The sequence below is a fragment of the Gelidimonas diazotrophica genome, assembly GCF_055694025.1.
Map to the genome: position 1 here is coordinate 3,450,530 of NZ_CM146349.1, position 57,671 is coordinate 3,508,200.

The following is a 57,671-nucleotide window of genomic DNA, read 5'->3' on the forward strand; positions in this document are numbered from 1 at the left end:
CCTCCAGCACTACCTTGACCTTGTCTTTCATGAGCGCGGCGTCGGTGGCGTAGACGAACCCTGCATCGACTTCGCCACGGGCCACGTAATCCAGCGATTGCCGCACGTTTTGCGTGCTGATGACCTTGGCTTCCACCACCGACCACAGCTTGGCTGCTTCCAGCGCGTGTTTGGCATAACGCCCGACCGGGACGCTGGCCGGGTTGCCGATGGCAACGCGTTTGATGCCGGGCTGGCCCAAATCCTCCAGTCGCTTGAGCGCAAGCTTGCTGTCGTCGGGTTCAATCAGGAGCAGCGTATTGCGCACGAAATTATGCCGGTCGCCGGCCGCAACCAAGCCTTGCTTCTCGGCCATGTCCATCGTCTGCTGATCGGCGGAAGCGAAAATATCGACCGGAGCGCCTTTTGCCAATTGCTGCAACAGCGCGCCGGACGCACCGAAGTTCAACGCAATTTTTGCGTCAGGATATTGCGCCTGATAGCTTTGCGCGATTTCCTTGAAAGCGTTGGTCAGGCTGGACGCAGCGGAAACCGTGAGATCGCCGGCAAGGGCGGAGCCGGCTGCAACGACCAGGGCGGCGGCTGCCAGCAGCCGTTTCAAAATCGTGGATTGCATTTTTATGCCTTAATTATGCTTCGATAAAAACCGTAATATATAACAATATATAGCGCTATCAAAGCCGCTTGCCGCAACCTTGACCGAAGTCAAGAAAATCGGCCTGCTACCGGTGCGGCAATTCCGCCGCAGCCGGCATCGGGCAATCCGGCTGCGGTGTATCATTGCGGGTCCGACTTCCCGCCTTGCAAGGCCCGACATGAGCGATATGCCTGACACTCCCGATATTCCTTATTATCAGCATCACGTTTTCTTTTGCCTCAACCAGCGCGAAGACGGCCGCCCCTGCTGCGCCGATCGCGGCGCGCAAGCGGCGCAGCAACACGCCAAACAGCGCATCAAGCAGCTCGGCCTCGCCGGCGCCGGCAAGATTCGCATCAACCAATCCGGCTGCCTCGACCGTTGCGACGAAGGCCCGGTCATGGTGGTGTATCCGGAAGGAACTTGGTACACCTATGTCGATAACGAAGACATCGATGAAATCATCGACAGCCATTTAATCGGCGGCAAGGTCGTCGACCGCCTGAAAATCTGACAATGAACCTCCACCTCAAAAAATTCTTCATCAGCGGCGCTGCCGGCCAGCTCGAATGCGCGCTCACCTTGCCCGATGCAACCGAATTCGCCACCCCGCGCGGCGTGGCGCTGATAGCGCATCCGCACCCGCTGTATGGCGGCACCATGGACAACAAGGTGGTGCACACGCTGGCGCGCACCTTCACCAAGCTGGGCTATGTCACGGTGCGGATGAATTTCCGCGGTGTCGGCGCTTCCGAAGGCGTGCATGATGCCGGCCTCGGCGAGACCGACGACATGGCTATTCTGCTGGCGCACATGCAGCAGCAATATCCGGAACTGCCGGTGGCACTGGCCGGATTTTCTTTCGGCACTTTCGTCCAGGCGCAATTGCAGCAGCGCCTGATTGCGCAAGGCCAGCCGGCCGAACGGCTGGTGCTGGTCGGCACCGCCGCCGGCAAATGGGCGATGCCCGCCGTGCCGGCCAATACCATCCTGATCCATGGCGAGCAGGACCAGACGATTCCGCTCTCCGACGTGTTCGACTGGGCCCGGCCGCAGGATCTGCCGGTGCTGGTGATTCCAGGCGCTGATCATTTTTTTCACCGAAAATTGCAACATATCAATAATCTGATGGTCGAAATGTGGCGTTGTTAAGTACGTAGGATGGGTGAAACCCATCGTGTAAGTTCGATAAATGATGGGTTTCACCCATCCTACGAAAATTATTAAGACATTCCCAGCTGCACATGTCGGGTTACGCGATGAAGCCGCTAACCCGACCTACACGAGTTTTCCATTCACAAATCTCACTTTCCCCAAGCCCATGAAAAAATTATGTGCGGTATTTGCCGCCAGTGTCCTATCCCTTTCCATTCTTTCCACCGCAGTGGCGCAAACCCTGCCGTCGCCGACGATTGCAGCGCGCTCCTGGCTGTTGCTGGACATGAACAGCAATCAGGTGATCGCCTCGCAAGATCCGGACCTGCGCATCGAGCCGGCCTCGCTGACCAAGGTCATGACCGCCTATCTGACTTTTGCCGCGCTCAAAGACAAGAAGCTGGCGATCAACCAAATGGTGACGGTGTCGGAACATGCCTGGAAAGTCGACGCCGACAGCTCCAAGATGTATATCGAACCGCGCGTGCCGGTCAGCGTGAATGACTTGCTGTACGGCCTGATGGTGCAGTCGGGCAACGACGCGGCGGTAGCATTGGCCGAAGCGGTGGCCGGCACCGAAAGTGCATTCGTGGTGTTGATGAACCGGGAAGCGCAGCGCATGGGCATGAAGAACACCCGCTTCGGCAATCCGCATGGCTTGCCCGATGCAGAAAACTTCTCGACCGCACATGACCTGTCGCTGCTGGCCTCGCACATCATCGCCGACTACCCGGAGTTCTATAAGATCGATTCGACCAAATATTTCACCTATAACAAGATCAAGCAGCCGAACCGCAACCGCCTGTTATGGTCCGATCCATCGGTGGACGGCATGAAGACCGGCCATACCAACGCTTCCGGCTACAGCATGATTGCCTCGGCCAAGCGGCCCAACGGCTCCGGCCAGCGCCGCCTGCTCAGCGTGCTGTCGGGCGCGACTTCCGACCAGTTGCGCGCGCAGGAAAGCCAGAAATTGCTGAACTGGGGTTTCCAGAATTTCGACGCGGTCAAGCTGTACGCCAAGGGCCAGCCGCTCGCCACGCTGCCAGTCTGGAAAGGCGCACAAAATCAGCTCAAGGTCGGATTTAACCGCGACGTGTTCGTGACGCTGCCGAAGGGCATGGCCGACAAGATGAAGCCAGTGCTGGAGCGCAACGACCCGCTGGTGGCGCCGATCAATCAAAACGCCAAGATCGGCACGTTGAAGATGATGGTGGACGGCAAAGTGGTGACGCAATTGCCGGTGCTGGCGCTGGAGCAAATCAATCAGGCCAGCATTTTCGGACGCGCCTGGGATTCGCTGCGGCTGTGGATAAAATAATCTGATCGACCCGGTGCGCGGCTGTCAGCAACCCTGTCAACAGCCGCGCACCCATTTTCGCAATATCAACTTTCTTAGGCTTAACTATGCGCAGCATACTGCGCACTGTAAATATTAATACCGCAATCAATATATGCGGCAATAGCATTGTTTTAATACATACTCCCGTATTTTTTAAAATTCATCGGAATCCCGGCACAACAAGCCCGTCGTCGTTATGCATTAATTGCATCGTCTGATGGCACGCGCTGTGCCAAAATTCACGCTTTCACTTTAATGGAAACTAATGGAAACCCACACCATGGACGACCCACTGGTCTATCTGAACGGCCAACTAACGCCACTGTCCGAAGCTAAAATCCCGGTGCTGGATCGCGGCTTCATCTTTGGCGACGGCATCTACGAAGTCATTCCGGTATACAAGCGCAAGATGTTTCGCTCTGAACAACATCTGGCGCGCCTGTTTCGTAGTCTGGACGCGATCAGCATCACCAATCCGCACACCAAAACCGAATGGTTGGCCCTGATCCAGACCATCATGGATGCGCATCCGGCCGACGACCAGATGGTGTATCTGCAAATCACCCGCGGCGTAGCCAAGCGCGCCCATGCGTTCCCGGCCGACGTGACGCCGACCGTTTTCATCATGACCAATCCGATTGTGTTGCCAAGCGATGCCGTGCGCGCCAAGGGCGTGGCGTGCGTCTCGCTGGAAGACAAGCGCTGGCTGCATTGCGAAATCAAGTCGAGCTCGCTGCTGGGCAACGTGCTGGCCGCGCAATATGCGGCCGAACACGACGCCACCGAATCGATCCAGTTCCGCGATGGCTTCCTGACCGAAGCGTCCTCCTCCAACGCGTGGATCGTCAAGGACGGCAAGCTGATGGGCCCGCCGAAGACCAATTTGATTCTGGAAGGCATCCGTTACGCGCTGCTGCAGGAACTGTGCGCCGCCAACGGGATTGTCTTTGAAGCGCGCAATATCGCCCGCGCCGAAGTCTTTGCCGCCGACGAAGTGTTGTTATCGTCAGCCACCAAGGAAGTGCTGCCGGTAGTTTCCATCGACGGCCAGCCGATCGGAGCAGGCGTGCCCGGCCCGATGTACAAAAAATTGTATGCGGCCTATCAGGCGGCGAAAGCGGCCTAGCACGCTTGTCTTTTCGGATTTGGGCCTAAAATAGTTTCCTGCGTCGGACCTTTTTGTTCGGCGCATCCATCACTAAACCGAAACCATGGCAACCACTCCCGACACCCTGATTGAATACCCCTGCGATTTTCCGATCAAGATCATGGGCGCAATGCACGATGATTTCGCCCAGATCATCGTCGAGCTGGTGATCCAGCACGACCCCGGCTTCGATGCCGGCAAACTGGAAATGCGGCCCTCTTCCAAAGGCAGCTATCTCGGCCTGACCGTCACCGTGCGCGCCACCAGCCGCGTCCAGCTCGACGATTTGTACCGAGCGCTATCGTCGCATCCGATGGTCAAAGTAGTGCTGTAAACCGCAGGACGTAGGTTGGGCTGCAAAGCCCAACATTTTTCCGGTCCGCTACAGAAACCGTTGGGCTTTGCAGCCCAACCTACGCGTTTAGTTGACGCTTAGTTGGCTTTTTCCGGCAATGGCAGATGCACCCAGTCATTGTAGAAAGCTTCGATATTCGGCTCGAATTCATGAATCACCGGATACCACGGCGTTGGCGCTTCGACGTCATGCATGGTTCCGCACTCCGGGCAGTAGTACTCACGGTATACCTGCCAGGTCGTGTCCGGCGCCATCAGCTCCGGATAGACTTCCTGCATCGCTTCCGGCGTATCGCGCACATACACCAAAGCCTCCAGTTTCCAGTTTTTGCGGTAATCGCCAAACTCGTGACCGCAACTGCATTTAGTGACCCATTCCTTGGTTTTTTTGTTTTGCGCGATGTAAAGATGCAAGCTGATCGGAAGAATCACCTTGTCATCCCAGGGCAATTTGGACTGCAGCGTATTCAAATACATGCGGAAGCGATCATGGTCCTTCGGCAAAGAAAGCATGCGCATGGTGGTTTCCCAGTCCAGCTTGCCTTCCACCAGATAGTTCACTTGCTCTTGTGTGTAAACAGACATTTTATTTCTCCAATAAGGGGGGCTGGCCGGAGCCGAGGTTAAACCCCACACTCCGAACTCCGGCTTCAAATCACTCTTCGACCAGGCTCACGGTGCGTACGTCAGGCAACTTCGACAGATCCATCCGGTATTTGGAACCGAATGAAGGCACGCCTAACTCGGACTCCAGCAGTTCCCAGTCAGCGGGCAGATCCCAGAACGTCTTGAATTCATTCTTGAACTTGGCGCTGAGGTCAAAGCTGGTTGCAAACATGTGACGCACCTGTACCGATGAGGATTTAGTGATGACCCGTGCGCGTTCTTCTTTCATCCATTCGCGGGTTGGAACGGCTCTGGCGATCCGCTCTTTGCGGACTTCCTTGCGACGGACGACAGTCTTGGCAACATCGACTTTCCATACTTGATTGTTGTCTTGCGCTATCACGACGCCGTAGACCTTCACCGCGAACTCGGGCAACACGAAGTGACTATTGAGATCATTTTCAACCGACGCGCAATCGCGATCGAGTGGATCGCCAAAGCCCGGGCCGCCACGCAAATAGTTCAAATACAGGTCATGGTTTTCGAAAATTGCTTCGGTGGTGGTGCATTGCTTGTCACGCTTGACCTCCGCCGTGGCGCTAATGTGACGCTCGTATTCCGTATTTCCGGGATTGCGATCGGCGCCCAATGGCAGCGATAAACCATCCTTGATGCGTGCTTCAAGATCGGTTTTGTGCGCTTCAAAACGATACCCGGTAGCCGATGGGTAACCGCCCATCAAACCCCAGTCGCTGTTCATGTAGCCATTGCCGGAGAAGAACATAGTCCAGTCTTGGGCTTTCCACACCATGCGCAGGGTTTCGAAACCACAGCCGCCACGGAATTTGCCGTAACCGCCGGAGTTGGTCTTGACGTTGCGGCCCATGTACAGCAGCGGTTCCGCCATTTCCCAAATCTCGATATCGCCCATGTCGCCTTCAGGATTCCACACCGCGGCATTGTGGTTCAGTCCATCCTTGATCGCGCAAGCGCCGGTGCCGCATGCGGCAGTCTCAAAATTGTTGACCGCATGCACTTCGCCATCCTGATTGATGCCGCCACCCTGCAGCCAGTTGCAGGCATTGGCATTGCCGGCATTGACTTCCTCCAGATAGCCGCGGGCATAGTAGGCCTGGCTCATGCCGCGCCAGATCCCGCTCCAGGCCGAAACCAGGAAATGCCAGGCGTTGGCATGCGCGGTACGGCGGTCGTCCGGATTCATCCAGGTGCCTTTGGGAATCTTGAATTCGGTCGCGAAGTAGGCGCCATCGTTGATGCGCGCAGTCGGCACCAGGGTTTGCGTCAGCATCACCCAGATGCCGCTGGTGAATGCCACCTGATTCGCGTTGTAGCTATGCCAGCCCCAACGGCTTGCGCCTTCAAAATTGAGCTTCCAGGTGGCGTCCGGACGTATCGTCATTTCGCACGGCGCATGCATGATGCTGTTCATCTTGCCGAACTCCGAAGCCAGACTCATGTCCTTATGGTCATACGGAACATCGACAAAGGAAACCCTGCGATAGACCCCGGGAATAGTCATTGCCTTGAGCCGCAACTGCAGGCCGCGCCGGCCCTCTTCGATGATTTCGTGGGCAAATTTGGTGTAATTCGCTATCCCTTCGGCCGCCAGAACTTCCTCTACCAGCGTGCGTATCATGTGGCAACCGGCGATCCGGGTGCGTTCGTCCAGAATCCAGTATTTGGCGGTACGGACATTGCGCTGACTCTCGTGCAGCCAGTCGCGCAGCGGCGTGTCGTTGATGCCGGTCTTGCGGCAGGTCACCTGCAAGCCGTCGCCGAAGCGCGAGACTTGACCGCTCGACATCGAACCCGGCGTCATCGCACCGAGGTCAATCACGTGGGTGACGCCGCCAACCCAACCCACCAGATTACCTTCCCAGAAGATCGGCACGATGGTGGCGATATCGCACGGATGCACATTGCCGATCGAGCAATCGTTGTTAGTGAACATGTCGCCCGGGTTGATGCCCGGATTGAGTTCCCATGCATTTTCGATCATGTACTTGATCGCCGCGCCCATGGTGCCGACGTGGATGATGATCCCGGTGGACGTCAGAATGCAGTCGCCGGCGGCGTTATACAGCGTGAAACACAGTTCGCCTTCTTGCTCCACGATAGGAGACGCTGCAATTTTTTTCGCCGTTTCGCGGGCGTGCACCAGGCCGCCGCGAATTCTGGAAAACAGCTTTTCATAGGTAATCGGATCTGCTTCCTTGAACTCCAGCGTTTCGAGTCCGTTATAAAAACCAGTCTCCTTGGTGCGCGCCAAAATCGCATCGCGATGCTCCTTGAGGGTCTTGCCGTTGCCCAGCAAATCGGGCAAGCCCATTTCTTTCCGTGACATTTTGTTCATGATTGGTCTCCTTATTTGACTGCTTTGACTTCTTTGAGATGAAATAAGCGGTGCTTGTCACAATAGGTTTCAAACCCCAGCGGCACGATGAAAGTGGTGGAAGGCGATTCGATAATGGCCGGACCCACTACGCGGTTGCCGGCCTTGAGTGCTTCCATCGACCAGATTTGCGCATCCTGCCATTGTTTGTGGCGATAGAAAGGACGGCTGCCGATATGCGCTTCTTTGGGCGGAATCGGGCCGGCATCCGGCTCTTCGGGCAGTTCCGGCTTGGAGGAAACAACGCTGCCGCGCATGATTGCGCCAGTCACGCCAAAACCCAATTCCGGTGAACTTGCAGACGCCGCATAAACCCGGGCATAGGTCTCGTCAAATGCGTGCACCATCTTTTCCCAATCCGCCAGCGTGGACGCATTGGTGATCGGTGAATTGATTTCGAGGTCGTTGAGCTGACCCATGAACTGCATTCGATAGCCCGGACGCAGCAATACATCTTCCGGCTTGAATCCGTTAATGATGAATTCGTCGATGACTTTTTCGCTCAGTTCTGCCCATGCTGCGGTCAGGGTGGTGCAGGCTTGTACTTTTTCAGCGTCGGTGGCTTTTGGGCCGACCCCGATATCGACACTCTTGTCATAGCGGTATTCGTACTCGGCGCAGGCGCAGCCAAAGGCGGAGAAGCCGGCCGCCCAGGCTGGCACCACCACGTCCTTGAAGCCCAGGCCTTCCGTATAACCGTAGGTATGGACCGGACCCGCACCGCCGTACGAGAAGCACACAAAGTCAGCCGGGTTGTAACCCTTGGCGCTGATGACCGAACGCATGTATTCGCGCAGGTTCAAATCCAGCAGTTCGATCACGCCTGCCGCGGCATCTTCGACCGAGAGGCCGAGTGGATCGGCGATTTGTTCCTTCAGATATTTACGGGCCCGGTTGAGGTCGAGCTTGATCGCGCCGCCCAGGAAATTGTCCGGATTGAGGTAACCCAGCACGACGTGACAATCGGATACCGACACCGTATCCAGACCGCTGTCGGCCCAACACATGCCGACCCGATAACCGGCGCTGTCGGGTCCGAGTTTGATCGCCTTGCTGTACGGATCAATGCGGATAAAGCTGCCGGCGCCAGCACCGACTGAATCCATCGCGACCAGCGGCAAGGACAGCAACAGGCGCGCCATGTCCGGATCAGACTGGATCGCGAAATTGCCCTTGGTAATGATCGCCATGTCAAAACTGGTGCCGCCGATATCGCTGCAGGCAATATTGTCATAGCCTAGTTTCTGGCCCAGAAATTTGGAACCGATCACGCCGCCGATGGGGCCGGAGACGATGGTGCGAGCCAGCTCCTTGGCTTTCCAGCCGATGGTGCCGCCGTGGGTTGCCATCACGCGCAGATCGAACTTGGCGCCATGTTTCTTGAAGCGGTCACTGACTTTTTTCAGCGTGGCGCGTGAAGGTTCCGCCGCATAAGCTTCCAGAATGGTGGTGTTGGTACGGTGGGTTTCCTTGCGTGACGGGTAATAATCGACGGTCGCGAAGACCGGGATATCGGCACCGATTTTTATCAATTCTTCACGGCAGATATCGCGTGCACGCAATTCGCTCTGGGCGTTCTTGTGCGATTGCAACAGACTGATCACGATCGCCTGCGAACCGCGCGCCACCAGCTCGCGGGTGGCAACCCGTACTTCCTCTTCGCGCAACGGAATCACGACCTGACCCTGGACATCGGTGCGTTCGGTGACGCCGCGAGTGCGCGACAGCGGCACCAGTGGTTCGTCGTAATGGTGGCAATTCAAATGAATCCGTTCTTCCAGCGCATACCCGAGATAGCTTTGCGCGGCACGGCCCATCGAATGGATATCTTCAAAACCCCGGTTGCACATCAGACCCACATCCAGGCCTTTGCGCTGCACCACCCGGTTCAACATGGCAGTACCGGAATAGACGCAGGTCAACAGTTCCGGGAAAACATCATCCACCTTGCGCTGCCATTCTGCCAGAGCGTCGATCGACGATTCGTAGATCGCCTGTGATTCGTCCCCAGGATTACTCTGCGCCTTGCCGACCACGAATGATCCATCCTCCCTGACGAAGAAGGTGTCAGTCATCGTGCCGCCGGCATCGATGCCCATCACCTGTACTGGTGAGTGTTGAGTTTGCATGTGTGTCTCCTCAATGAATGTGGTTTTTTCAAATCCGGCCATCGACCGTTATGTGACGGTGGTAACAGTGGCAACAGTTGATGGCAGTGTTTGGCGATGAAATTAAAAGTCCGCACACCAGCTATCGCAAGGAGCATGCCAATGCCTTTGAAAAGGCGTCAAGAAACCATTTCCTGCTATGAAAAACAATAAAACAGTGGATCGATCCCGCTGCCGCGACGGCGCGCGGAAACGTTTGTTTTTCGGACGGTGACCTCGAACGCGGCCGAAAATCGAACGCTGAATAATTGCCAGAAATAAGGAAAAGCGAAGGCGCTGTGCAGACCGTCTTTAAAAACGGCGCTGCACTGCAACGTTAAATTCGCATTGTGGAGAGGTGTATAGTCAAAAAAAATGTTAATGAATTTTCCAAAAAAAGCCTGCCAGCGCAGCTAAGGCCTTTGGGAATAAGGCGCGTAGCCAGTAGGAGACAATATGATTGCAAACGAGCCAAACCAGCGGCTATCCAATCCGCAAAACAACCACAAGATCATGGCCGCCTGGGAAGGATTTCTGAGCGGGCATGCGCCCCAAGCCAATGCATTGCGTTGCCTGATCGATGATTCCTGGCGGCGCTGCCAGGAGGTGCAGGTCGATCCCACCCGCCAGCACGCATTGCCCCCAGTCAATGAGGACACACTCCATTCTCTGCAATACCAGCATCGTGAGTTGCTGAGCGCCGGCAAACAGGTGATGGCGATGGCCAGGGATTTCCTGGCCGAAACCGAGACGATCATGATCCTCTCCGATCCGAACGGGATGATCCTGGGCGTTGAGGGAGACCTCCGCGCGCTGGGAGCGGCCGAGGATATTCACCTGTTTACCGGAAGCAGTTGGAGCGAACTGATTTGCGGCACCAATGCGATCGGCACCGCCTTATCCATCGGTCAGCCGGTACAGATCCATGCGGCAGAACATTTCTGCGCCGGGATCAAGCAGTGGACCTGTTCAGCCACCGTCATCCGCGATCCCTATGACGGCAAGATTCTGGGTGCGGTGGATGTTTCCGGCCTGGGCAAGACATTCAGTCCGCATAGCCTGGCTTTGGCCGTCACCACTGCCAGCCGGATCGAGGGCCAACTGGCCAAGTTGGAGTTGGACTTTCGGTATCAATTGCTGGAACAGGGCATGGCGAAAATGTCCAGCGCGACAGATGGCGTGATTATCTGCGATCGGCGCGGCTATCCGATCAAGGTCAACGAGCGCGCCGCGACTGTTTTGCTGGCACGAGGCATCGACTTCGATCTCAAAAAAACCACCCAGATCCCGACCTTGAGCATGGGGACATTCGCGCCCACTACGCGCGCAAAGGCTCCCGAATGGCTGTGCGCCGACTGGCTTGAGCCGATTATCGATGCCGGGGAACGGATCGGAACTTTGCTGACAATTCCGGGGTTGCCGCCGGCTGGCATGTCTTTACACACTGCCAGCAAGGGCCTGTCCGCAAAGTCTGTGATGACTACCGACATCAAAGGATTTGCCGGAATGGTGGGCAGTAGCGCCGCCTTGACGCAAGCGGTGCAAAAGGCAAAGCTGCTTGCCAAAACCAATGTCCCGGTGCTGTTGCTCGGCGAAACAGGGGTCGGCAAGGAAAATTTTGCGCAAGGAATCCACCTTTCCGCACAGACCGGGGAACGTCTTGGGGGACGTCCCTTCGTTGCGCTTAATTGCGGCGGCCTTTCCAAGGATCTCCTGGCAAGCGAGCTTTTTGGTCATTGCGAGGGAGCCTTCACCGGATCGCGGCGCGGCGGCATGATCGGCAAGATCGAGGCGGCGAATGGCGGCACGTTGTTTCTCGATGAAATCGGCGAAATGCCGCTGGAGCTGCAACCGCACTTCCTACGGGTTCTGGAAGAAGGAGAAATTTATCGTATTGGCGAAACTACGCCACGAAAAATCAATTTCAAGCTGATCGCGGCCACCAACCGGGAACTCCGGGATGAAGTTGCCGAGGGCCGCTTCCGCATGGACCTCTATTACCGGGTAGCGGTGACCAGCATCCGTATTCCGCCACTGCGAGAACGCAGGGAAGATATCCGGCCGCTGGTCGAACATTTTCTCGCTAAGTTTGCCGAACAGTACGGCGTCGCCTCCAAGCAGATCAAGCCGGAACTAATCACCGCGCTGGAAAACCATCCCTGGCCCGGCAACGTGCGTGAACTGCGCAACGTGGTTGAAAGCATGTTTTTGATGGCTAGCGGGGCATCGTTGGGTTTGGATGCACTGCCACCTGAAATCGGATTGCTACTGGTTTCCGGCGACTGGAAAGTTAACCCGCGATCTGCCGCGACCACGGGAAAGCTGGAAGACGCGGAACTGGAGTTCATCCGCGAGACGCTCGAAGCAGACCGCGGTAATCTGACTCTGGTGGCCAAGCATCTTGGCATTGCAAAGAGCACGCTATACATTAAGCTCAAGAAATATGGACTGGATCAGGTTGTAAATGGCGTCAGAGCTTCAAGTCATTAGCCTCCCCTCCTCCAAAACGCAGCCTTTTCCAAGCAGACTTTGCCTCATGTCCAAGCGGGGACGATAACGCGTTCGCTAACGCGCCGGCATGCCACAGCGAGCGATCCTTTTGAGGCCACTGCCCGGCTCTGTCATATTCAATATACTATTAAGTGTATTTTCATATATAGCATTAAATATATGCGTTTAATGCACAAAAATAAAGCATACTCCCACTAATAAATAAATAATAGAAACTGTAAAGCAGCGCATTTTCGGCCATCAAGCGCGGCAATCATGCGGTTGCCGCACTGCATTTTTTTACCACGCTGCGGCCAGCCGGACCTCGCAATACCCACATTGGAATCAAGCTTGTTGGCGCGCCAGCCGCGCTATTTCGGTACACTGGCGACCATGCAATCTCCTTTCATTATTCAACGCGGCGTCGAACCTTACGACGCCAGCTTCGACGCCATGCGCGCCTTCACCGACAGCCGCGACGCTACCACACCGGACCAATTGTGGATTGTCGAACACCCGCCGGTTTTCACTCTTGGCCTTGCCGCCGACCGCGCCCACGTGCTCGATGCGCACGGCATTCCGATTGTGGAAACCGATCGCGGCGGCGAAGTCACTTATCACGGACCGGGCCAGGTGGTCATTTACCTGCTGATGGATTTGCGCCGCCGCACGGGTGCGCGCATGTTCCCGCGCGAGTTCGTGCGCGCCATCGAGCAGTCGGTCATCGAGGTGCTCGCCGCGTATAATCTGGCCGGCGAACGCAAGCCGGGCGCGCCCGGAATTTACATGGCGAACGGCGCATCGGCTGGCGCAAAAATCGCCGCCCTCGGCCTCAAGATTCGCGCCAACGGTTGCACTTATCACGGCGTAGCGCTGAATGTAGCGATGGATTTGGCGCCGTTTTCGTGGATCAACCCTTGCGGTTACGCCGGCCTGCAAACGGTCGACATGCGCTCGCAAGGTGCGCATATACCGTTGCCGGAGGTGCAGTCTGCACTGGCGTACGCACTGATTCAAAATCTTACCCGCGCAACCTAGCTACGCAGTGCACAGCGAAACTCCGCTGTGCGCTGTGCACCTCTGCTGCATTAATTGCCACCAGGACATGCAATGACTTCTGAAACCAAGCTACCGCTAGCATCATCCGCCTACAACCCCAGCGACAAGCAAAAAGGCGCGGATAAAACCGCCCGCATCCCGATCAAGATCATCCCTGCCGAGCGGCTCAAGAAGCCGGACTGGATTCGGGTCAGGGCGGGTTCGCCCACCACCCGCTTCTACGAAATCAAGGACATCCTGCGCGAAAATAATCTGGTCACGGTGTGCGAAGAAGCCTCCTGCCCGAACATCGGCGAATGCTTCGGCAAGGGCACCGCAACCTTCATGATCATGGGCGACAAATGCACCCGGCGCTGCCCGTTCTGCGACGTCGGCCACGGCCGCCCGGACGCACTGGACGCCGCTGAACCGGAAAAACTGGCAAAAACCATCGCCGCACTGAAGCTCAAGTACGTCGTCATCACCTCAGTCGATCGCGACGATTTGCGCGACGGCGGCGCCGGCCATTTTGTCGATTGCATCCGCAAGATTCGCGAACTGTCGCCCAACACCCGCATCGAAGTGCTGGTGCCCGACTTCCGCGGCCGCCTGGAACATGCACTGGAAATTTTCAATGACATGCCGCCGGACGTGATGAACCACAACCTGGAAACCGCGCCGCGCCTGTACAAGGAAGCCCGCCCCGGTTCGGATTATCAACACTCGCTGAACTTGCTCAAGCAATTCAAGGAGCAGCACCCGAACATTCCGACCAAATCCGGCATCATGGTAGGTCTGGGCGAAACCGACGAAGAAATCCTGCAAGTGATGCGCGATCTGCGCGCCCACAACGTCACCATGCTGACCATCGGCCAATATCTGATGCCGTCCGGCGACCACTTGCCGGTGCGCCGCTACGTGCATCCGGACACCTTCAAGATGTTCGAGCAGGAAGCCTACAAGATGGGTTTCGACCACGCCGCCGTCGGCGCCATGGTGCGCTCAAGCTACCACGCCGATGAGCAAGCGCATGGCGCTGGGGTGATGTGAATAGTCAGTAGTAACTGAGACAATTCAGTAGCCAGGTAGGTCTATAGAAACCCGCGCTGCTCTGATTTCTATAGCGTCAGGCGGGTTTCACCCGCCCTACCTGGCTGGATGCTGGCTGGCTCTGCCGTGAGGTGCCAGCTTCATTTATCCCGCAGCAAAACGCATAATTCTGCATCGTCCCCCAGAAGCTTCAGCCAAGTAGGGCGGGTGAAACCCGCGCTGCTCTAGCGCTGTTATTGCCATTTCCATATTGGAAAACTCTTTTTGTTTGTTGTTTTGCGGAACATCCGCAATTTCCCCCGTTCAAGTTTTCACAAATAGCTTAATATTGACGAATGTCAAGAGCATCTTGACAAAATGATCTCGATCTGGTAGGCGCTGTCGCGCGTGACAGACAGGCGACGCAGAAATTTTGATGCAGCACATTTATGGTTCGCACCCGCAATAGATCAACCCACCACCCGCACCTGCGGGCTCCAATGAAGAAAGACAGAAAATGAACAGATTCGCAAATTTATCCAAACCACGGGCGTGGTGCATGGCATTACTGCTACCTGCTTTTGTGGCCGGGTGCGGCGGAGCAGGAGAAGGTGGGGCTCCGGCAAACGCAAGCACATTAGCGAGCACTACTGTTGTTACAGGCGCGCCCACGGTGACGCAGACCAGCCCGGGTAACGGCGCCACGAATACTTCGACCAGCACCAATATCGGCGGCAACTTGACCGGCACGGTAATCACCGCTACCTTCAACCAGTCAATGGACCCGGCAACGATCAATTCGTCCCTGCCCGGCGCCCTGACCACGTTCACGCTCAAGGAAACCACCGGCAACAACGTACCCGGCACCGTCGCCCTGAATCCCGAAAACACGGCAGCCGCCTTTACGCCAAGCGCGTCCGCTCTGACACCAAACACCAGTTATACCGCCACGGTGACTACAATGGCCAAGAGCGCCGGCGGCACTGCGATGGGCAATCCTGTTGTCTGGAACTTTACCACCAGAGCCATTCCCTTTACCGCCCATGCGCCAGTCAACCTCGGCACCGCCGGCACTTTCGCGATTCTGAGCAAAACCGGAGTCACCGACGTGTATGCCTCGGCCATTACCGGAAACGTGGGAACCAGCCCCATTACCGGTGCTGCTCTTCTTCTCACATGTGGGGAAGTGACGGGGAAAATTTACGTCGTCGATGCGTCCGGTCCGCTGCCTTGCGCGATTAATGATGCCACCTCCCTGACCGCAGCAGTGGGCGACATGCAAACCGCGTACAGCAACGCCGAGGGACGCGTATTGCCCGATTTTAATGAACTGGGCGCCGGCGAAATTGGCGGCCTCACTTTGGTTCCCGGGCTTTACAAATGGGGTACCGATCTCTTGATTAGCACCGACGTTACCCTCTCGGGCGGCCCGAATGACATCTGGATTTTCCAAGTGGCGGGACAGCTGAAACAGGCCAACGCAACGCGGATAACCCTGGCCGGAGGCGCACTAGCCAAGAACATCTTCTGGCAAGTCGCTGACAATGCGTCCATTGGAACGACCGCGCACTTCGAGGGCATCCTGATGGGGAAAACGCTGGCGGCCGTGAATACGGGCGCGTCAGTGAACGGCAGACTGTTGGCACAAACGGCGGTCACTCTCCAAATGAACGCGATCACACAGCCGGCTCCGTAAACTCGCCAGGAGTACCATCGCTGGAACCAGGGAGACGGCAATGACCGTCTTCTTGTTTTCCGGCAGCATCGATCTACGCTAGAGGGATTACGCCGTAAATGGCTGCTTTTTGCCTGAAGGCGAAGGTCGCCTTTTGCAGCCCGACCCAAGGCGCAACGCTGCAAGTCGAAACCGGCACTAGCACCGTGCTCGACTTGTTTTATACCTAGTCACTGGATTGATAATTTATGCTGGAGTATGCCGATAAACCTGTTATTTACCGCATTATTTATATGCGGTAATAAAATATACATTAGCCAGTATGTTTGCAGTCGCAGGGATTCTTGTAAGTAATCACTTAAAACAATTGTGTAGTCTGCGCCGAAGCCCTGCATCAGAACTTCGACTTCCATCTGCAAAATGGAGCGTGGATAGAGTTTTGCAAACTGTTCATGTTGAAATTCCTGGTCAATCCGTGATCGTGTCGATTTATTCGTTCATCAAGCCCCAGGCATAGGACTCCATCGAAAGCACGCCGTTGGTGATGCCACCCGCAATGACTTGCGCGACTTCGCCGGCGGCACCCGCGCCGAGTGCCACCAGCAAAGGCAGAAAGTGCTCCTGGGTCGGATGCGCCCTCTCGGCATGCGGTGCGCGCTGCCGGTAATCCACCAGCCGGTCGACTTCATGGTTGGTGACAGCCTGCCTAATCCATTGCGTGAACTCGCGGGCATAGGATGCTTCGCCGGCGCTCGACTGTCGAAACTCGTACAGGTTGTGCGTCAGGCTGCCAGAGCCAACGATCAGCACGCCGCGTTCACGCAGCGGCGCCAGTGCCTGGCCTAGCTTGACGGCTCCGGCGGTATCCAATCCATAGGGCAGCGATACCTGAAAGACGGGCACGTTGGCGTCGGGCAGCAAGTGCATCAACGGTACCCAAGCCCCATGATCGAGGCCGCGCCGCGCATCGAAACCCACCGTGAATCCGGCTTCGGCCAGCAGCCGGCCGGCTTCTGCTGCACATTGCGGGTGACCAGGCGCTGGGTATTGGAGTTCGTACAGCGCCGCCGGAAAGCCGCCGAAATCGTGCATTGTTTCTGGTGCGGCAGTGCTCATGACGCGTACGTCTTGAGTCTGCCAGTGCGGTGACAACACCAGCACTGCCTTGATGCCAGACAGTTGTTTGCCAAGGGCGGCGAGGCGCGGACCGAGCGCACCCGGTTCCAGGGCAAAGGTCGGCGCACCGTGAGAGATGAAAAAGACCGGGGCTATGTTCATGCATGTCTCCAGATTTATGCCGGCGAGCAGGCGCAGCAGCGGACGAGGTAAGGTTCGTCCGTTGTGCGCCCGCTACCGGCCAAACAGACTCACTGCGCCGTTTTGGTGAAGGCGATGCGTCCACCGCCAAGCAGCGCTACTACCACCGCGGTAAAGATCAGGGTGACGGGATATTCCCAGCCGCCGTTGGGGTTGGAAAAAACCCAGCCGTTACCGGCGTGCACGACGACTGTGCCGAGCAAGATTGGAATCCCGGCAAGCGCCACCCAGCGGGTCTGGAAGCCGGCAATCAGCGCCACGCCAGCCAGCACTTCCGCTGGCGTCACGAGGTAAGCCATCCACCCGGGGAACCCGACCGATGCGAAAAATCCGGCCGTTCCAGGCAGGGTAAAAACGAGAAGTTTGAGCAGGCCGTGGGTCAGGTACATGAAGCCCAGGGTGAGTCGCAATAGCAGGGCTGCGTAGTCAGTGGTATTCGGTTTCATGATGATGTACTCCAATGTCAAAGTGATGTGTCGGTAATGATGATGGTGATGGCAAATCAAGCCTTGTGAATCCAGGTCGGGGCAATGCTGGTGCCGAGTCCCGCGCCATAACCGAGATAAATGTTCAATCCGCCGAGCGGCTCCAGGTAGCGTGCATTCTTCAAGCTGCCGGCGTCGATGGTCAAAAAGCCGATGCTCTCGGCCAGTGCAACGGCGGTTTGCTTGGCGCGCTCACTGTCGCTGGCTACCAACACCGATACGGTCTGGCCGTTGCCGAAATCTGCGCCTTCAGCCAGTACCTGTGCAAACAAGGTGTTGAAGGCCTTGACGACCGTAGCTTCCGGCACCGCCCTGGCGATTTCTTCGGCAGCAGAAGTGTCGTAGCCGAGAGTCAATCCCATGTAATCGGCGGTCAGCGGATTGGTGATGTCGATGATAATTTTGCCACGCAGATCGCCGATTGATTTCAGTGCGCTGACGGCATCGCCGAAGCCGGTGGCCAGCACGATAACCTCAACTTGTGCAGCCGCGTTGGCCGTTGCGACGGCAGTTGCACCTGGATTGGCGGCGGCGACCGTCTGCGCCTTCTCAAAGTTGCGGGCGGTCAGCGCGACTTGGTGGCCGGCACCGGTGAGTTGTTTGACAAAAGCCGAGCCCATGTTGCCTGAACCGAGAACGAGGATATTCATGATGTGTCCTTTACATTGAATTGAAGTGAGCCGCCTGTTGTCAGGCGGTGATGCAAGCTTGTGACTCGCAATGCATGGGACACACTTTATAAGGTAACGATTTTGAGATAAATAGCTTAAAATTAGATATATTGTTTCAATAATCGGCACAATGGATAGATTCCTGGAAATGCAAACCTTCAATGCGGTGGTCGAGGCCGGCAGTTTCGTCAAGGCGGCCGATGCGCTTGGCGCGTCGAAGGCCGCCGTCTCGCGCTATGTCGGCGATCTGGAAGCACGCCTGGGCGTGCGCCTCTTGCACCGGACGACGCGGCGGCTGTCTCTGACCGAGGAGGGCCAGGTGTTCTTTGCACGCAGCAAGGAATTGCTGGCGGGAGTAAGCGAGGCTGAAGCTGAAATCACTTCGCGCAGCGGCGCGGCCAGCGGTCTGCTGCGGATCAACGCACCGGTCACTTTTGGCATCCTCCATCTGGCGCCGCTGTGGGGCGAATTCCGCACCCGTTACCCGAACGTTGCACTCGATGTGATGCTGGCCGACCGGGTGGTCGATCTGGTCGAAGAAGGTTATGACGTGGCAATTCGGATCGCAATCCTGCCGAGTTCGACGCTGATCAGCAAACGTCTGGCGACCACCCGCATGGTGCTGTGCGCGTCACCGCAGTACCTGAAAACGCACGGCGTGCCGCAGCATCCGGTGGAACTTGCCACGCACGCGATAATTTCCTACAGCTATTGGTCGACCAAGGACGAGTGGCGCTTCGACGGGCCGCAAGGCCAGGTCAGCGTCAAGACGAATCCATGCATGCATACCAACAGCGGCGATACTTGCCGTGCGGCCGCACTGGCGCATCAGGGCGTAATTTTGCAGCCTACATTCCTGGTCGGGGACGACCTCGCGGCCGGTACGCTGATCGAATTGATGCCCGACTTTCATTCGATCGAATTGGGCATCTATGCAATCTATCCGACCCGCAAATACGTTTCGCCAAAAGTGCGCGCGCTGATTGACTTTCTTACCGAGCATTTAGGGAAAACCCGCTCGGTCTGGTGAATGCAAGTTGGCTGGAGGGGTGAATCAGGCGATGCGTACGATACCCGCTTGCGGTGTTTTGCATGCTGGCATTTACTGCGGGGGAGCAGCGTTAGTTGCCGACTGCCGGCCATGAAATCCGGCTACCGGCGGCGACTTAACGGCGCGGCTAAAGCCGCGCCTACAGAAATCACTTCAGTTTAAAAGCAAAATCAGACTTTTTTAACAAACTCCGATTTCAGACTCATGGCGCCAAAGCCGTCAATTTTGCAGTCAATGTCGTGGTCGCTATCGACCAGGCGAATGTTCTTGATCTTGGTGCCAATTTTGATCGTCCCAGCCGAGCCTTTCAATTTCAAGTCCTTGATGATGGAAACCGTATCGCCGTCCTGCAACACATTGCCGGCGGAATCGCGGTAGACCTTGCCGCCTTCTTCCGTTGGCTCGGTGGCGGCGTCTGCACTCCACTCATGGGCGCACTCGGGGCAAATATACAGGCCGCCATCTTCATACGTGAATTCGGAATTGCATTTTGGGCATGGTGGTAGAACGCTCATGATGTTGTCCTTAGAGGGTAGGCCGTAGCCTCAAAAAAGAAGGCAGTATACTGCGTGCCTGTTTGAAGACAATCCAGTTCGTGTATTTCGGTGCGCTTGCCGCAGCCAAGTTGGATTATAGAAACCCGCGCTGCTGGTTTTTAGTGTGTCAGGACGCGGGTTTCACCCGCCCTGCTATGTTTTCACAAACCGCTCAAATCGAGCCAAAGACGATCCTTCAAAAAGTGCTGCAATCAGGATCTTTCCGAGACGACCCCAACCTGGTTTGGTATCGATACCGTAACCTTAAAGCCACTACCTTGCGCAGTGGCAATCTCAACCCGGCCCCCTAACCTGCTGATGCGTTCTTCCATTCCCAACAGGCCAAATGAATTCTTCTTGGTGTTGTACCCGGAAGCAGTTCCAACCCCGTTATCCGACACCGTCATCAGCACCCGGTCCTCATCCGCATTCAGTTCAACCACCACACGCGTAGCCTGGGAATGACGGCTGACATTCGTCAATGACTCTTGCAATATTCTGAACAGAGAGGTAGCGCCGCTGTCTGTCAATTCGACCTCCTGACTGCTCGGCGAAAGCACGCACTCAATGCCGGTTCGAAGCTGAAACTGCTGGAGTTGCCATTCGATCGAGGCGTGCAACCCCAGGTCGAGCACCGCAGGACGCAAGTCATTAATGATTGCTCGCACGCTGCGCATGATGGCGCCGATGTCCTCCAGGACCGCGCTGATCTTTTCCGGGAAGAGCGCGTGCGGCGCTAAGGCCTTGGTTTGGAGTAGCGTGACGTCGATGCGAAGCACCAGCAAACGCTGCCCTAATTCATCATGGATTTCCCTGGCGATCCGTTTACGCTCGTCTTCCCTGATGGACTCGTGATGGGCGGCAAGTTGGTGCAGCAAATATTGCGCTTTCTGAAGTGCCCTTTCTGCCTCTTCGTGCTCGGCAATTTCCACTTTCAGGAACACATTGACGGTTTCCAGCTCCGCCGTTCGCTGCTGCACCCTGGTTTCCAGTTCGTCGTGCGCACTCCGCAATGCCTCGCCAGCGTGTTCTTGCAGCCCGATGTCGCGATGGATGCGTCGGGCTAAAAATAACAAAACGATTAGGAGGGCGCACATGAGCAGAATAAAACTGCCCCGGGCCAGCTGGACCCGCAACGTTTCGTCTGCGTTACGAAGCCCCAGCAGCCATTTCTCTTCTATCTTTATTTCTTCGGCAACGTCCTGTAGCTGCGCCGACAAAAAGGCGCCTTTAGCGAAATAGGCAGCTTTGGCTACCGCGCCCATGGAGTCCGGGGCTTCCTGCGTTTCGGCGAAAGCGGCGATGCGCTGTAAAAACAAGTCCCGTAGCAAAACGATGCGGCGTTTTTGCTCAAGATTATCTGTCGTGAGCCGTTCGATTGCCAGGATGCCGGCACGGGCCGCGTCTAATGCATCTTCACGTTCGATCAGTAAATTGGGTGCGTGCAGCAGAAAATAACCACGATGCGCCGATTCGGCTTGTGCCAGCTCACTGGTGATTTTTTCAAGCGTAGTCAGCACTTCGAGCGTGTGCGTCACCAGATCCGTGGCCTCAACCAATTTCTTGTTGGTGTACCAAGCCACACTAGCCAACAGGCCGAGGACGATCACGACCGCAATAAAAGCCGTCATCATCAATGGCTTTATGTCTCTTTTTATCATTTCTCTTTTCCAACTCCAGATAAATAACCCTGTTCTGCCTGCGCGTTTTATGCATCGTACTCCATGGCTGCCCGCTGGCCTGCGCGAAGAGTTGGCAACGGCGTCATCTCAAAACAGAACATTTTTTCTAACCAATTGAATTTATTCAGTTTTTAACCGGACACTAGTGCTGCTACAATCTCATTTTTTCGCCTGACCTTCCTGACTGAAAACGGGATGTAACCAAGACAAATCAAGTGTTGAATTAATGGACGACACCCCTATCCAGCTTCTCGTTGTCGATGATGATCCGATCACGTGTGCTCGCCTGAAGACCTATTTCGCAAGTCAGGGATATGCTGTTCATATAGCCACGAACGGCAAGGAGATGTGGCGCATTCTGCATTCCGATCCGGTAGTTATCGTTTTGCTTGACGTTGGCCTACCTGGAAAAGATGGCCTTGAGCTTGCCCGTGAGTTACGGGCCCATGATGAAAATCTGGGCATCATTCTGGTGAGCGGGCGCACCGATGATATTGACAAAATTGTCGGTCTCGAATCGGGGGCGCACGACTACGTGACCAAACCGTTCAACTCCCGGGAATTGCTGGCGCGGGTAAAGATCGTTCTGCGTGGAATCCGCAACCGTCGCCCGCAAGCCAAGGACAATGTATGTATTTTTGGCCGCTGGATTTTCGACATCACGCATCGCCGCCTGGCGGACAAGGACGGCAAAAAAGAAACCCTTACCCACGGCGAATTTGAATTGCTCGCGACTTTAGCGCGCCATCCGGGAGTGGTGCTGAGTCGTGATCGCCTGATGCACAACGTCAGTCATAGAGCTTGGGACCCGGCGGATCGGACGATTGATGTGCTTATTTCAAGACTGCGGGAAAAGCTCGAAGACGATCCCAGAAACCCCGAACTGATCACCACTGTGCGCAGTGAGGGCTATGTGCTGATCACCGACGCCAGTCCGCTGTAACTGCCCAAGCCTGATACTGCGCCAATCTCCAGTCAGCCAGCCGGCAAGCTCTCGCCGCAGGCGACGTCATGTTCTGGAATGATTGTCGATGGCGGATAATTTCTGATGAAGCGCGTCGCAGCTGCTGTGACAGATATTTTCAAGGCTCTCAAGGAGCCCGCCAACAATTGTGGAATCGACGCTTGTCTCTGCCACGATTAATTCCAGCTGCCGCGCTTGCTCGATGACCTGTGCCATGCCGATATTCCCGGCTGCGCCCCGCAAGCGGTGCGCGCGTTTGCGCAGAGTGTCCCAGTTTCCCTGTCTTGCCGCTTCGCCCAGTTCGATGAAGGCGGAGTCGAGGCCGCTGCAAAACATGTCCAGCAGTTGAAGAAGCGTCCCGGCGCCCAAGGTTTCAATTTCGACCTCAAGATAGGGATTATCAAGCAGTGATTCGGTCTGCGTGATGCCGATCGTCTCCAGTTCCTTACGCATGTATTCCGGCCAAGCATTGCCGGCAGTCCGCGCAGTCGCCGCATTCAGGGCTCTGCCCAGGATTGCCACAGTAAAAGGTTTACTCAGAAAAGCGGCCATTCCCGCCATCAGATACTGTTCGGTGGCGCCGCCGGACACATGGGCTGACATGACGATGACCGGCACCCGTTTCCAGCGCGCGTCGTCAAGTCCTCGAATTTGCTGCGCCACTTCCAAGCCGGAAGCGCCGGGCAAACTGATGTCCATGAGGATGGCATCGACGGCTGATGTTTGCTGTTGCAGCAAGAGCAAGGCTTGCTCTCCATTAACTGCGACCAAAGGGCGGTGACCAAGGGATTCCAGGTAGCGCGTGCATACCAGGCGATTGATTTCATCATCCTCCACCACCAGTACCGTGAGTGGGCGCTCCGCGCCCGATATCGCCTCCGCGCATCTTTCGAACGGAAGCGCGGGAAGGCTCGATGCTGTGGCGAAATCCAGATCGAAACTGACGCAGGTGCCTTCGTTAATGCGGCTCTCCAAGCCGATCCGGCCGCCCATGGCTTCCACCAGTCGGCGGCAAATGGCCAGCCCCAACCCGGTTCCGCCATGGCGACGGTGGGTGGTATCCTCCACCTGAACGAAGGGCATGAAAACTTCCTCGCATTGGTCTGCCGGGATGCCGATGCCGGTATCGGCAACCGCAAAGGTCAGCCGGGTGAGCGGCCCGGACCGATTGGCATTGCCACGGACTGAAACGGTTATCGATCCCTCATCGGTAAACTTGATCGCATTACCGATGATATTGAGCAGAATCTGATTGAGCTTGCGTCGGTCGCCGACAATGATTGCCGGTACGGTTTCCTCGACATCCCGGATCAGGGCGATGCCTTTACCCCGGGCCGAAATCGATTGCAGTGACAGCATATCGTCTATGGTTCCCAGCAAATCGAAGGGCACACACTCGAAATCAAGCTTGCCGGCTTCTATGCGCGAGAAGCTGAGCATATCTTCCAGAATTTCCAGCAGCGTCGTATTCGCATAGGCGATCATCCTGGCGTATTCCAGTTGCCGCGCATCGAGACCGGTGTCGCGCAAGAGTTGCACGGTGCCGCTGACACCGCTCAGGGGAGTGCGCAACTCGTGGCTCAATGTGGCCATGAAAATGGCCTTGGCATTGTTGGCTGCTTCGGCTTGCTGCCGCGCCACAGCGTGTTCGGCAACTTCGTGTTCGAGCAGAATGTTGCTTTGCTTGAGTTCCGCAGTGCGCGCCGTGACTTGCTCCTCAAGAACTTGCTGGTGTAGCAGCAACTCATCCTCAAGCCGGCGGCGCTCGCGTGCATTTTCTCGAAACTGCTCAAGGGCACGGCCCAGCGGCGCCAGCGGGTCGTTGCCGGCAGTGGTGATATGGACTTCATAATTTCCGCTACCGAGAGCGCGAACAGCGGCTTCCATCCCTTGCAGGCGGCCGAGGACGTGATAACGGAACAGAACCCATAAAGTGGCGACAAGGGCAATGAAGAGCAAGGCGGCCACCGCGAGAAATCCTGTCAATCCGCGATCCACTGCGCGCCTGGACTGATTGCCGGCAGTATCGATCGCCTTGCCGCCGGCTGCAACCAGCAGGCTGGCCTGTTCATTCAATTGCGAGGCCAGCACTCCGCTCTGCCCGCGCAGCCGTAGAATGGACGCCATCAGTTCTAGTTCTTGGCCACGCATGTCAAACAGGCCGCCCGCTTCCATTGCCGCTGTCAATATCTGGTAATGATGCAGGCCGCTCAGTTTCCGGTCGGGATCACGAATGTCCTGGATGCGGCGCTTGAGCGTGGCCAGATTGGCAGAAAATCTTGAGCGCAAAGCGTCGATAGCGCGGAAATCCTCTTCGCTCTCCAGCCGTTCCAGCAGAGTTTTGAGATTGAAACACGTGAGCTGGAGTTCAGACATGCGCTCCATCGAATCAACATTGACCTCAATGAGTCGGTCGAGAGTCTCAAAAATCTGGTTGCGCGCGCGCCCTCCCGCAATCATCGGATAAATGCTGGCAATGGTTGCGGTGGTGGCCGCCGACGTATTGGCAACCAGGGATTCGGACAGGGTTATCAGACTCAGCGCCGCCTGCCGCTGAAGGACGATCTGAGTCTTTTCATGTTGTTCAAGCACCAGGCGCTCAATAATTTTTCTGGATTGCTGCCGGAGATTGTCGTCAATGGCTGTTACGGTCGCGTGTGCGGCGGTGCTGAGTACGGGGTTGAATTTATGCTGGTCCAGCCTGTCCAATTGAATACGCACGTGGGTCAGTTGCCCCACAAGTGCAGTCTGCATGCGCTGCGCTTCTTGCACGCTTGCGGCAAGTCCAAGCTGCTGCATCAGAGCAATAATGCGCGTATTGCTGCGCGCCAAATCCTGCACCGCATCCATGGCAGGAATGGCTTCATTGATAATCGTTTTCTGACTGGAAACGACTTGATGGAAACTCAGCCAAGCCATAACCGCGATGACCACAGTCAGTAGCGCCGCCGCTCCAAAAACCAGGAGCACCTTTCCGATCAGCCCGAACCGCAACTCCCGGCGCCTGAGCCTATTGAGCATCGCCTGGCCAGAAAAACGCGTAGAAATAATGTTGTCCCTGCATGTCGATTAAGTTACCATTTTGCGCTGCCAGAGCTACCAGAAACAGTCTGGCAATTATTGCCACGCCAACGGCAACCTGATTTCGAGATTACCTTCTGGCGTCAATTCAAGATCGAAATCTGCCCCATGCAAAAAACATTCAAAAAATGGCTTATGGCTCTTGCGGCTGGCGCCGCACTTATCGTGGCAACTTTGTCACCAGGAATGCGCGCCGTTGCTGCCGAAGTGGTGCGCTGGGACCCTCCGTTCGCCTATGGCAAGCACGCCACCATCATCCCGTATTCGGAAGCCTTACCCGCACGCAAGCACTGGTCCCTGTGCATTGTTTTTCCCCACATCAAAGATGCCTACTGGCTAGGCGTCAATTATGGAATGGTCGAGGAGGCCCGGCGACTCGGCGTCGAGGTGCGTTTTCTGGAAGCCGGCGGTTATACCAATCTGCAACGCCAGCGCGACCAAATGCAGGAGTGTACCGCGATGCGCGGTACCGATGCCTTGATCCTCGGCACCGTCTCGTTCGATGGCCTGTCGGATCTGGTGCGGGAGACCAGTCGCCGGATGCCGGTGCTGGCGGCGATCAACGACATTGCCAATGACGGCATCAGTGCCAAGGTCGGGGTTTCCTGGTATGACATGGGCCGCTTGATCGGTGAATATCTGGTGGCTCGCAATCCGCCGGACGGTCCGCCGATACCGATCGCCTGGTTTCCTGGCCCGCGTAATGCCGGTTGGGTGCCTTTTGTCGATCGCGGCTTCCGCGCGGCGATCCGCAACAGCCGGATAGTCATTGCCACCATCGGTTGGGGCGATACCGACAAGGCCGTGCAGCGCAATCTGGTGCAGAGCGCTCTCGACAATCATCCTAAGGTTCGCTATTTAGTGGGTAACGCGCTGATGGCGGAAGCTGCGATCAGCGTACTGCGCGAGCGGGGAATTCAAGAAAAAACGGCCATTATCTCTACGTACTTCACACCAGGCGTCTATCGGGGCATTCTCCGCGGCAGGATTCTCGCTGCACCTTCCGATTCGCCAGTGCTGCAGGGCCGGCTTTCCATCGCACAGGCCGTGAATCTTCTGGAGGGACGAATCTATATCAAGCACCTGGGACCTGTCATCAGGGTGATTGATGCTGAAAACATCAAGAACCTCAATCTCGAAGATTCGATCACGCCCCCGACCTTCACTCCCCAATTTCGCTACGTTCCGAAATAACACCCGACCTTACGGGGCGGCGGCAGTTTTTCCGGGCCGGTTACTACCAGCGCAACCTCGCCGATCAAACGCAAGTTTGATATGGCCGAGCCCGGCCCCGCAATCCGAAAGGATTCGTAACTATTCAGTCCGCACCAAGAAACTTCCAAACCGAAGTGGTTTTTTGTAGGAGCGCACCCGGGCGCGAAAGCAGTCGCCAGACTGCAGCCGTTGATCGTGCCCGGGTGCGCTCCTACAACATCGTACCATTCCGCTCTTCATTGGCTTGCCGGCTGAATAGTTACAAGGATTATAAAAAATAAGGAGTATCGCCATTTTTATGGCATTTACCGCATATATTTATTGCGAAAATTAAATATACTATAGCCAGCATAAGGAGTGATTCAAGCCGCGCTTGAGGTGTGATCAAACTGCGCGACTTGCATTTCCCTATTTTTTCGTGCCTTTCTTGTCTTTCGCGGACATTTTTTCAACGCATAAAACATGCGCAACACCAGTGGCTTACAGTGCCGCGGCATCCTTCGCATTGGCCTTCAGGAACTTCAACACCGTTGCTTTCTCCGTGTCGTTCAAGCCGGCACGCGGGAACATGCTCTGGGTAATGCCGAGCCACTGTTTCTGCGTATAGTCGCCCGGTTCCCGCGGCACGTGACAGAGGGTGCAGCGCTCATAGAACAGCTTCTCACCCACAGACATGTGGGCCGTCGTCGTACCCTTGAGTTCAGCGGCGCGTTCAATGAGCTTCATCGATGCGACATCCAACCCCAGTTTGCCGCTTTGCTCGATGACCGGCGGCTCGAAAGCCCGGTTCTCCGATTCGGCGTCGGTGCATTTTTTCAGACTGGCGATGCAGGTATTGGCGCTGGTGGCCTGGCTCAAGCCGCTCGATGCAATGCTGGTCGTGATGACGTTGATGGCCCCGCTATTGCAGCGGCCCCGTGAGTCGAACTGCACCCAGTTGCCTTCTTCCAGGCTAACAACACCTTTCATGATTTGGTCGGTTACTTGCGCGCCGGCGATGAGGGCGCCACGGCCATTGTAAAGTTCGACCAGATCGCCGTCCTTGATGCCGTTGGCGGCGGCATCCTCGATGCTGATGCGCACGTGCTGGCGGCCATGGACATTCTGCTCTTTGCGCAGATCGGCGTTGGCCATTTGCGAATGCAAGCGATTGAACGGATGCGGGCTGACCACGTGCACTTGCCCCGGCTTGGCGTTGCCCAGATATTCGGCAGGCTCAAGAAATTTTGGAATCGGCGGGCAATCCTTGATCTTGAAGCTGTCGATTTCCTCGCAATACAGTTCGATTTTCCCGGACTTGGTGTGCAGCGGCTTCTTGACCGGATCGGTGTAGAAATCACCATGACGCACCCAGCGGTTCATGTGTTCCGGCACTTCCAGCTTGACGATGCCATTTTTCCAGAATTCATCGAAAGGCACCTTGGCATCGGTCTTAGTATAGGAATTCTTCAAGATTTCCATCACCGTCAGGCCTTCGGTGAACTGGTAGCCGACGCCCATCAAACCACCCAGACGGCTGAAAATTTCGAAGTCATCGAGGCTCTCGCCGAACGGCTCGATCACCTGGCGCATCGCGTAAATTTTGTCATTGCTGTAGGTGCCGCCGGAACTGATGTCGTTGCGCTCCAGCGCCGATGTGGCTGGCAGGACGATATCGGAAAAGCGTGACGAGGCGCACCACCAGGGGTCCTGGCAGATAACGGTGTCGACTTGCTTGTTCATGGCGCGCAGCAACTCGTTGGTGTCCTGTTGGTGCGACATGAAATTATTGCCGGAGTTGTAGATCAGCTTGGCATTCGGATAGGTATGCACAGCGCCGTCGCGGGTATATTTTTTGCCGGGGTTGAACAGCATTTCGCTGATGCGCGAAGCCGGGCAACGCGCCTTGATCGGGTTGCGCCCCTGCGAAAGACCCACCGGCATCACCTTGTTCGATTGCGGCATGCCGCCGCAGCCGTAGTGCCAGCTAAAGCCAACGCCCTCTCCTGGTTTGCCAATCTTGCCGAGCATGGCGGCAAAGTTGATGATCGCCCAGTGCGACATTTCACCGTGGTGCGCGCGCTGGAGCGACCATGCACCGGCGAACTGGGTGCGTTTGCTGGCAAAGAGGTCGGCCATTTCGACGATTTTCTTGGCCGGGATGCCGGTGATCGCCGCTGCCCATTCCGGGGTTTTCGGCGGTGTGCCGTCGGCATCCTTACCGAGCAGGTAGGGCAGGAATTTGTCGAAGCCGACCGTATACTTGGCCACGTAGGCCCGGTCGAACTTGCCGGTGGTGTAGGCATGGTAGGACATCGCCAGGAACAGGGCGGCATCCGTGTTGGGAACGATTTTCACCCATTCCGACCCGAGTGCCACGTCGGTAGTCGTGTATTGCGGGTTGATCGAAATGAACTTGACGCCCTTCTCCTTGATCTGTTTCCAGTGCGGAAACATCTGGTGGTCGGCGACCGTGTATTCGACCCGATTGTTCTTCCACGGGTCGCAGCCGATCCAGACCATTACCTCGGTATGGTCGGCAATGACTTGCCAGGCCGTCTGCGGCGAATACACTTCCATGTCGCCGATGATGTGCGGCAGGCTGACTTGAGACGCGCCGCCGGAATAGTCGCCGGTGGTCACCGAATGACCGCCGATCAGGCCGAACAGACGGCCTTGCAGAACTTGCGGGCGCAGCAGGCCGGCATGGGACCAGCCGCCGTAGGAACTGCTGAACAACGCCTCGTTGCCATGTTTCTTGGCGGTAGTCAGGACAGCGTTGGCAGTGATGGCCAGAATTTCATCCCATGTGACGCGCACGAACGGCTCCTTGCCGCGCAGATGGGGCTTGGTGTCGCCGCCCGGATTGGCCAGGTAGGACTTGCGCACCATCGGATACTTGACCCGGGTCTTGTGATACACGCGGCCGAGCAAGCCTTCGGTCATCATCTTGGTCGGCGTCGCGTCGATGTCTGTCAGCGGCTGGACGCCAATCAGAACACCCTTCTTGACTACCGCCCTGAACGGGCCCCAGTGACTGGCGCTGGGAATGACCACGGTATCGGCACCGAAAACCTCACTCGCGCTGAACCAGGTCAAGCCATTGGCTGCGATGGCCGTGGCGACCGTGGTTTTGAGAAAATTTCTTCTTGAAATGCTCATGATTTAAGCTCCGCTAAACATCGGCTCCGGTATGAAACCTTTTTCCTGATGGAAAGTTTAGCGATAGCGCATAAATGCACTGGAGACTTTTGTGACTGTTATGTGGATATTTGTTAACCAGCGTTAACAGGCAGCGATCATGCCGCACTTTCAGCTCCGCCCATCGAAACCAGAATATATTAGTCATGACGACTAGCCCGTAATTCGCCGTCAAGAATTCGCAAACGTCCATTTTCCTGCATACTTTTGCGCATTGCCCTACATTTTGCAGACACGTGCGACAGAAATGAAACCAAAATCTTAACGCTGGAGGCATGGCAAAGGCTTTCTACGGTGTCGGCCGCAAGCGCCACGGCGGTACCGAATCGCACTGCCGGTGGCGTAAAATAGGCGTTTTTCTGCGCTTTCGACTATCATCGGCGGCGCGCAATTGACAATACTTCGTACCCGATAGGTAACCCCATGAATCTTGCATCGCCCGATATAGAAATTTCAGAACAGCTGATTCGCCGCTTCGATACCCTGGGCCCGCGGTATACGTCGTATCCGACCGCGGATCGCTTCAACGCCGAATTCGATACCGCCTCTTACAACGCGCAGCTGGAACAGCGCGCCGCCAACACCGGCAACAATCCGCCGCTGTCGGTTTACGTGCACATACCGTTTTGCGAGTCGCTCTGCTATTTCTGCGCATGCAACAAGATCATCACCAAGGAGCATGACCGGGCCGCCGAATATCTGCGCTATCTGGACAAGGAAATGGCGCTGGTGGCACAGCGCATGGGCAGCGACCGGCAGACCGCGCAGCTGCATTTCGGCGGCGGCACCCCGACTTTTTTGAGCCCGGACGAATTGCGCCAGCTGATGCAGATGTTGCGCAGCCATTTCAATTTCCTGCCGGACGCCGAACTTGGGATCGAAATCGATCCGCGCACCGTCAGCGACGACACCATGGCGCTGCTGGGCGAGCTGGGTTTCAACCGCACCAGTTTCGGGGTGCAGGATTTCGATCCTGCGGTGCAGCAGGCGGTGAACCGGATTCAACCGCTGGAAATGGTCCAGAAAGCCGTCAGCGCCAGCCGCAAGGCCGGCTTCGTGTCGGTCAACGCCGATCTGATTTACGGCTTGCCCAAGCAATCGCTGGCAAGCTTCGACCGCACGCTCGACAGCATCATCGAACTGTCGCCGGATCGCATCGCGCTGTATAACTACGCGCATCTGCCGAACCGCTTCAAGGCGCAGCGCCTGATTGTCGACAGCGACCTGCCTTCGGCCGAGGAACGGCTGCAGATTTTTCTATTGTCGATGCGCCGCTTGCTGGAAGCTGGCTATGTGTATATCGGCCTGGATCACTTTGCCAAGCCGGACGATGAATTGAATCAGGCGCGCCTGAACAAGAGTCTGCATCGCAATTTCCAGGGATATACCACCCGCGCCGACTGCGACCTGGTCGGTTTGGGCGTGTCGGCGATCAGCAAGGTGGGCGATTCGTATAGCCAGGCGGTGCGTACCGTAACCGCGTATTACCAGCGCATCGACAGCGGCGAACTGCCGATCGATCGCGGTTATGCGCTGTCGATGGACGATGTGTTGCGGCGTCAGGTAATCATGGAATTGATGTGCAGCGGGCCAGTCGATTTTGCTGCGATCAATCGCGCCTACGGCATCGATTTTGTCAGCTACTTCGCAGCCGAGCTGGGCTTGCTGGGACAGTATGAAGAAGCCGGCCTGATCAAGGTGGACGCCAGCAGCATCCAGGTCAGCGCCAAGGGACGGCTGTTCGTGCGTGCGGTCGGGATGGTGTTCGATAAATACCTGATTCAAAATACCACTTCGAAATTTTCCAGATTGATTTGAAAATACTTTAGGTATGCGCTAAATGCCAGTGTTTACCGCATTAGTAATATGCGGTCATTAAAAATACAGGGCCATGTATATATTTTGCAAGAAAACAAGAAAGCGCCCTGGGCGCTTTTTTTGTGCAACATCGGATGCCGCGCCTTTGGCCATTCAATTGTCAAAAAAACCTTATCTTTTGGCGATTCGATTATTACAATGGGATGACCATCCCATATGATAGGAGGTTGATATGTCTTTTACACGTTCCGTTCTTGTCTCCGCTTTTCTCGCGACTCTGCTGATCGGTTGTAAAAAGGCAGAAACCCCGCCTGCCCCAACCCTCGGCGGAACCAGCGGCTCCATCGCCGCTCCTGAAAACACCGCGCCGCGGCCAGATGCACAGATGCCGCCAGCCGCATCAGGCGCCGCGACCGGCAGCGGCGACGCCAGCGGCCCGACGCAAGCCGATCCGAAGGAATTAAGCAAGCAACAGGAGACATCTTCGATGCCACTACCAGGCCAGGCGAATAGCCACTCCACGCCCGACGCCAGCGGCGAAAAAAAGTAAACGCGACGTTTGTAATCATCAAGCCGCCTGGCTGCTTTCAGATAGGCGGGTTTTGCTTTGCCCTATGACTTCAGGCTATTCCGAACTACTTGTAATTATTCAGTCCGCTATGGGTATCCCCCTCTCCCGCTTGCGGGAGAGGGCCGGGGAGAGGGTGCTCGCAATAAGCAAGGTGGTCAAAACAAGGCTCAACCTTGATTGCATTGCCATATAACGCGGCCGGAATGTTTGCTAAGACCCTCTCCCTAACCCTCTCCCACAAGTGGGAGAGGGGATCAAACAGTCCTCGCCTTGCCGGCTGAGTAGCTGCGACTACTTAAAAATAGGTGGAGTATGCCAAAAATATAGGCATTTACCGCATATATGTTATTCGGTAATGAAAATTACAGGGGCTTGTATATATTTAAATGGGCAACAAAAAAGCGCCCCTTTGCCGCTTTTTTAATAACTTCAGTAGTGCAATCAGGCCGCCAGCGCTTTGCCCAGCAGTTGATGCAGTTCGGCAAAGTCGGGTTCGCCGACATAACGCTTGAGGATATTGCCTTCTTTGTCGATCACGAAGGTGGTCGGGGTCAGCTTGATGTCGCCGAATGCCTTGGCCGCCGCACCATCGGTATCGAGCGCGACTTTAAACGGCAGGTTGCGGGTTTTGGCGTAGTTCAACACATAATTCGGCGGGTCATAGCTCATCGCGACGGCGATGAATTCGAGCCCCTGACCTTGGAATTTGTTGTAAGTCTTGACCATATCAGGCATTTCCTTGATGCAGGTGACGCATGAGGTAGCCCAAAAATTCACCATCACCACCTTGCCGCGCAAACTCTGGGAAGTGATCTTTTCCCCGGACAGGCTGGTGTAGGTGACTTCCGGCGCTGCGCTGCGCGTGGCTAGTGAAAAGTAGCCGGCAATCGCGATCGCCAGCACCGCAACGAGGGCGAACACGCCGAGCCAGGTGCGCTTTTTGTCAGGGGATTCCATCAGATATTTATCCAGTGCTATCGGTAGTTACGTGACAGTTACGTGACGTCATTATGAAGATCCTGCGGCGCACCGGTGGCCGCCACAGTTGCCGGCAAGCTGCTAGTTTGCAGCCTCCGGCTGATTCGATAACGAACTCAGCTCGTCTTCGGAAATGTAGTCGAATATTTTCACCACTTTTTGCACGCCGGCCACGCCGCTGGCGATACTGCCGGCAAGCGCGCTTTCGCGCTGGGTGACGCGTCCCATCAGGTAGACGTTGCCGCGCTCGGTAACCACTTTGACCGAATTGGCGTACATGTCCTTGGCGTCGACGAAGGAGGCCTTGATCTTGCCGGTGATCAGGCTGTCGTTGGCGCGGGAAGTAAAGCTCGCCGGGCCGGCGATTGCCAGTTCATTGACCACCCCTTTGGCGCCTTCGATCTGTTGTGCTTCGCGTTCGACTGCGGCTTTCATTTGCGCGTCGCGCACTTCGCCGGTGAGCAGCACCCGGCGGTTAAAGCTGGTTATATTGACATGCCCGGCGTCGCCCACCAGAGCCGGGATGCGCAGTTCGCCTTTGACGACGATCGCCTTGTCTTCGGTTTGCGCGCCGAGCGTGCGCCGGTCGGTCGCCGCCAGCGTCCCCACCACCGCGCCGCCGACCATCATCCCGACACAGCCCTGCAAGCTGACCAGCACGCTGGTGCACAATACGGCTGCGGCCAGCGGACGCCTGATTTGCTGCCAGCGTTGCTGCCAACGCGGCTGTAAATTCTTTTGCTGCTCAATCATTACCATCCCCCCCAAATAGTGCGACATCGATACCGTCGCACAAACAATGAATCGTCAACAAATGGACTTCCTGAATCCGCGCGGTGCGCTCATGCGGCACGCAAATATGCACGTCCGCATCGCCGATCTGCCGGCCGATGGCGCCGCCGTCTTTGCCGGTCAACGCCACGATGCGCATGTCGCGCTCCATGGCGGCCTCGATTGCGGCTATCACATTGGCTGAATTGCCCGAGGTGGATATCGCCAGCAGGACGTCGCCGGACTGGCCGAAAGCCTGCACTTGCTTGGAATAGATGTCGCGATAGCCATAATCGTTCCCAACCGCAGTCAAAATCGAACTATCGGTAGTCAGCGCCAGCGCCGGCAAGGGCAAGCGTTCGCGCTCGAAACGGCCCACCAGTTCGGCCGCAAAATGCTGGCAATCGGCAGCCGAGCCGCCATTGCCGCACGCCAGGATTTTGTTGCCATTGGACAGCGCCATGAACATCAGCTCGACGGCTTGCGCAATCGGCTCCGCCAACTGGGCTGCGGCCTGCATCTTGAGCTCGGCGCTTTCGTGGAAGTGGTCGAGAATTCGTTGGTTTGTCATCATGTCGGAATTATAGAGCAGTGATTGGAATCGGATTAGGTATCGATGGCATTGCGCAGCCATTCTAACTGTTCGCCATCGATCGCGATCACGTCGAAACGGCAGGCCGGCGGCATCCGGTAACGTTGCAAATAAATTTGCGCCGCAATAATCAGACGCGCCTGTTTGCTGGGCGTCACGCTGGCGGCGGCACCGCCGTGTCGCAGATTGGCGCGCCGGCGTACTTCGACAAAGACCAGCACCTGGCCCTCCTGCATGACGAGGTCGATCTCGCCGCCCTTGCAGAGAAAATTGCGCTGCAACAGCGTCAGCCCCTGCGCCAACAAATAAGTCAGCGCCGCATCCTCGCCGGCCTGGCCCTTGATTTGCTGCGCAGTCCGGCGCCGGTTGGCGCCGGACTGCCGGGGCAGCGTATCGAACAGGCTCATTGCTTAACGTGAAAGTCGCGTAGCGGCTCACTTCGCTCCTCTCTCCCGCTTGCGGGAGAGAGGCTGGGAGGTGAGGCAGGGGTTTCGGGCAGCCTGCTGTCCGCCTGCTGAACGGCATTTGCTTGCAAGCAAATGTGCGCCCTGCAAGGGAGGGCGGCCATGACTCTTTCCTGAATTTTGGTGGTATTCGCCATGGCCGTTAGCGCACGCCTGGCAGCAGCAGCGCCGTCCCGTCCTGATACACCGCTTGTGGCGTAATACGTTTGAAACTGGCGCTGCCGGGGCCGAAAGTCACCGCCAGCCGGCCAGTCACGCCGTCGATTTCGAATTGTTCGTGGGCGGCAGCGATTTCACGGGCCACACGGAAGGCGTCGATCCCCAGCGCATACAGCCGTTCCAGATCCGGATTGCTTTTCTGGTCGGCGCCCGTGACCAGGCGCGGGTAAGCCATCACTGCCGGATGGTCGGGTTGCAGTTGCCACGGCATATCCACCAGATGCAACCCTTCGATCAGAGGATCGACTGGCCTGTCCGGGCTATTGGGCACAAGCAATGGGTTGAGTTGCGAGGTGCCGTAGACCGGAATTTCGGTGCCGATTGCCTGCCGCAATTGTCTGGTCAGGCCGGCATCCATCGACACGAACAACAGCGCCGGCTGTTCGTGCTGCAGCCGGCTACGCAACTGCCCCATGCCATTCGCGCTCAGGTAACCGTCAACCAGGCCCAGCTCCATTGATTGCGACGACAGGCCCAGGCGCTGCCACTCTGCCGCAAAGGCCTTGGCGGCACGATGTTGCCACGCGATATTCGTGCCGACCACAAAGGCGTTGGCGCCGGGATGCTCCAGGCTGGCCCAGCGCGCCACCTGGCGTGCTTCATCTTCGACCGACAATCCCATCGCCAGCATTTTCGGCGGTAAGGGCGCCGCCCCCTCCTGCACTGGCTGGTTCAGCACGATGGTGGGAATATGCACCGCACCGCTTTGCGCGATGGCCGCTACCCCGCCGCGCGACAGCGGGCCGACGATCACATCCTGGCTGGCTTGCGCATCCAGATAAGCCGACAGCGTGTGCGCCGCCACATCGTCGCTAGCGATCACAGTGACGGTGACGCCTTCCTGCTCGCGCGCATACGCCGCCATGAAACCGGCGCGCACCGCCTCAGCCGCTGTGCCCAGGGTTTCGGAGCGTAGCGGCAACAACAGCGCGATGCGCGTCGCGAGCGGTTTTTCCGGCATAGGTTTTTCCGGCATAGGTTTTTCCGGCATGAATACCGCCACATCCGGCGGCGCCACGCTGCTGGTTTGTGCCCCGGGCCAAGACTGGAGCCCGGCGTCGGCAGGCGCTGTCGCTGACGCCCTCGGCATGGTTGTATTTGCCGGCACAGGCGCGCACAATGCATCCGCTGCGCCGCACCGGTCAAATATCGGGGCCAGACTGACGCTGCTGCAGCCCGCCAGCACACTGCACAACAGCAGCATTTTTATCCATTTGCACGACATCGACCACTCCTCATGAATCCTGTTTCCAATAATGCCCCGGTCGCTTTGCCACTGATGGATGAAGTGGCGCGCCAAGTGTATCCCGCCTCCACATTATATGTGCTGGCAACACCGATCGGAAACTTCGCCGACATCACGCTGCGCGCCTTGCATGTGCTGGCGCTGGTGGACGCGGTGGCCTGCGAAGACACCCGCAATACCGGCCACTTGCTGACGCGCTACGGCTTGTCGAAAAGCCTGATTGCCGCCCATCAGCATAACGAGCGCGAAGTCGCTGAAAAACTGATAGCGCGCCTGCAAGCCGGTGAGCGCATCGCGCTGGTGTCGGACGCCGGCACCCCGGCCGTTTCCGACCCGGGCGCGCGCATCGTCGATGCGGTGCGCGCCGCCGGCTTGCGCGTGATGCCTTTGCCCGGCCCATCGGCCGCCATCGCCGCCCTGTCGGCCAGCGGCCTGGTCTGCGACCAGTTCCACTTTGTCGGCTTCCTGCCGGCCAAGGCCAAGCAACGGGACGCCGCGCTGGAATTGCTGCGCACTACTGCCGCGACTCTGATATTTTACGAAGCGCCGCACCGCATCAGCGCGGCGGTCGATGCGCTGGCGGCGGCGTTTGAGGGAACGCGTCAAATCGTGTTCGCCCGGGAATTGACCAAGTTATTCGAGGAAATCCATCGTTGCCGATTGGCGGACGCCAGCGCCTGGGTGGCGCAGGACGCGCATCATCAGAAGGGCGAATTCGTGCTGCTGCTGGAAGGCGCGCCGCCCGCCGCCGAAGCGGATGACGCCGAGGCCGAGCGCGTGTTGCGCATCCTGCTGGCGGAATGCACCGTCAAACAAGCCGCAACGCTGGCCGCGCAAATCACCGGCCACAAGAAAAATGCGCTGTATGAACTGGCATTGGGCATAAAAGCGGAGTAAGCGCAGCCGTCCGGAATGCTTCCGGTTTAATTACTATCCCGCCGGCATGGCAATCAAGACAATCAAGAACAAAATAGTGCGCTTTTGTAGGAGCGCACCCGGGCGCGACCGACGGCTGCAGTCTGGCGACTGCTTTCGCGCCCGGGTGCGCTCCTACAAGAACCACTTCGTTTTGGAAGTCTCTTAACAAGACCAGTATATTCATGGGCACGGCTGGTCAAGGCAAACAGCAGTACAGAAAACTCTCTCATAGGAAATCGCAATGAACCATCGTTTGACAAAAGATGAATTTGACGCGCTTGGACAAGTCAGCAAGATGCCCAAGTTCACCAAGCCAAGCGCGTGCGTGGCAAGAAACGCCAAGCGCCTTACCGGTCTGAAATATATTGCACATGGAAAAGACGGCAGCCTGACGCTGACCGAGAAAGGACAAAAAACACTGTTTGCCCAGCGCTGCATCGACGCCCTGCGCGCGGTATCGACAGACCCGCTCGCCAAGCTGGAGGCCGATGTCGTCACCTTCCATAGTAAAAAAGGCTACATCATTCCCGGGCTAGAGTCGGGCGGGTTCGACATCACGCCAAGAGGGCAGGAATGCCTGGCGGACATTGATGCCACCGGCGGCTAATTAGAATAATTTCGCCCGATTTGGCGATGCACGGCAGTAGCGCCCGCAGTTGCAACATTCAGCGCTGCACGATGAACGGCATGGCGGCGCCGGAGGATTGCATTTTTTGCGCCGCCTGCTGCGCCGCGGTGAGGTTCATATACGGCCCGCTATACAGGCGATACAGCGCACCGGCCTGCACTACTTCGATCGGCTGCAAGGTACCGGCCCAGTTCTGCGTCAGCTGGCTGCGCATCGAATGCGCGTTATAGGCTTGGCCATAAGCGCCCAGCTGCAAATAAAAACCGTTATCCGCTCCATTTGCGCCCCGTTCAGCGGTTGCCATTGCTGCCGGCTGCGTCTGCAGCAATGACGCTGCCAGTAGCTGCGGCTCACTCGATTTTTCGCTCTGGATGCGGGCAATATCGTCCGGCAGCAAACGCTCGACTTCCAGTTGGCTGCTGCCCTTGTCCAGATAGCCCAGCTTCAGCGCGGCAGCATACGACAGGTCGATGATGCGGCTGGAAAGGAACGGGCCGCGGTCGTTGACACGCACGATCACCTGCTTGCCGTTGACCTGATTGGTGACCCGCGCGTAAGACGGAATCGGCAAGGTTGGATGCGCTGCCGTCATCTGGTACATGTCGTACAGTTCGCCGGAAGAAGTTTTCTGGCCGTGAAATTTCTTGCCGTACCAGCTGCCGATGCCGCGCTGGCGCAACGGGACGTCTTCCGTGATTGGCGTATAGGTCTGGCCGAACACCACATATGGCCGGTTGCCCCGGGTGGAATAAGGCTCGACTTTCGGCTCGGCGTCCGGCAATGCATGCAGGTCGTCTGGCGGGTTGGCGCCCGGGCCATCGTCCTGGTAATAACCGCCGCGGCCGGAACCGGCAGCCGGCAGGGTGGGAAGCGCAGTGCGCTTCGGATGGAGCTTCTTGGCGGCAACGCCGGACTGGGCCGAAGCCGGCACTGACGTCTTCGGCAGACTGCTGCAGCCCCACAACAGCGATGCCGATAACAGCATCACGCCATATTGGAGGTTTGCCAGCCTGACTGGGGGATATTTGCCGAACTGCATCATGAGCTCCTGATGGCGTTAGATTGAATCGCCGGCGATTGCTCACGCGCGCTGCGCGAACCATTGCCGGCCGTTTTGAAGCTTCCCCGGAATATTTATACTACGCATTGTATTTTTTAATATGTACAAAATACTTGCGGAAAAGCATGTAATTTTAGCTATACTCCTATTAAATTCAATAAATGACAGGTGCTTTTGCAGCTTCGTGCCGGTGCTGCAAAACCCGCTTCAGGTTTGAATCAGCTTGCGGTGGCGCTGGATGCTCATCAGAATGCCGGCGCCCAGCCCCAGCGTCACCATCGCGGTGCCGCCGTAACTCATCAGCGGCAGCGGCACGCCCACCACCGGCAGGATACCACTGACCATACCCATGTTGACGAACGCATAGGTGAAGAAGATCAGCGTAATCGCCCCCGCCAGCAGGCGCGCGAACAAGGTCGGCGCATTGGCGGCGATCATCAGGCCGCGGATTACCAGCAGCGCATACAGGCTCAGCAGGAAGATATTGCCGATCAAGCCGAATTCTTCGGAAAAGACCGCAAAGATGAAATCGGTAGTGCGCTCCGGAATGAATTCCAGATGCGACTGCGTGCCGTGCAGCCAGCCCTTGCCATGGATGCCGCCGGAGCCGACCGCGATGGTTGACTGGATGATATGAAAGCCCTTGCCCAGCGGGTCCAGCGTCGGATCGATCAGCATCATCACGCGCGCACGCTGATAATCGTGCAACAGAGTCCAGACCACCGGCAGGCTGGCGCTAACCGCCAGAACTAGCCCAAGCAGCACTTTCCACGACAGCCCGGCCAGGAAAATTACATAAAACCCGGCTGCCAGCACCAGTACCGCCGTTCCCAGATCGGGCTGCTTGACGATCAGGCCGACCGGGACTATCAGCAACAGGCCGGCAATCAGGAACTCGCGCCAGTGCACCCTGCCTTCGCGTTTCTGGAAGAACCAGGCCAGCATCAGCGGCATCGCAATTTTCATGATCTCGGACGGCTGGATCACCACGCCGAGATCGATCCAGCGCCGCGCACCCTTCTTCACCAGGCCGAATACAGCCACCGCCACCAACAAGGTAATGCCCAATGTATACACCGGCACTGCAACGCGCATCAGCGTTTGCGGTGGGATGGTGGCGGCCACCCATAGCACGCCAAACGCAATCAGGATGTTGCGCAGATGATCTTCAATCCGGCCCGGGAAATCGATGCCGGCCGAATACACGGTGACGATTCCGGTCGCCACGATCAGGAATACGATCAACGCCAGCGGCCCGTCGAATACGTTCAGGAATGGCTTGACGACCTGCCATGGGTGGCGCTTCTCAAGCATGATGCGCGGGCAGCGACTGCGGCCGTGGGTGAATATCCATCATTAGTCCTCGTGAAGGTGGGGCTCGCTCGCCGCCAGTTTTGCGCTGTCGGCAGATGCTGGCTGCGGGTTCGGTTTCGGGGCCGCGCGCTTGCCGCTGGCAATAACCGGATTCGACGGGTCTTGCGGCCGCTTGTCCAGCAGATAATAATCGAGCGCCTTTTTGACGATGGGAGCCGCAACAGCAGCCCCGAAGCCGCCGTTTTCGACAATCACGGCAATCGCAATGCGCGGCTGGTCAGCCGGCGCAAAAGCCGTATACAGCGAATGGTCGAGCAAACGTTCCGCCCTCGTTTTGGCATCGTATTTCTCGTTTTTTTTCATCCCGGTAACCTGCGCGGTGCCGGTCTTGCCGCCCGATTCATAGCCGGCATTGGCAAACACCCGCGAGGACGTGCCTTCATGCGTAACGCCCACCATGGCCCGCTTGATGAAGTCGATATTTTTCTGCGCCAGCTTGATGCGGTAGCTTTCCTTGGGCACGGTCAGGGTGCGCTCGCGGGTGCGCGCATTCTCCACCATCTTGACCAGATGCGGCTTCATTACCACTCCATTGTTGGCCAGGTTGGCCACCGCATGCGCTATTTGCAATGGCGTAAACGCGTTATAACCTTGACCGATGCCAAGCGAAATCGTTTCGCCCCCATACCATTTTTGTTGCGCCGCATTTTTGTAGGAAGTGCGTTTCCACGAAGTAGACGGCAGCAGGCCGCTGCGCTCATGCTCCAGATCGATTCCCGTCAGTTGACCAAAACCGAACGGTTTCATGAAATCGTGCATGGTGTCGACGCCCAGGTCATTGGCCAGCATGTAATAGTAAGTGTTGCACGACTGCACGATCGATTTATACATATCGACCGTGCCGTGGCCACCCGGCTTGTCATCCATGAATGTATGGTTGCCCAGATTGAAATAACCGGGGTCACGGATCGCCATCTCCGGCGTGCGCTTGCCGAGCTCCAGCGCGGCCAGCGCCATGAATGGCTTGTAGGTTGAGCCCGGCGGATAGGTGCCGGCCAGCGGGCGATTGAATAACGGCCGGTCGATCGACTCGTTCAATGCATCCCAGCTTTGCTGGTCGATGCCTTCCACGAACAGGTTCGGATCGAACGATGGCCGCGATACGAAGGCCAATACATCGCCGGTTTTGGGCTCGATTGCCACCAGCGCGCCGCGCCGGTCGCCAAACGCTTGCTCGACAATTTGCTGCAACTCCATATCGATCGACAGGATCAGATTATTGCCGGGCACGGCCGGCGCTCTGGACAAGGTGCGCACCGCTTTGCCGCTGGCCGAGACTTCGACTTTTTCATAGCCGGTGGTGCCATGCAGCACTGTCTCATAGCTTTTTTCCAGGCCATTCTTGCCGATGTAACTGGTGCCGTTATAGTTGGCGGCAGCGTCCGAATCGTCGATGACATCGGCATCCCTTTGGCTGATGCGGCCGATGTAACCGATCACGTGCGCGGCCGATTCGTTTAACGGATACTGCCGAAACGGCCGGGCCTGGATCTCGACGCCGGCAAAGCGGTAACGCTGCACGGTGAAACGGGCCACCTCTTCATCGGTGAGCCGGGTGCGCAGCGGCAAACTTCCCAATTTTTTGGATTCATCCAGCAGCTTCCTGAAACGCTTGCGGTCTCTGCTCTGGATATCGATCAAAGTTGCCAGCTCGTCAATCACATCGTCGAGCTTGCGGTCCAGCTTGGAAGGTGTTATTTCCAGCGTATAGGCGGAATAATTGTGCGCCAGAACGACGCCATTGCGGTCCATGATGGAACCGCGGTTGGGCACCAACGGGATAATTGAGATCCGGTTGTTTTCAGCCCGCGCTGCATAATCGTCATGTCTGTAGACCTGCAACCACAGGAAGCGCGACAACAACAAGCCGAAGCAGACCAGTACGAAGATGCCCGCCACCGTCAGCCGCAGGCGAAAGAAATATAATTCACGCTCGGTGTTCTTGAATTCAGTCATGCATTTTCCGCCACCGCTTCATTCTCCATGCTCACAGCGGTCGCGTCTCATCCCGGTCGATGGACCGCCGCTGCGGCGCCAGCAACAGCCCTGTCACCAGCGGCCACAAGGCAGCTGAAACAAAGCTTTCCAGGAAAAACGACCAGCCGGGCATCTTGCCGCTGACCAGCAGCTGCACCACCATCTGCACCAGCTGCGTCATCAGCAATAAAGGCAGGATGTACCAGATCTGCGACAGGGTGGGAAACCACAGCACGCGGCGGTGAATAGTGATCGCAAAATAGGACAGCAAGGTATAAGCCAGCGCGTTTTCCCCCAGCAGCGCGGCATCGTGTACATCCATCAGCAAGCCCATCAAGAAGGCAACCCCGATACCCACCCTGCGCGGCTGGTGGATGCTCCAGAATACCAACACCAGCGCGACGAAATCGGGCATCCCGATCCAGCCGCCCAGCGGTTGCAAATTCAGCAGGAATGCCCCGACCAGGCTGAAAAAGATGAACCAGGGGTTGGCCGGCAACAGGATGTAATGGGGGCGGCTCATTGCGTGGATTCCGGGTGTTTAGGCGCAGCACTGGCGGGGTTTTTTGCGTTTGCCACCGCACGCTGCGGACCAGCCTGGTCTTGCTTGCCAGTAATTTTCTTGCCCGTGTCTTGCTTGGGCTTGTCTGGTTTGACCTTTTCTTGCCTGGCTGGTCCTTGCTTGCCGGTGACTTGCTTGCTCTTGTCAACGGTTGCCGGAGCAAGGGGCTGCTGTTTTGCTTGCGCCAGCAAAATCAGGAACTGCTTGTTGTTGCCAATCCCGGCCAGCGGCGCGCTGGTCACGCGCAGGAAAGAATCGTTCAATATATTCTCAACCTGCACCACGCGCGCCACCGACAAGCCGGCCGGATAAATCCCGTCGATGCCGGAAGTCGTCAGCACGTCCCCCTTCCGGATGTCGGCATTGGTTGCAATGAAGCGCAAATCAAGCAGCCCGGATTGACCATGGCCATACGCCACGCTGCGCAAGCCATTGCGCACGATCATCACGGGAATAGCTTGATCCCGATCCGTCAATAAGGTGATTTCCGAGGTAAAGGGAAATACCCGCGTGACTTGGCCGACCACGCCCACATCATCGATGACCGGCTGCCCGGCAGCCACGCCATGCCGTGCGCCACGGTTGACCACGATCTTGCGGCTGTAAGCATCGCGCGCATCGTACAGAATTTCAGCCAGCACCGACTGCACCAACAAACGCTCGGCCGCCGCCATCAGTTTGCGCAACTGGCCGTTCTCTGCTATCAGTTGTTGCGATTGCTGGATTACCTGGGCATTCTGGAGTTGCTGCGAGCGCAAGCCGTTGACTTCTTTTTGCAACGTCGCAACCGTTAAAAAATATTCGCCCACCCGATATGCGGCATCGCGCGGCATCAGCGCCACCATCTGCAATGGATAGAGCGCAGTGCCAACCGCCTGGCGAATCAGACCGAGCGAGCGCAGGTTGGAATCGACCACTAGCAAGACGATTGCGATCAATGCGAAAAATACCACTTTCACCCGTGCCGAGGCGCCTTGCTTGAAAAGTGGCGGTGGACTGTATTGCATTCAAATCAATCTAATCTAACTGATGTTACGCACGGTGCATGCAAGACATGAAAAACCTGGTCCACGAAAGACACTAAAGAATGCATAACGTCATCCTTTCGACTGCTGCAGAGAAGGTTTTTTCGTGTCTTTTGTGGACTGAATTTTTTGTACATAACATCAGCTGCAACCGTAATTGCAACCGTAATTGCAACCTTAGTTCCAACCTTAATTGCGCCCTTGGCAACTTACCAATATCGCACTGTTTATTCGTGCGAAAAAATCGAACCCAACTTATCCATGCGTTCCAGCGCCATGCCGGAGCCGCGCACCACGCAGGTCAGCGGATCTTCGGCCACGATGACTGGCAGGCCGGTCTCTTCCATCAGCAGACGGTCGAGGTCGCGCAACAAGGCGCCGCCACCGGTGAGCATCATGCCTTTATCGGCAATATCGGCACCCAGTTCCGGCGGTGTTTGCTCCAGCGCATTCTTGACCGCGGAGACGATATTGTTGAGCGGGTCCGTCAGCGCTTCCAGGATTTCATTGCTGGAAATAGTGAAAGAGCGCGGGATGCCTTCCGACAGGTTGCGTCCCTTGACTTCCATTTCCTTGACTTCCGAGCCCGGGAAAGCCGAGCCGATGGTTTTCTTGATCATTTCAGCGGTTTGCTCGCCGATCAACATGCCGTAGTTGCGCCGGATGTAATTGACGATGGCTTCATCGAATTTGTCGCCGCCGACCCGGATCGAGCCTTTGTAGACCATGCCGCCGAGCGAGATGATGCCGACTTCGGTGGTGCCGCCGCCGATATCGACCACCATCGAACCGGTCGCTTCCGACACCGGCAAGCCGGCACCGATCGCAGCCGCCATCGGCTCTTCAATCAAAAATACCTGCGAAGCGCCGGCTCCCAGCGCCGACTCGCGGATCGCGCGGCGCTCGACCTGGGTTGAGCCGCAGGGCACGCAAATGATGATGCGTGGCGATGGCTTGAAGAACTTGGTGTCATGCACCATGCGGATGAATTGCTTGAGCATTTGCTCGGTGACGGTGAAATCGGCGATCACGCCGTCTTTCATCGGACGAATCGCTTCGATGTTGCCGGGCACTTTGCCCAGCATTTGCTTGGCTTCCTTGCCGACTGCCATGATGGTTTTTTTGCCGTTCGGCCCGCCCTCCTGGCGAATCGCGACCACCGACGGTTCATCCAGCACGATACCCAGGCTACGCACGTAAATCAACGTGTTGGCGGTACCCAGATCGATGGCCAGATCATTCGAAAAATAATTACGTAAAAATCCAAACATGAATTGTCCTGATGCGCAACAATAGTGCGCTTAAGCATTTTGAGGTGGTTGTAGATGGTCGTATATGCCTGCAGCGATACTACGAGCGCGCCAGCAAGGCATTAACCGGGCATTCTACCTTATAATTCAGTGGAACCATGGCCGAACACAGGCCAAACTCAGGTCGCAAATTATTGCACATAGCGCAATTTTGACGCGGTTTTGCACCGCCAAAATACTTTTCCCATCCTTTCATGCGCACTCAAGCGCCAGCCAGCCATGTCATTAACCATTTCCGACGTCAAACGTATCGCCCACCTGGCGCAACTCGAACTGAGTGAAGCGCAAGCCGCCACCTCGCTGGTGCAGCTCAATGGGATATTTGCGCTGGTCGAGCAAATGCGCGCGGTCGATACCACCGGCATCGAACCGTTGAGCCATCCGATCGCTGCCTACATGCCAAATCTGGCGCTGCGGCTGCGGGAAGACGTGGCGACCGAGCCCAACCGGCGCGAAGATTATCAAAAAGCCGCGCCCGCCATCCAGGATGGCTTGTATCTGGTGCCCAAAGTGATCGAATAATCAATCGAATAATCAATGTCACGCGGCGTCTACGGAAGACGCGCGGACCGGCCTCAGGCCACAATGAATTTCGAAAAAGTAAGGAGTATCATCATTTTTATGGCATTTTCCGCATAATTTTATTGCGTCCATGAAATATACTCTCTAAGAGAGAGCGAAGTGAGTCGCACCGCAACTTTCACGTTAGAAGAATACCGACCTCATGCATACCAAAACCATCAAGCAACTCTCGGCCCTGCTCCAGGCCAAACAGATTTCCGCCACCGAACTGGCGGCGCTGCATCTGGAGCGCATCCGGCGCAGCGATCTGAATGCCTTCCTGCACGTGGATGCAGCGCTGACCTTGCAGCAGGCGGCAGCCGCCGACGCGCGCATTGCCAGCAATCAAGCCACGCCGCTGACCGGGATTCCGATCGCGCACAAGGATATTTTCGTCACGCGCGGCTGGCGCTCGACTGCCGGCTCCAAGATGCTGGAAAATTACACCAGCCCGTTCGATGCCAGCGTGGTGGAGCAGTGCAATGCCGCCGGCATGGTGACGTTGGGCAAGCTCAATTGCGACGAATTCGCGATGGGCTCCGCCAATGAAAACTCGTTCTTCGGCCCGGTCAAAAATCCATGGGACAAGCGCGCAGTACCAGGCGGATCGAGCGGCGGTTCGGCCGCCGCACTGGCGGCACGCTTGACGCCGGCTGCCACCGGCACCGATACCGGCGGTTCGATTCGCCAGCCGGCCGCGCTGTGTGGCATTACCGGCATCAAACCGACCTACGGCCGGGTGTCGCGCTTCGGCATGATCGCCTTCGCCTCCTCGCTGGATCAGGCCGGCCCGATGGCCAGGACGGCCGAAGATTGCGCGTTATTGTTAAGCACGATGGCCGGCTTCGATGCGCGCGACTCGACCAGCCTCGAATGCGGCAAAGGCGGCGACCGTGAAGACTACAGCCGCGACCTGAATCAACCGCTGCAAGGCCTGCGCATCGGTCTGCCGAAAGAATATTTCGGCGCCGGGCTGGCGTCCGACGTCGAACAAGCGATCCGCACCGCGTTGCAGGAATATGAAAAGCTCGGCGCCACCTTGGTCGATATCTCGCTGCCGAACACTGCGCTGTCGATTCCGGTGTATTACGTGATCGCACCGGCCGAAGCATCGTCCAACCTGTCCCGTTTCGACGGCGTGCGCTACGGCCATCGCGCCGAAAAATACACGGACTTGTCGGACATGTACAAAAAAACCCGCGCCGAAGGTTTCGGCGAGGAAGTCCAGCGCCGCATTCTGGTTGGCTCCTACGTGCTGTGCCACGGCTATTACGATGCGTATTACCTGCAAGCGCAAAAAATCCGACGCCTGATCGCGCAAGACTTCCAGCACGCCTTTGCGCAATGCGACGTCATCTTGGGGCCGGTGGCACCGAGCGTGGCGTGGGATCTGGGCGACAAGACCGACGATCCGGTCGCTAATTATTTAGCCGACATCTTCACCTTGTCGACCAGCCTGGCCGGCTTGCCGGGGATGTCGATCCCGTGCGGTTTCGGCCAGGGCGAAAAGAATGCGACACGCCCGGTGGGGCTGCAAATCATCGGCAATTATTTTGCCGAAGCCAAGTTGCTCAATGTCGCCCACCAGTTTCAGCAAGCGACCGACTGGCATCAACGGGCACCGGCCAACATTTAAAAAATCGACACAGACGCTTTTTTAGCGAGCAAGGACACTATGCAATGGGAAGTCGTAATCGGTCTTGAGACGCACGCCCAGCTCTCGACCCAATCAAAAATTTTCAGTGCGGCATCGACCCGTTTCGGTGCCGAACCCAACACCCAGGCTTGCCCGGTCGATCTGGCGCTGCCCGGCGTATTGCCGGTGATGAACCGGGGCGCAGTCGAACGCGCGATCCAGTTCGGGCTGGCGATTGGCGCCACGATTGCGCCGCAATCGATTTTTGCGCGTAAGAATTATTTTTATCCCGACCTGCCAAAAGGCTATCAGATCAGCCAGTTCGAGATTCCGGTAGTACAAGGCGGCCGCGTGCCTTTCATGATGGAACAGGACGGCAAGACCGAGTTGCGCTCGGTGCAACTAACCCGCGCCCACCTGGAAGAAGACGCCGGCAAATCGCTGCACGAGGATTATCACGGCATGACCGGCATCGACCTGAACCGGGCCGGCACTCCGCTGCTGGAAATCGTCACCGAACCCGACATGCGCAGCGCCGCCGAAGCGGTGGCGTACGCCAAGTCGCTGCATGCACTGGTAATGTGGCTCGGCATTTGCGACGGCAACATGCAGGAAGGCTCGTTCCGCTGCGATGCCAACGTCTCGGTGCGCCCGCTCGGACAAAAAGAATACGGCACCCGCTGCGAAATCAAGAACCTGAACTCGTTCCGTTTCATGGAAGATGCGATCAACTATGAAGTGCGGCGCCAGATCGAATTGATCGGCGACGGCGGCAGAGTGGCGCAGGAAACCCGGCTGTACGACCCGGACCAGAAGGAAACCCGCTCGATGCGCAGCAAGGAAGACGCGCAGGATTATCGCTACTTCCCCGACCCCGATTTGCCGCCGCTGGTGATTGCACCCGAGTGGATCGAGCGCGTCAGAGCCACCATGCCGGAACTGCCGGACGCGATGCGCCAACGCCTGATCCGCGATTACGCGCTGCTCGAATACGATGCAGCAGTGCTGACCCAATCGAAAGCGCTGGCAATCTACTTCGAGGCAGTAGTCCTCAAGAGCGGCCCGGAACAAGCCAAAGCAGCCGCCAACTGGCTGATGGGCGACGTCGCATCGACCCTGAAGCGCGCCAACATCGACATCGCCGCCAGCCCGGTATCTGCGGCGCAAGTGGCGCTGTTGTTGCAACGGATTGCCGACGACACCATTTCCAACAAGATCGCCAAGGAAGTGTTTGCGGCGATGTGGGAAGCCGGTCCGGAACACGACGACAGCGCCGACCGCATCATCGAAGCCAAGGGCTTGAAGCAAATCTCGGACAGCGGTGCGCTGGAAACCATCATCGACGTCGTGATGGCCGACAACGCCAAGCTGGTGGATGATTTCCGCGCCGGCAAGGAAAAGGCCTTTAACGCGCTGATCGGCCAAGCCATGAAAGCCACCAAAGGCAAAGCCAATCCAGCCCAAGTGACCGCCCTGCTGAAACAGAAACTTTCTGAATAAACAGGGAGTATAGGCAAATACATGCAGATTACCGCATGTATTTCTTGCGTATTAAAAAATACATATTGATGTATATTGCAGTCCATGAACCTGACCACGCCCGCCTTGCTGTTCCCGGCAATCTCATTGCTGTTGCTGGCCTACACCAACCGCTTCCTGGTGCTGGCGCAGTTGATACGTCAGCTGCACAGCCAGTACAAAAAAGATGATCAAAAAGCGCTTGTGGTGCGCCAGATTGCCAATCTGCGCCACCGCATCACGCTGATCCGGCGCATGCAGGCGCTCGGCGTGATGAGCTTCATCCTGTGCGCAGTCGCCATGTTTCTGGTGTTCATTCAGCTGGAGCTGGCCGCCCAGCTTGCCTTCGGCCTGAGCCTTTTTTTGCTATTGCTATCGCTGATTTTTTCCTTTTACGAAATCACCATCAGCACCCGCGCGATTGAAATCGAACTGGAAGACCTGGAGCAAAAGCTCAATGCGCCGCTGTGATTTTTTTCGCATTCACGACTGATGGTGAAATCGGATCAAACCCCGTAGCGGCGCCGGTAAGCTGCCACGGCGTCCGCATATTGCGCCAGTTGCGGGTTGGCGCCGGCGGCTGAAATATATTCCAGCAAGTCGTCCAGGTTGCCAATCGAGATCACCTCCATCCCATAGTTGCTGCTGACTTCCTGCACCGCCGAATGTGCGGACAGCGCAGCGTCGCTGCCGCTGCGCTCCATCCGGTCGAGCGCGATCAGCACCGCGCAGGGCTGTGCGCCGGCGGCGCGGATCAGTTCGACCGATTCGCGCACCGAAGTGCCGGCCGAAATCACGTCGTCGATGATCACTACCCGCCCCTGCAATTTAGCGCCGACGATGCTGCCGCCTTCGCCGTGGTCCTTGGCTTCCTTGCGGTTATAGGCGAACGGTACGTTGCGGCCTTTTTTGGCCAGCGCCACCGCAGTCGCCGAGGCCAGCGTAATGCCCTTGTAGGCCGGGCCGTACAGCATGTCGAATTCGACCCCGGAATCGAGCAGCGTTTGCGCATAGAATTCGGCCAACTGGCCCAAGGTCTGGCCATAGTTGAACAAGCCGGCATTAAAGAAATACGGCGAGTTGCGGCCCGCCTTGGTGACGAACTGGCCGAATTGCAGCACCCCGGCATCGACCGAAAATGCAATAAATTGTTGGCGTAAATTATTCAAAATATCCTCAGCAACTGTGATCTGACAAAACGTCAGTGATTAATTCAGGTAATTCGATAAAACGCTATTTTAAAGCCATCGCAGCAGATTGATAGCGCAACCCATCTCTCCTCTGCCGCAAAATTATCGTGTTTCGGTTATTCTGCGCACTCACCAAACACGCTTGCCTGCACATTTATGCCGACCATTATTTCCGCCAACCTGAACGGCATCCGCTCCGCCAGTAAAAAAGGTTTTTTCGACTGGATGCAAAAACAGGATGCCGATTTCATCTGCGTCCAGGAACTCAAGGCGCAAGCCGCTGACATGAGCCCCGACATGCTGGCGCCGGCCGGCTATCACGGTCACTTCCATTACGCACAAAAAAAAGGGTATTCCGGCGTCGGCATCTACAGCAAAACCGCCCCGGATGCGGTGCGGATCGGTTTCGGCGACCCCGAATTCGACGCCGAAGGCCGTTATGTGCGCTGCGACTTCGGCGCTCTGACGGTGATTTCACTGTATTGCCCGTCGGGCTCTTCCTCGCCGGAACGCCAGGAAGCCAAATTCCGCTTCATGCTTGCGTTCCAGGCCCATCTGATCGGCTTGAAGGCGGAAGGGCGCGAGTGCGTGATCTGCGGCGACTGGAATATCGCGCATCAGGAAATCGACCTGAAAAACTGGAAAGGCAACCGGAAAAATTCCGGCTTCCTGCCCGAGGAACGGGCCTGGATGACGCAATTGTTCGATGAAATCGGCTTTGTCGATGTCCACCGCACCATCGACGACCGCGCCGAGCAATACACCTGGTGGAGCAATCGCGGCCAGGCCTGGGCCAAAAACGTCGGATGGCGCATCGATTATCACGTCGCCACGCCCGGCATTGCCGGCAATGCCAGCAGCGTGGCAATTTACAAGGACGAGCGTTTTTCCGACCACGCGCCGCTGACCATCAGTTACAGCGGCCAGAAATAACAATCAACAATCGGCATTCAAATCGTCGGTCAATTGCAGCAGACGGTCGTATGGCGGCTGACTCAGGAAAGCCCGCACTTGCGCGATATGGGTTGCTGTGGCCAGACTGATATATAAAAACTGCAGGCGCTGCGGCCGCTGCCGCAAGATCCGGTTCAGAGTCACCTTCAGCGTCAGATTGCCGACGCAGCACAGGCAGCCCGGGGCGATGCGGGCCGCTTGCGCCAGAACGGGGTTGTGCTGCGGATCGAGCGCGGCGGCTTGCTGCGACAGGCCGCTCGGGAAGCCTTCCAGGATCAGCGCGATGCTGCCGTTGGATGTGGAATTGGCTGCGGGCCGGATTGCGGCTGCGATTGCGCCCTCGCGCGCGGCAGCGTCTGCGCCAGTCACCAGCGTGACGCACACCGGCATTTGCCCCTGCTCAACACCCGTTTCCAGGTTCAACTCTCCAGACGCGACGATTCGGCTCAACTATTCGGTTCCGGCGGTACCTCAAGCACTGCATCGCCTTGCAGCTTGCGGGCGGCTTTTACGGATTCGATACCCAGCTGTTTGAGTTTTCGGTATAGATGGGTGCGCTCCAGCCCGGTCCTGTCGGCCACCCGCGTCATACTGCCGCCTTCGCGCGCCAGATGGTGTTCAAAATACACCCGCTCAAAAGCGTCGCGCGCCTCGCGCAGGGGTAATTCAAAGGTCATCGCAAAAAATTGCGGTTCGTTGATTGCTGCAGTGGCCAGCAGCGCAGGCGCTGCCGGCTCGGCAGCAGTTCTGGTTGCCGCCGCAGTGGCGGACACAATGGATGGCGCAGAACTGGCAGACGGCAGCGCTTTTGCGTAGGCAGAAGAAACCCGCATCGGGTTAATGCTCTTCGACAAGCCTTGCTGGACTGCTTTCAACAGCTTTTGCAGCGCGATCGGTTTTTCCAGAAAGTTAATGGCGCCGATGCGGGTAGCCTCGACTGCGGTATCGATTGTTGCGTGGCCGGACATCATGATCACCGGCATCGTCAACAAACCTTCGCGCTGCCATTCCTTGAGCAGGGTTACGCCATCGGTATCCGGCATCCAGATATCCAGCAGCACCAGATCCGGCGCGCCGGCGGCGCGCTGCTGACGGGCTTGTTCGGCATTTTCTGCAATCTGGACCGCATGACCTTCATCGCTCAGAATTTCTGAAAGCAATTCACGGATACCCATTTCATCATCAACGACGAGGATATTTGCCATAACAATTTGTTTCCCTAATAATATTTTTGCAACATTATTTTAGCCTACTGCCGTCAAGGCAGTAATAATGGTGTTGTTTCTGATAACTTACTTGCCAACTTATTTGCCAACTTATCTGCCAACTTCAGCAGTACGATCCGGATCGTCGTACCGCCGCCATCGGCACGGTTTTGGATGTCAATCCGGCCGCCATGTTCATCGACTATCTTTTTCACCATTGCCAAGCCGAGCCCGGTGCCGCGCGGCTTGGAGGTCACATAGGGCTCGAACGCAGAAGCCAGTATCCGGGGCGAAAAGCCGCTGCCATTGTCGATGATCGACAAACGTACCGCAGTCCGGGTATCGCCTTCGCCTTGGTAATGGATGGTTTCGGTGCGCACGTCGATGCGTGGCGCCGGGTCGTCTGCGTTGCCCTGGCTAGTGCGTTCATTGACTGCATCCTGGGCATTCTGCAGCAGATTATGGACCACTTGACGCAGTTGAGTCGGGTCGCCCAGGAGTTCCGGCAAATCGGGGTCCAGCGATAAGTGAATGGTGTCGCTGGCGTCGTTGCTCAGGTATAACTGCAGGGTTTCCCGGATCAGCGCATTCAGATCGAGCGGCGCCAATACCGCCGGCGGCGTTCTGGCGTAATCGCGGAAACTATCGACCATGTGCTTCATCGCTGTGACCTGATTGACGATGGTGGCGGTGCCTTTGTCGAGCAGGGCAGCATCTCCGGCCGAGAGCTTGCCGCGCAGCTTCATTTGCAAACGCTCGGCCGAGAGCTGAATCGGCGTCAGCGGGTTCTTGATTTCATGCGCGAGGCGGCGCGCCACTTCGCCCCAGGCCAGCGAACGCTGCGCGGAAATGACGTCTGAAATATCGTCGAACACGACCACATAACCATTGCCATTATCCAACGGCAAATTCGAGCCGCGCGCCAGCAACGTAATGGCGTGGTCAATCTCGGTGCCGGCCGGCTGACGCGGAATTTCGATTTGCTGCTGCCAGTGCAGTTTGCCCACAGCTTCGTCGCCGGCGGCGATTTGCGCACTTTGCTTGGAAAAAGCCTGGATGACTGCGCTTGAAAATGCAGTCAGTCCATCGATGCGCGACAGCGGCAAATTGAGCGATTCAGCCAGCGGTTGCTGCAGGATGCGCTCCACTGAAGCATTGCAGGAAACCAGCCTGAATCCAGTGTCGAGCACCATCACGCCGGCCGACATATTCGCCAGCACCGACTCCAGATAGGCTTTCGCGTGTTCCAGCGCCGCACTGTTGCGGTCGACCGCATTGCGGGCGTCGAACAATTGCCGCGTCATCGCATTGAACGATTGCGTCAGGGTGCCCAGTTCGTCCGGGGTGGCGACAATCGGACGCGGCGACAAGTCGCCCTCGGCCACCGCTCTGGTGCCCTCGGCCAGCAGCAGCAACGGCTTGGCCAGGCCGCTGGCGATCAGGAAGGCGCTGACGATGGCGGCGAAGATCGCCAGCAGCAAGGTCAGCGTCAGGGTCACGATGTAGATCTTGCGTAAGCCCGAGCGCGCCAGCGAACGCTGCTGGTATTCGCTGTAAGCCACCCGCAAATCTTCGGCATTACCAGCCAGATGGGCCGGCACCGGCTGTAACAGTTGCAGGAAAGTGGTTTCGTTTTGCAGCGATAGCGAGTTGGCGGAGGCCGGCAGCTGCATTACCACCCGCAGCCGCAACGCCGGCTGGTCGCTGGCATCCGGGCCCGCATTCTTTCCAAAATCGGCGCCTGGGTCGGTGCCGCCCTCGATGGCGGCAAAGCCGCGGCTCAGGCGCGCCTTGCGCAGCGCTGCGGCGTTCGGCAAATCCGGCAGCAAACTGGTCAGGCTACCGCCAGCGGTGGCGATCACGCGCCCGCCGGCGCTTAATATCGTGGCTTCCTGAATCTGGCTCTGCTCGCGCAGCCGCGACAGCCGGAACGGCAGTTCGCTGTCCGGCACGTCGGCCAGTTCCTGAACCACAATGCGGGCCTTCGACTGCAAGTCGTTGAGCGACTCGTCCAGCGCCGCACGGCCGAGGTTGAGGCCGGATTCCAGCGCGGCTTCGACCCGCACATCGAACCACGATTCAATCGAACGCGAGACGAACTGCACCGAAACCAAATAGATCAGCGCGCCCGGCAGAATGCCCATCAGCGCGAACAGCAATACCAGCCGGGCCATCAATCTGGAGCCGAATTTGCCGCGCCGGTAACGCTTGTACAGGCGTGTCAGCAACACTATTACCGAACCCAGCAGAACCACCGCAACCAGCGCATTCAAACCCAGCAGCCACGGGTAATTTTGCTCGAAAAAGCTGGAATTATCGGACGCCGAAGCCAGCAGGAACAGCAGGATGCTCATGATGCCGATGCCGGCAACCAGCGCATACCGCATCGGCCGTGTCACTGCTGTTCCGCCTTGAAACTGAAGTGCTTCCAGTCGGAGGCCATTTGCCAGTCGCTGTTATTGAGCGCATTGACCTGGAACGGCTTGGTCAGCTGCGTCACGTCGAGCCGCATGCGCACCGCGACCTGATAGGTTACGCCCGCTTTCAGCGCACCCTTGTCGGCCACCAGCCAGCGCCCCGGATGCCGGATCAGCGACAGCGCATCATCGAGCGTGGCAAAACTCTGCTGCAAGCTGCCGCTGACGGCGGCGTGATAGCGGCGCGTCAGCACATTGTAGGAAATGCGCACCGTGCGCGAAGCCAGCAGCGCATTCTCATCGAACCAATACCAGCGCGGCCGCGTCAGTTCAAGTTCGGTGGTAAACGAGAGCGGCACGCCGCGCATGATCGCATCTTCCAGGCCGCGATTGAGTTGAAACGAAAAACTGGCCAGGAGTTTATAACCCTCCTCAGTCGCCTCCAGCTGGGCCTGCACGGTTTCGACCGCATCGCCGGCGCGTGCGGCCAGCGGCAGATGCGCCAGCAAGGCCAGCAGACAGCAGGTCAGAAGATGGAATAGGCGTCTAGTCACGCGTTTGGGGCCCGGTTATCACGTTGTTAAAAGTTATTTAGTCGGCAGCTTTTTGAAACAATGCATAAAACAAGCCATCGTGATCGTCCAGCAGCTCGGTAGCCGGCAGCAATTGGCCGGGCGCGGGCAAGCGCTGGGCCTGGTTGCGCACCGCAAAAGCGGCGGCCTGCGCTTCCGACTCTTGCGGCCAGACTGAGCAAGTGACAAACAACAATTTACCACCGGGGCGCAGCATGCGCCAAAGATTGTCGAGGATCTGCGCGGAAAGCGTCGCCAATTGCGCACTATCGCTCTTGCGGCGCAGCCAGCGTATATCCGGATGGCGGCGCACGATGCCGGACGCGGTACAAGGCACATCCGCCAGGATGCGGTCGAACAATTGGCCGTCCCACCAGTAGCGCGCTTGCGCATCGCCGGTCTTCAGGCTGCAAGTCGGTTGGCGGCTCGCTTTGCCGCCCTCTCCCGTTGCGGGAGAGGGCTCCTGCAATTGCAGGCGCTGCAGGTTTTCTGCGATCCGGGGCAAGCGTTTAGCATCGTTGTCGAGCGCCACCAGCTCGATATTGGCAGACTCCAGCAAATGCCCGGTCTTGCCGCCCGGCGCAGCGCAGGCGTCCAGCACCCGCATCCCGTCCTGGACGTCCAGCAAGGGCGCGGCCAGTTGCGCTGCCGCGTCCTGCACCGACACCAGGCCGTCCATGAAACCTGGAATCTGACTCACCGGCAGCGGCTTTTCCAGCCGCACCGCACTCGGGCCGATCTGGGTCGCGGCCATGCCATTGGCAGCCAGCAAGGCCAGATAGTCGGCCATCGTGGACTGGCGGCGGTTGACGCGCAAGGTCAGCGGCGGCGCTGTATTGCCGGCCTGCAGAATCGCTTGCCAGTCTTTCGGATACGCGGTTTGGGCGGCTGCGATCCACCAGGCCGGATAATTCCAGACTGCCGCCGGTTGCTGCAGCGCTTCCTCCAGCAAGGCGTCGCGTTCGCGCAGGAAGCGCCGCAAGACTGCGTTCACCATGCCTTTCGCGTGCGCCATGTCGCCATGCGAAGAAGCTGCGGTGACCGCTTGATCGACCACCGTGAAGACTTCGTAAGGCAGCGCCTCGGCCGGGTCGTCCGGCGGGCTGATCAGGGCCAGCGCGCAGCACAGCAGGCTGTGCAGGATGGCCGGATCGGGCTGTTTTTTGGCCAGCAGCGACAGCAGCACTTCGCTGCGTCCGAGCCCGCGCATGGCGCGGTAAGCGATATCCTGAATCGCGCCGCGGGCCGTTACCGGGGTATTATTTTGCGCAATCACTTTGGCCAATGCCAGCGGCAACGCGGTGCCGCTACGCACCATCGCGACCGCTTGTGCGGCGCGCAGCAGCGAGTAGGAAAGGGAATCTATTTTCAGGGTGGACAAGTTGGATGTGGTCACGTGTATTTTTCGTAATGAGTTGTGCGGCAAGCTTTAGCACCAGGCGCTTGCATCAGGCGGGTACGAATTATGACGCATTGGATGGCAGCGCCGGCAGGGCATTCACAAGCGCCGCTGGCGAATTTTTCACGCCGTCAATATACTACTATGGTGTATTTTTTAATCCGCAATGATTTAATGCGGAAATACCTGCATTTACCTGCATACTCCCGCATACACTTGAAAACTGGTAACTGTTCAGTCTGCTGTGGAGTGCCCGGCCCTCTCTCCCGGCCGCTCTCCCACAAGCGAATCGCATGGCAATTCGGGCACCAGGAAAAGCCATGCCGGGAGAGAGGAGCAAAAGCACCCTGGCGGCGTCAGACGCCCCACATGATGTCCTGGCCATCCTTGTGCGCGGCGCGCAGCATTTCCAGCAGCGGATAAACGCGCGCCGAAAACGAAACGACTGCACTCGCCTGATGCGCATTGGCATCGTCCGCATCGTCGGGCTG

The 57,671-nt window shown here is 57.3% G+C and carries 51 protein-coding genes and 2 pseudogenes (2 of these 53 running past the window's edge); 23 read left to right on the forward strand and 30 right to left on the reverse strand.

Features of this window, described 5'->3' with window-relative positions; all coding sequences use genetic code 11:
* Positions 1-616, reverse strand: partial view of a molybdate ABC transporter substrate-binding protein gene (gene modA, locus KGFNPO_RS16035; protein ID WP_472632230.1) — the 5' portion only. Its footprint begins 143 nt before the window's first position; only the first 616 of its 759 coding nucleotides appear in the window; it begins with the start codon at positions 614-616; its stop codon lies off the left edge, out of view.
* Between the two features lie 199 nt (positions 617-815).
* On the opposite strand from modA, the gene KGFNPO_RS16040 reads away from it, so the two are divergent.
* The 5 genes from KGFNPO_RS16040 (at position 816) to KGFNPO_RS16060 (ending at position 4,615) form a co-directional block, all read left to right on the forward strand.
* Positions 816-1,151, forward strand: a complete 336-nt coding sequence (locus tag KGFNPO_RS16040; RefSeq protein ID WP_472632231.1) for a (2Fe-2S) ferredoxin domain-containing protein — start codon at positions 816-818, stop codon at positions 1,149-1,151.
* A 2-nt stretch (positions 1,152-1,153) separates the two neighbouring features.
* On the forward strand, positions 1,154-1,789 hold the full coding sequence (locus tag KGFNPO_RS16045) for an alpha/beta hydrolase (protein WP_472632232.1): 636 nt from the start codon (positions 1,154-1,156) through the stop codon (positions 1,787-1,789).
* Positions 1,790-1,958: 169 nt separating this feature from the next.
* Positions 1,959-3,113: a D-alanyl-D-alanine carboxypeptidase family protein gene (locus KGFNPO_RS16050; RefSeq protein WP_472632234.1), complete on the forward strand. Its 1,155-nt coding sequence runs from the start codon at positions 1,959-1,961 to the stop codon at positions 3,111-3,113.
* A 301-nt stretch (positions 3,114-3,414) separates the two neighbouring features.
* Positions 3,415-4,260, forward strand: a complete 846-nt coding sequence (locus KGFNPO_RS16055) for a D-amino acid aminotransferase (protein WP_472634511.1) — start codon at positions 3,415-3,417, stop codon at positions 4,258-4,260.
* An 85-nt stretch (positions 4,261-4,345) separates the two neighbouring features.
* On the forward strand, positions 4,346-4,615 hold the full coding sequence (locus KGFNPO_RS16060; protein WP_472632235.1) for an HP0495 family protein: 270 nt from the start codon (positions 4,346-4,348) through the stop codon (positions 4,613-4,615).
* A gap of 98 nt (positions 4,616-4,713) precedes the next feature.
* Here KGFNPO_RS16060 and KGFNPO_RS16065 read toward each other — a convergent pair whose 3' ends face one another.
* The 3 genes from KGFNPO_RS16065 to KGFNPO_RS16075 all read right to left on the reverse strand — a co-directional run bounded on the left by KGFNPO_RS16065 (position 4,714) and on the right by KGFNPO_RS16075 (position 9,783).
* Entirely contained in the window at positions 4,714-5,220 is a 507-nt protein-coding gene (locus KGFNPO_RS16065) for an acetone carboxylase subunit gamma (RefSeq protein ID WP_472632236.1), read from the reverse strand.
* Between the two features lie 70 nt (positions 5,221-5,290).
* Entirely contained in the window at positions 5,291-7,615 is a 2,325-nt protein-coding gene (locus tag KGFNPO_RS16070) for a hydantoinase B/oxoprolinase family protein (protein WP_472632237.1), read from the reverse strand.
* A gap of 11 nt (positions 7,616-7,626) precedes the next feature.
* Positions 7,627-9,783 (reverse strand): hydantoinase/oxoprolinase family protein, encoded by a 2,157-nt coding sequence (locus KGFNPO_RS16075; protein WP_472632238.1) that lies wholly within the window; start codon positions 9,781-9,783, stop codon positions 7,627-7,629.
* 474 nt (positions 9,784-10,257) lie between these two features.
* Here KGFNPO_RS16075 and KGFNPO_RS16080 point away from each other — a divergent pair, with 474 nt between their 5' ends.
* From KGFNPO_RS16080 to KGFNPO_RS16095, 4 genes are all read left to right on the forward strand, one after another.
* Positions 10,258-12,291, forward strand: coding sequence for a sigma-54-dependent Fis family transcriptional regulator (locus tag KGFNPO_RS16080; protein WP_472632239.1), 2,034 nt, complete (start codon positions 10,258-10,260; stop codon positions 12,289-12,291).
* 393 nt (positions 12,292-12,684) lie between these two features.
* Complete coding sequence (gene lipB, locus KGFNPO_RS16085; RefSeq protein ID WP_472632240.1) at positions 12,685-13,329, forward strand: lipoyl(octanoyl) transferase LipB; 645 nt, start codon at positions 12,685-12,687, stop codon at positions 13,327-13,329.
* 72 nt (positions 13,330-13,401) lie between these two features.
* Positions 13,402-14,379 carry a lipoyl synthase gene (gene lipA / locus KGFNPO_RS16090; RefSeq protein ID WP_472632241.1) on the forward strand — a complete coding sequence of 326 codons (978 nt, stop codon included), beginning with the start codon at positions 13,402-13,404 and terminating at the stop codon, positions 14,377-14,379.
* 496 nt (positions 14,380-14,875) lie between these two features.
* The gene (locus KGFNPO_RS16095) at positions 14,876-16,054 is read left to right on the forward strand and encodes an ice-binding family protein (protein ID WP_472632242.1); all 1,179 of its coding nucleotides are present in this window, start codon (positions 14,876-14,878) and stop codon (positions 16,052-16,054) included.
* Between the two features lie 468 nt (positions 16,055-16,522).
* Here KGFNPO_RS16095 and KGFNPO_RS16100 read toward each other — a convergent pair whose 3' ends face one another.
* The 3 genes from KGFNPO_RS16100 to KGFNPO_RS16110 form a co-directional block, all read right to left on the reverse strand.
* The gene (locus tag KGFNPO_RS16100; protein WP_472632243.1) at positions 16,523-17,311 is read right to left on the reverse strand and encodes a DODA-type extradiol aromatic ring-opening family dioxygenase; all 789 of its coding nucleotides are present in this window, start codon (positions 17,309-17,311) and stop codon (positions 16,523-16,525) included.
* Positions 17,312-17,400: 89 nt separating this feature from the next.
* The gene (locus tag KGFNPO_RS16105) at positions 17,401-17,799 is read right to left on the reverse strand and encodes a DoxX family protein (RefSeq protein ID WP_472634512.1); all 399 of its coding nucleotides are present in this window, start codon (positions 17,797-17,799) and stop codon (positions 17,401-17,403) included.
* Between the two features lie 53 nt (positions 17,800-17,852).
* Positions 17,853-18,485 carry an NADPH-dependent F420 reductase gene (locus KGFNPO_RS16110; protein ID WP_472632244.1) on the reverse strand — a complete coding sequence of 211 codons (633 nt, stop codon included), beginning with the start codon at positions 18,483-18,485 and terminating at the stop codon, positions 17,853-17,855.
* A gap of 151 nt (positions 18,486-18,636) precedes the next feature.
* Here KGFNPO_RS16110 and KGFNPO_RS16115 point away from each other — a divergent pair, with 151 nt between their 5' ends.
* A complete protein-coding gene (locus KGFNPO_RS16115; RefSeq protein WP_472632245.1) occupies positions 18,637-19,536 on the forward strand; it encodes a LysR family transcriptional regulator in 900 nt (299 codons plus the stop codon).
* 191 nt (positions 19,537-19,727) lie between these two features.
* Here KGFNPO_RS16115 and KGFNPO_RS16120 read toward each other — a convergent pair whose 3' ends face one another.
* Positions 19,728-20,072 carry a zinc ribbon domain-containing protein YjdM gene (locus KGFNPO_RS16120; protein ID WP_472613886.1) on the reverse strand — a complete coding sequence of 115 codons (345 nt, stop codon included), beginning with the start codon at positions 20,070-20,072 and terminating at the stop codon, positions 19,728-19,730.
* Positions 20,073-20,305: 233 nt separating this feature from the next.
* Entirely contained in the window at positions 20,306-21,724 is a 1,419-nt protein-coding gene (locus KGFNPO_RS16125) for a sensor histidine kinase (RefSeq protein WP_472632246.1), read from the reverse strand.
* Positions 21,725-22,001: 277 nt separating this feature from the next.
* Between KGFNPO_RS16125 and KGFNPO_RS16130 the strand changes: the two genes are divergently transcribed.
* Positions 22,002-22,718, forward strand: coding sequence for a response regulator (locus KGFNPO_RS16130; RefSeq protein ID WP_472632247.1), 717 nt, complete (start codon positions 22,002-22,004; stop codon positions 22,716-22,718).
* Positions 22,719-22,784: 66 nt separating this feature from the next.
* Here KGFNPO_RS16130 and KGFNPO_RS16135 read toward each other — a convergent pair whose 3' ends face one another.
* The gene (locus KGFNPO_RS16135) at positions 22,785-25,709 is read right to left on the reverse strand and encodes an ATP-binding protein (RefSeq protein ID WP_472634513.1); all 2,925 of its coding nucleotides are present in this window, start codon (positions 25,707-25,709) and stop codon (positions 22,785-22,787) included.
* On the opposite strand from KGFNPO_RS16135, the gene KGFNPO_RS16140 reads away from it, so the two are divergent.
* Positions 25,666-25,812 (forward strand): hypothetical protein, encoded by a 147-nt coding sequence (locus KGFNPO_RS16140; protein ID WP_472634553.1) that lies wholly within the window; start codon positions 25,666-25,668, stop codon positions 25,810-25,812. The genes KGFNPO_RS16135 and KGFNPO_RS16140 overlap by 44 nt on opposite strands.
* 116 nt (positions 25,813-25,928) lie before the next feature.
* Positions 25,929-27,014 (forward strand): TMAO reductase system periplasmic protein TorT, encoded by a 1,086-nt coding sequence (gene torT / locus KGFNPO_RS16145; protein WP_472632248.1) that lies wholly within the window; start codon positions 25,929-25,931, stop codon positions 27,012-27,014.
* A gap of 501 nt (positions 27,015-27,515) precedes the next feature.
* Here the strand turns inward: torT and KGFNPO_RS16150 are convergent.
* Entirely contained in the window at positions 27,516-30,176 is a 2,661-nt protein-coding gene (locus KGFNPO_RS16150; protein ID WP_472632249.1) for a molybdopterin-dependent oxidoreductase, read from the reverse strand.
* A gap of 462 nt (positions 30,177-30,638) precedes the next feature.
* On the opposite strand from KGFNPO_RS16150, the gene hemN reads away from it, so the two are divergent.
* Both hemN and KGFNPO_RS16160 read left to right on the forward strand, forming a co-directional pair.
* A complete protein-coding gene (hemN, locus tag KGFNPO_RS16155; protein ID WP_472632250.1) occupies positions 30,639-32,033 on the forward strand; it encodes an oxygen-independent coproporphyrinogen III oxidase in 1,395 nt (464 codons plus the stop codon).
* Positions 32,034-32,265: 232 nt separating this feature from the next.
* Complete coding sequence (locus tag KGFNPO_RS16160) at positions 32,266-32,583, forward strand: hypothetical protein (protein ID WP_472632251.1); 318 nt, start codon at positions 32,266-32,268, stop codon at positions 32,581-32,583.
* Between the two features lie 462 nt (positions 32,584-33,045).
* Here KGFNPO_RS16160 and KGFNPO_RS16165 read toward each other — a convergent pair whose 3' ends face one another.
* From KGFNPO_RS16165 to KGFNPO_RS16185, 5 genes are all read right to left on the reverse strand, one after another.
* Positions 33,046-33,561: a TlpA disulfide reductase family protein gene (locus KGFNPO_RS16165; RefSeq protein ID WP_472632252.1), complete on the reverse strand. Its 516-nt coding sequence runs from the start codon at positions 33,559-33,561 to the stop codon at positions 33,046-33,048.
* Positions 33,562-33,663: 102 nt separating this feature from the next.
* Positions 33,664-34,335, reverse strand: a complete 672-nt coding sequence (locus tag KGFNPO_RS16170; RefSeq protein ID WP_472632253.1) for a BON domain-containing protein — start codon at positions 34,333-34,335, stop codon at positions 33,664-33,666.
* On the reverse strand, positions 34,328-34,924 hold the full coding sequence (locus KGFNPO_RS16175; protein WP_472632254.1) for a phosphoheptose isomerase: 597 nt from the start codon (positions 34,922-34,924) through the stop codon (positions 34,328-34,330). Before KGFNPO_RS16175 ends, KGFNPO_RS16170 begins: the two co-directional genes overlap by 8 nt.
* A gap of 35 nt (positions 34,925-34,959) precedes the next feature.
* A complete protein-coding gene (locus tag KGFNPO_RS16180; RefSeq protein ID WP_472632255.1) occupies positions 34,960-35,352 on the reverse strand; it encodes a YraN family protein in 393 nt (130 codons plus the stop codon).
* 199 nt (positions 35,353-35,551) lie between these two features.
* The gene (locus KGFNPO_RS16185) at positions 35,552-36,619 is read right to left on the reverse strand and encodes a penicillin-binding protein activator (protein ID WP_472632256.1); all 1,068 of its coding nucleotides are present in this window, start codon (positions 36,617-36,619) and stop codon (positions 35,552-35,554) included.
* Between KGFNPO_RS16185 and KGFNPO_RS16190 the strand changes: the two genes are divergently transcribed.
* The 3 genes from KGFNPO_RS16190 (at position 36,618) to KGFNPO_RS16200 (ending at position 38,399) form a co-directional block, all read left to right on the forward strand.
* Positions 36,618-36,869 (forward strand): hypothetical protein, encoded by a 252-nt coding sequence (locus KGFNPO_RS16190; RefSeq protein ID WP_472632257.1) that lies wholly within the window; start codon positions 36,618-36,620, stop codon positions 36,867-36,869. The genes KGFNPO_RS16185 and KGFNPO_RS16190 overlap by 2 nt on opposite strands.
* On the forward strand, positions 36,866-37,771 hold the full coding sequence (rsmI, locus tag KGFNPO_RS16195) for a 16S rRNA (cytidine(1402)-2'-O)-methyltransferase (RefSeq protein ID WP_472632258.1): 906 nt from the start codon (positions 36,866-36,868) through the stop codon (positions 37,769-37,771). Before KGFNPO_RS16190 ends, rsmI begins: the two co-directional genes overlap by 4 nt.
* Before the next feature lie 262 nt (positions 37,772-38,033).
* Positions 38,034-38,399 (forward strand): helix-turn-helix domain-containing protein, encoded by a 366-nt coding sequence (locus tag KGFNPO_RS16200; protein ID WP_472632259.1) that lies wholly within the window; start codon positions 38,034-38,036, stop codon positions 38,397-38,399.
* Positions 38,400-38,457: 58 nt separating this feature from the next.
* Here KGFNPO_RS16200 and KGFNPO_RS16205 read toward each other — a convergent pair whose 3' ends face one another.
* The 6 genes from KGFNPO_RS16205 to KGFNPO_RS16230 form a co-directional block, all read right to left on the reverse strand.
* Complete coding sequence (locus KGFNPO_RS16205; protein WP_472632260.1) at positions 38,458-39,459, reverse strand: septal ring lytic transglycosylase RlpA family protein; 1,002 nt, start codon at positions 39,457-39,459, stop codon at positions 38,458-38,460.
* A gap of 228 nt (positions 39,460-39,687) precedes the next feature.
* Complete coding sequence (rodA, locus tag KGFNPO_RS16210) at positions 39,688-40,794, reverse strand: rod shape-determining protein RodA (RefSeq protein ID WP_472632261.1); 1,107 nt, start codon at positions 40,792-40,794, stop codon at positions 39,688-39,690.
* Between the two features lie 42 nt (positions 40,795-40,836).
* Positions 40,837-42,810: a penicillin-binding protein 2 gene (gene mrdA, locus KGFNPO_RS16215; protein WP_472632262.1), complete on the reverse strand. Its 1,974-nt coding sequence runs from the start codon at positions 42,808-42,810 to the stop codon at positions 40,837-40,839.
* Between the two features lie 31 nt (positions 42,811-42,841).
* Entirely contained in the window at positions 42,842-43,354 is a 513-nt protein-coding gene (gene mreD / locus KGFNPO_RS16220) for a rod shape-determining protein MreD (RefSeq protein ID WP_472632263.1), read from the reverse strand.
* Positions 43,351-44,400, reverse strand: coding sequence for a rod shape-determining protein MreC (mreC, locus tag KGFNPO_RS16225; protein WP_472632264.1), 1,050 nt, complete (start codon positions 44,398-44,400; stop codon positions 43,351-43,353). Before mreC ends, mreD begins: the two co-directional genes overlap by 4 nt.
* 245 nt (positions 44,401-44,645) lie before the next feature.
* Positions 44,646-45,689: a rod shape-determining protein gene (locus KGFNPO_RS16230; protein WP_472613909.1), complete on the reverse strand. Its 1,044-nt coding sequence runs from the start codon at positions 45,687-45,689 to the stop codon at positions 44,646-44,648.
* Between the two features lie 258 nt (positions 45,690-45,947).
* On the opposite strand from KGFNPO_RS16230, the gene gatC reads away from it, so the two are divergent.
* The 4 genes from gatC (at position 45,948) to KGFNPO_RS16250 (ending at position 49,914) form a co-directional block, all read left to right on the forward strand.
* Positions 45,948-46,250 (forward strand): Asp-tRNA(Asn)/Glu-tRNA(Gln) amidotransferase subunit GatC, encoded by a 303-nt coding sequence (gene gatC / locus KGFNPO_RS16235; protein ID WP_472632265.1) that lies wholly within the window; start codon positions 45,948-45,950, stop codon positions 46,248-46,250.
* A 202-nt stretch (positions 46,251-46,452) separates the two neighbouring features.
* Positions 46,453-47,925 (forward strand): Asp-tRNA(Asn)/Glu-tRNA(Gln) amidotransferase subunit GatA, encoded by a 1,473-nt coding sequence (gene gatA / locus KGFNPO_RS16240; protein WP_472632266.1) that lies wholly within the window; start codon positions 46,453-46,455, stop codon positions 47,923-47,925.
* A gap of 39 nt (positions 47,926-47,964) precedes the next feature.
* Entirely contained in the window at positions 47,965-49,425 is a 1,461-nt protein-coding gene (gene gatB / locus KGFNPO_RS16245) for an Asp-tRNA(Asn)/Glu-tRNA(Gln) amidotransferase subunit GatB (protein WP_472632267.1), read from the forward strand.
* 84 nt (positions 49,426-49,509) lie between these two features.
* Positions 49,510-49,914 carry a DUF2721 domain-containing protein gene (locus KGFNPO_RS16250; protein WP_472632268.1) on the forward strand — a complete coding sequence of 135 codons (405 nt, stop codon included), beginning with the start codon at positions 49,510-49,512 and terminating at the stop codon, positions 49,912-49,914.
* Positions 49,915-49,949: 35 nt separating this feature from the next.
* Here KGFNPO_RS16250 and pyrE read toward each other — a convergent pair whose 3' ends face one another.
* On the reverse strand, positions 49,950-50,612 hold the full coding sequence (pyrE, locus tag KGFNPO_RS16255; protein WP_472632269.1) for an orotate phosphoribosyltransferase: 663 nt from the start codon (positions 50,610-50,612) through the stop codon (positions 49,950-49,952).
* 177 nt (positions 50,613-50,789) lie between these two features.
* Here pyrE and KGFNPO_RS16260 point away from each other — a divergent pair, with 177 nt between their 5' ends.
* A complete protein-coding gene (locus KGFNPO_RS16260; RefSeq protein ID WP_472632270.1) occupies positions 50,790-51,566 on the forward strand; it encodes an exodeoxyribonuclease III in 777 nt (258 codons plus the stop codon).
* 3 nt (positions 51,567-51,569) lie between these two features.
* Here KGFNPO_RS16260 and KGFNPO_RS16265 read toward each other — a convergent pair whose 3' ends face one another.
* From KGFNPO_RS16265 to KGFNPO_RS16295, 7 genes and pseudogenes are all read right to left on the reverse strand, one after another.
* Positions 51,570-52,037: a GTPase gene (locus KGFNPO_RS16265; RefSeq protein ID WP_472632271.1), complete on the reverse strand. Its 468-nt coding sequence runs from the start codon at positions 52,035-52,037 to the stop codon at positions 51,570-51,572.
* Positions 52,034-52,258, reverse strand: a pseudogene (locus KGFNPO_RS16270) (helix-turn-helix domain-containing protein); the annotation flags it as partial. The gene KGFNPO_RS16265 and the pseudogene KGFNPO_RS16270, both read right to left, overlap by 4 nt.
* 176 nt (positions 52,259-52,434) lie before the next feature.
* A pseudogene (locus KGFNPO_RS16275) lies at positions 52,435-52,792 on the reverse strand (response regulator); the annotation flags it as partial.
* 53 nt (positions 52,793-52,845) lie between these two features.
* The gene (locus KGFNPO_RS16280) at positions 52,846-55,191 is read right to left on the reverse strand and encodes a sensor histidine kinase (protein ID WP_472632272.1); all 2,346 of its coding nucleotides are present in this window, start codon (positions 55,189-55,191) and stop codon (positions 52,846-52,848) included.
* Entirely contained in the window at positions 55,188-55,763 is a 576-nt protein-coding gene (locus KGFNPO_RS16285; RefSeq protein ID WP_472632273.1) for a DUF4390 domain-containing protein, read from the reverse strand. The genes KGFNPO_RS16280 and KGFNPO_RS16285 overlap by 4 nt, the downstream gene beginning before the upstream one ends.
* A 37-nt stretch (positions 55,764-55,800) precedes the next feature.
* Positions 55,801-57,177, reverse strand: coding sequence for a 16S rRNA (cytosine(967)-C(5))-methyltransferase RsmB (gene rsmB / locus KGFNPO_RS16290; protein ID WP_472632274.1), 1,377 nt, complete (start codon positions 57,175-57,177; stop codon positions 55,801-55,803).
* A gap of 359 nt (positions 57,178-57,536) precedes the next feature.
* Positions 57,537-57,671 carry the 3' end of a DUF1840 domain-containing protein gene (locus tag KGFNPO_RS16295; RefSeq protein ID WP_472632275.1) on the reverse strand. It continues 192 nt past the right edge of the window, so the window shows 135 of its 327 coding nt (coding positions 193-327); the start codon falls outside the window, past its right edge; it ends in the stop codon at positions 57,537-57,539.

Bases quoted from the DNA above. Each gene is read 5' to 3' on its own strand.
- KGFNPO_RS16040 (WP_472632231.1), top strand. From the start codon at position 816: ATGAGCGATATGCCTGACACTCCCGATATTCCTTATTATCAGCATCAC.
- KGFNPO_RS16045 (WP_472632232.1), top strand. From the start codon at position 1,154: ATGAACCTCCACCTCAAAAAATTCTTCATCAGCGGCGCTGCCGGCCAG.
- KGFNPO_RS16050 (WP_472632234.1), top strand. From the start codon at position 1,959: ATGAAAAAATTATGTGCGGTATTTGCCGCCAGTGTCCTATCCCTTTCC.
- KGFNPO_RS16055 (WP_472634511.1), top strand. From the start codon at position 3,415: ATGGACGACCCACTGGTCTATCTGAACGGCCAACTAACGCCACTGTCC.
- KGFNPO_RS16060 (WP_472632235.1), top strand. From the start codon at position 4,346: ATGGCAACCACTCCCGACACCCTGATTGAATACCCCTGCGATTTTCCG.
- KGFNPO_RS16065 (WP_472632236.1), bottom strand. From the start codon at position 5,220: ATGTCTGTTTACACACAAGAGCAAGTGAACTATCTGGTGGAAGGCAAG.
- KGFNPO_RS16070 (WP_472632237.1), bottom strand. From the start codon at position 7,615: ATGAACAAAATGTCACGGAAAGAAATGGGCTTGCCCGATTTGCTGGGC.
- KGFNPO_RS16075 (WP_472632238.1), bottom strand. From the start codon at position 9,783: ATGCAAACTCAACACTCACCAGTACAGGTGATGGGCATCGATGCCGGC.
- KGFNPO_RS16080 (WP_472632239.1), top strand. From the start codon at position 10,258: ATGATTGCAAACGAGCCAAACCAGCGGCTATCCAATCCGCAAAACAAC.
- lipB (WP_472632240.1), top strand. From the start codon at position 12,685: ATGCAATCTCCTTTCATTATTCAACGCGGCGTCGAACCTTACGACGCC.
- lipA (WP_472632241.1), top strand. From the start codon at position 13,402: ATGACTTCTGAAACCAAGCTACCGCTAGCATCATCCGCCTACAACCCC.
- KGFNPO_RS16095 (WP_472632242.1), top strand. From the start codon at position 14,876: ATGAACAGATTCGCAAATTTATCCAAACCACGGGCGTGGTGCATGGCA.
- KGFNPO_RS16100 (WP_472632243.1), bottom strand. From the start codon at position 17,311: ATGAACATAGCCCCGGTCTTTTTCATCTCTCACGGTGCGCCGACCTTT.
- KGFNPO_RS16110 (WP_472632244.1), bottom strand. From the start codon at position 18,485: ATGAATATCCTCGTTCTCGGTTCAGGCAACATGGGCTCGGCTTTTGTC.
- KGFNPO_RS16115 (WP_472632245.1), top strand. From the start codon at position 18,637: ATGGATAGATTCCTGGAAATGCAAACCTTCAATGCGGTGGTCGAGGCC.
- KGFNPO_RS16120 (WP_472613886.1), bottom strand. From the start codon at position 20,072: ATGAGCGTTCTACCACCATGCCCAAAATGCAATTCCGAATTCACGTAT.
- KGFNPO_RS16125 (WP_472632246.1), bottom strand. From the start codon at position 21,724: ATGACGGCTTTTATTGCGGTCGTGATCGTCCTCGGCCTGTTGGCTAGT.
- KGFNPO_RS16130 (WP_472632247.1), top strand. From the start codon at position 22,002: ATGGACGACACCCCTATCCAGCTTCTCGTTGTCGATGATGATCCGATC.
- KGFNPO_RS16140 (WP_472634553.1), top strand. From the start codon at position 25,666: ATGACCACAGTCAGTAGCGCCGCCGCTCCAAAAACCAGGAGCACCTTT.
- torT (WP_472632248.1), top strand. From the start codon at position 25,929: ATGCAAAAAACATTCAAAAAATGGCTTATGGCTCTTGCGGCTGGCGCC.
- KGFNPO_RS16150 (WP_472632249.1), bottom strand. From the start codon at position 30,176: ATGAGCATTTCAAGAAGAAATTTTCTCAAAACCACGGTCGCCACGGCC.
- hemN (WP_472632250.1), top strand. From the start codon at position 30,639: ATGAATCTTGCATCGCCCGATATAGAAATTTCAGAACAGCTGATTCGC.
- KGFNPO_RS16160 (WP_472632251.1), top strand. From the start codon at position 32,266: ATGTCTTTTACACGTTCCGTTCTTGTCTCCGCTTTTCTCGCGACTCTG.
- KGFNPO_RS16165 (WP_472632252.1), bottom strand. From the start codon at position 33,561: ATGGAATCCCCTGACAAAAAGCGCACCTGGCTCGGCGTGTTCGCCCTC.
- KGFNPO_RS16170 (WP_472632253.1), bottom strand. From the start codon at position 34,335: ATGATTGAGCAGCAAAAGAATTTACAGCCGCGTTGGCAGCAACGCTGG.
- KGFNPO_RS16175 (WP_472632254.1), bottom strand. From the start codon at position 34,924: ATGACAAACCAACGAATTCTCGACCACTTCCACGAAAGCGCCGAGCTC.
- KGFNPO_RS16180 (WP_472632255.1), bottom strand. From the start codon at position 35,352: ATGAGCCTGTTCGATACGCTGCCCCGGCAGTCCGGCGCCAACCGGCGC.
- KGFNPO_RS16190 (WP_472632257.1), top strand. From the start codon at position 36,618: ATGAATACCGCCACATCCGGCGGCGCCACGCTGCTGGTTTGTGCCCCG.
- KGFNPO_RS16185 (WP_472632256.1), bottom strand. From the start codon at position 36,619: ATGCCGGAAAAACCTATGCCGGAAAAACCTATGCCGGAAAAACCGCTC.
- rsmI (WP_472632258.1), top strand. From the start codon at position 36,866: ATGAATCCTGTTTCCAATAATGCCCCGGTCGCTTTGCCACTGATGGAT.
- KGFNPO_RS16200 (WP_472632259.1), top strand. From the start codon at position 38,034: ATGAACCATCGTTTGACAAAAGATGAATTTGACGCGCTTGGACAAGTC.
- KGFNPO_RS16205 (WP_472632260.1), bottom strand. From the start codon at position 39,459: ATGCAGTTCGGCAAATATCCCCCAGTCAGGCTGGCAAACCTCCAATAT.
- rodA (WP_472632261.1), bottom strand. From the start codon at position 40,794: ATGCTTGAGAAGCGCCACCCATGGCAGGTCGTCAAGCCATTCCTGAAC.
- mrdA (WP_472632262.1), bottom strand. From the start codon at position 42,810: ATGACTGAATTCAAGAACACCGAGCGTGAATTATATTTCTTTCGCCTG.
- mreD (WP_472632263.1), bottom strand. From the start codon at position 43,354: ATGAGCCGCCCCCATTACATCCTGTTGCCGGCCAACCCCTGGTTCATC.
- mreC (WP_472632264.1), bottom strand. From the start codon at position 44,400: ATGCAATACAGTCCACCGCCACTTTTCAAGCAAGGCGCCTCGGCACGG.
- KGFNPO_RS16230 (WP_472613909.1), bottom strand. From the start codon at position 45,689: ATGTTTGGATTTTTACGTAATTATTTTTCGAATGATCTGGCCATCGAT.
- gatC (WP_472632265.1), top strand. From the start codon at position 45,948: ATGTCATTAACCATTTCCGACGTCAAACGTATCGCCCACCTGGCGCAA.
- gatA (WP_472632266.1), top strand. From the start codon at position 46,453: ATGCATACCAAAACCATCAAGCAACTCTCGGCCCTGCTCCAGGCCAAA.
- gatB (WP_472632267.1), top strand. From the start codon at position 47,965: ATGCAATGGGAAGTCGTAATCGGTCTTGAGACGCACGCCCAGCTCTCG.
- KGFNPO_RS16250 (WP_472632268.1), top strand. From the start codon at position 49,510: ATGAACCTGACCACGCCCGCCTTGCTGTTCCCGGCAATCTCATTGCTG.
- KGFNPO_RS16260 (WP_472632270.1), top strand. From the start codon at position 50,790: ATGCCGACCATTATTTCCGCCAACCTGAACGGCATCCGCTCCGCCAGT.